The organism is Bordetella holmesii (assembly GCF_020735985.1).
Classification (GTDB): domain Bacteria; phylum Pseudomonadota; class Gammaproteobacteria; order Burkholderiales; family Burkholderiaceae_B; genus Bordetella; species Bordetella holmesii.
The window spans coordinates 511,237-566,789 of the sequence record NZ_CP085973.1; the positions used below are offsets into that span (position 1 = coordinate 511,237).

The 55,553-nt window shown below is 63.4% G+C and carries 53 protein-coding genes, 1 tRNA gene and 2 pseudogenes (2 of these 56 only partly in view); 22 read left to right on the plus strand and 34 right to left on the minus strand.

The annotated features are described in order from the left end of the window. The 3 genes in view from ampD to LK440_RS02375 are tightly spaced (at most 54 nt apart) and all read right to left on the minus strand, a layout consistent with a single transcriptional unit that may run on beyond the window. Positions 1-228: the 5' end (the start) of a 1,6-anhydro-N-acetylmuramyl-L-alanine amidase AmpD gene (gene ampD / locus LK440_RS02365; protein ID WP_025341213.1), read on the minus strand. 351 nt of this gene lie to the left of the window's left edge; 228 of the gene's 579 nt are visible here — the first part of the coding sequence; the start codon lies at positions 226-228; its stop codon lies off the left edge, out of view. 54 nt (positions 229-282) lie between these two features. Next, positions 283-531 (minus strand): PP0621 family protein, encoded by a 249-nt coding sequence (locus LK440_RS02370; protein WP_025341212.1) that lies wholly within the window; start codon positions 529-531, stop codon positions 283-285. A 5-nt stretch (positions 532-536) separates the two neighbouring features. Next, positions 537-1,379 (minus strand): cytochrome C assembly family protein, encoded by an 843-nt coding sequence (locus tag LK440_RS02375; protein WP_005015721.1) that lies wholly within the window; start codon positions 1,377-1,379, stop codon positions 537-539. Between the two features lie 117 nt (positions 1,380-1,496). Between LK440_RS02375 and ffh the strand changes: the two genes are divergently transcribed. Further along, entirely contained in the window at positions 1,497-2,909 is a 1,413-nt protein-coding gene (ffh, locus tag LK440_RS02380) for a signal recognition particle protein (protein ID WP_005015719.1), read from the plus strand. Between the two features lie 62 nt (positions 2,910-2,971). On the opposite strand, the gene LK440_RS02385 is transcribed toward ffh, so the two are convergent. From LK440_RS02385 to LK440_RS02400, 4 genes are read right to left on the minus strand one after another with little or no spacing between them, the layout of a single operon-like run. Then, entirely contained in the window at positions 2,972-3,955 is a 984-nt protein-coding gene (locus LK440_RS02385) for an ABC transporter substrate-binding protein (RefSeq protein ID WP_005015717.1), read from the minus strand. 23 nt (positions 3,956-3,978) lie between these two features. Then, on the minus strand, positions 3,979-5,055 hold the full coding sequence (locus LK440_RS02390; RefSeq protein ID WP_227944763.1) for an ABC transporter permease: 1,077 nt from the start codon (positions 5,053-5,055) through the stop codon (positions 3,979-3,981). Continuing rightward, positions 4,938-5,624: an ABC transporter permease gene (locus LK440_RS02395; RefSeq protein WP_227944764.1), complete on the minus strand. Its 687-nt coding sequence runs from the start codon at positions 5,622-5,624 to the stop codon at positions 4,938-4,940. The genes LK440_RS02390 and LK440_RS02395 overlap by 118 nt, the downstream gene beginning before the upstream one ends. A gap of 10 nt (positions 5,625-5,634) precedes the next feature. Continuing rightward, complete coding sequence (locus LK440_RS02400; RefSeq protein ID WP_005015716.1) at positions 5,635-6,717, minus strand: ABC transporter ATP-binding protein; 1,083 nt, start codon at positions 6,715-6,717, stop codon at positions 5,635-5,637. Between the two features lie 152 nt (positions 6,718-6,869). Here LK440_RS02400 and LK440_RS02405 point away from each other — a divergent pair, with 152 nt between their 5' ends. The 3 genes from LK440_RS02405 (at position 6,870) to serB (ending at position 9,860) form a co-directional block, all read left to right on the plus strand. Further along, complete coding sequence (locus LK440_RS02405) at positions 6,870-8,090, plus strand: ISL3 family transposase (RefSeq protein WP_005011985.1); 1,221 nt, start codon at positions 6,870-6,872, stop codon at positions 8,088-8,090. A 163-nt stretch (positions 8,091-8,253) separates the two neighbouring features. Then, on the plus strand, positions 8,254-9,147 hold the full coding sequence (locus LK440_RS02410) for a LysR substrate-binding domain-containing protein (protein ID WP_005015715.1): 894 nt from the start codon (positions 8,254-8,256) through the stop codon (positions 9,145-9,147). Beyond that, the gene (gene serB / locus LK440_RS02415; RefSeq protein ID WP_005015714.1) at positions 9,144-9,860 is read left to right on the plus strand and encodes a phosphoserine phosphatase SerB; all 717 of its coding nucleotides are present in this window, start codon (positions 9,144-9,146) and stop codon (positions 9,858-9,860) included. The genes LK440_RS02410 and serB overlap by 4 nt, the downstream gene beginning before the upstream one ends. 320 nt (positions 9,861-10,180) lie before the next feature. Here the strand turns inward: serB and LK440_RS02420 are convergent. The 7 genes from LK440_RS02420 to LK440_RS02450 form a co-directional block, all read right to left on the minus strand. Further along, positions 10,181-11,301, minus strand: a protein-coding gene (locus tag LK440_RS02420; RefSeq protein ID WP_101557886.1) for an IS3 family transposase whose coding sequence is annotated in 2 segments (ribosomal slippage) — positions 10,181-11,049 and positions 11,049-11,301 — 1,122 coding nt in all. Because the reading frame shifts where the segments join, the coding sequence is not laid out codon by codon here. Positions 11,302-11,635: 334 nt separating this feature from the next. Next, positions 11,636-11,836 (minus strand): sulfur carrier protein ThiS, encoded by a 201-nt coding sequence (gene thiS / locus LK440_RS02425; RefSeq protein WP_005015713.1) that lies wholly within the window; start codon positions 11,834-11,836, stop codon positions 11,636-11,638. Between the two features lies 1 nt (position 11,837). Further along, positions 11,838-12,785 carry a prolyl aminopeptidase gene (pip, locus tag LK440_RS02430; protein WP_005015711.1) on the minus strand — a complete coding sequence of 316 codons (948 nt, stop codon included), beginning with the start codon at positions 12,783-12,785 and terminating at the stop codon, positions 11,838-11,840. A 22-nt stretch (positions 12,786-12,807) separates the two neighbouring features. Beyond that, entirely contained in the window at positions 12,808-13,587 is a 780-nt protein-coding gene (gene trmB, locus LK440_RS02435) for a tRNA (guanosine(46)-N7)-methyltransferase TrmB (protein ID WP_005019978.1), read from the minus strand. A 57-nt stretch (positions 13,588-13,644) separates the two neighbouring features. After that, the gene (locus LK440_RS02440; RefSeq protein ID WP_005015710.1) at positions 13,645-14,805 is read right to left on the minus strand and encodes a CaiB/BaiF CoA transferase family protein; all 1,161 of its coding nucleotides are present in this window, start codon (positions 14,803-14,805) and stop codon (positions 13,645-13,647) included. 1 nt (position 14,806) lies between these two features. Continuing rightward, positions 14,807-15,784: a Bug family tripartite tricarboxylate transporter substrate binding protein gene (locus LK440_RS02445; RefSeq protein WP_005015709.1), complete on the minus strand. Its 978-nt coding sequence runs from the start codon at positions 15,782-15,784 to the stop codon at positions 14,807-14,809. Positions 15,785-15,836: 52 nt separating this feature from the next. Further along, on the minus strand, positions 15,837-17,513 hold the full coding sequence (locus LK440_RS02450) for an acyl-CoA dehydrogenase family protein (RefSeq protein WP_005015706.1): 1,677 nt from the start codon (positions 17,511-17,513) through the stop codon (positions 15,837-15,839). A 103-nt stretch (positions 17,514-17,616) separates the two neighbouring features. Between LK440_RS02450 and LK440_RS02455 the strand changes: the two genes are divergently transcribed. From LK440_RS02455 to LK440_RS02465, 3 genes are all read left to right on the plus strand, one after another. Continuing rightward, positions 17,617-18,504 (plus strand): LysR family transcriptional regulator, encoded by an 888-nt coding sequence (locus LK440_RS02455; RefSeq protein ID WP_005015704.1) that lies wholly within the window; start codon positions 17,617-17,619, stop codon positions 18,502-18,504. Positions 18,505-18,565: 61 nt separating this feature from the next. Next, on the plus strand, positions 18,566-18,946 hold the full coding sequence (locus tag LK440_RS02460) for a VOC family protein (RefSeq protein WP_005015702.1): 381 nt from the start codon (positions 18,566-18,568) through the stop codon (positions 18,944-18,946). A gap of 94 nt (positions 18,947-19,040) precedes the next feature. After that, positions 19,041-19,111 (plus strand) — tRNA-Gly (locus LK440_RS02465). A gap of 216 nt (positions 19,112-19,327) precedes the next feature. Here the strand turns inward: LK440_RS02465 and LK440_RS02470 are convergent. The 4 genes from LK440_RS02470 to LK440_RS02485 all read right to left on the minus strand — a co-directional run bounded on the left by LK440_RS02470 (position 19,328) and on the right by LK440_RS02485 (position 23,819). Further along, the gene (locus tag LK440_RS02470) at positions 19,328-20,044 is read right to left on the minus strand and encodes an AbiJ-related protein (RefSeq protein WP_005015693.1); all 717 of its coding nucleotides are present in this window, start codon (positions 20,042-20,044) and stop codon (positions 19,328-19,330) included. Between the two features lie 83 nt (positions 20,045-20,127). Next, positions 20,128-21,000, minus strand: coding sequence for a hypothetical protein (locus LK440_RS02475; RefSeq protein ID WP_017685527.1), 873 nt, complete (start codon positions 20,998-21,000; stop codon positions 20,128-20,130). Then, positions 20,988-22,070, minus strand: coding sequence for a type IV toxin-antitoxin system AbiEi family antitoxin (locus LK440_RS02480; RefSeq protein ID WP_005015689.1), 1,083 nt, complete (start codon positions 22,068-22,070; stop codon positions 20,988-20,990). Before LK440_RS02480 ends, LK440_RS02475 begins: the two co-directional genes overlap by 13 nt. A gap of 852 nt (positions 22,071-22,922) precedes the next feature. Beyond that, positions 22,923-23,819 carry a LysR family transcriptional regulator gene (locus LK440_RS02485; RefSeq protein ID WP_005015687.1) on the minus strand — a complete coding sequence of 299 codons (897 nt, stop codon included), beginning with the start codon at positions 23,817-23,819 and terminating at the stop codon, positions 22,923-22,925. A gap of 116 nt (positions 23,820-23,935) precedes the next feature. Here LK440_RS02485 and LK440_RS02490 point away from each other — a divergent pair, with 116 nt between their 5' ends. The 3 genes from LK440_RS02490 (at position 23,936) to LK440_RS02500 (ending at position 26,644) form a co-directional block, all read left to right on the plus strand. Further along, a complete protein-coding gene (locus LK440_RS02490) occupies positions 23,936-24,862 on the plus strand; it encodes a 3-hydroxyacyl-CoA dehydrogenase NAD-binding domain-containing protein (RefSeq protein ID WP_227944765.1) in 927 nt (308 codons plus the stop codon). Positions 24,863-24,966: 104 nt separating this feature from the next. After that, positions 24,967-25,971, plus strand: a complete 1,005-nt coding sequence (locus tag LK440_RS02495) for a Bug family tripartite tricarboxylate transporter substrate binding protein (protein WP_005015683.1) — start codon at positions 24,967-24,969, stop codon at positions 25,969-25,971. A 76-nt stretch (positions 25,972-26,047) separates the two neighbouring features. Then, positions 26,048-26,644: a DUF1269 domain-containing protein gene (locus LK440_RS02500; protein ID WP_227944766.1), complete on the plus strand. Its 597-nt coding sequence runs from the start codon at positions 26,048-26,050 to the stop codon at positions 26,642-26,644. Positions 26,645-26,743: 99 nt separating this feature from the next. Here the strand turns inward: LK440_RS02500 and LK440_RS02505 are convergent, their stop codons facing one another. Together LK440_RS02505 and LK440_RS02510 are read right to left on the minus strand one after the other, a co-directional pair. Further along, entirely contained in the window at positions 26,744-27,517 is a 774-nt protein-coding gene (locus LK440_RS02505) for an SDR family NAD(P)-dependent oxidoreductase (RefSeq protein ID WP_005015678.1), read from the minus strand. 71 nt (positions 27,518-27,588) lie between these two features. After that, a complete protein-coding gene (locus LK440_RS02510) occupies positions 27,589-28,575 on the minus strand; it encodes a Bug family tripartite tricarboxylate transporter substrate binding protein (RefSeq protein WP_005015676.1) in 987 nt (328 codons plus the stop codon). A 165-nt stretch (positions 28,576-28,740) separates the two neighbouring features. On the opposite strand from LK440_RS02510, the gene LK440_RS02515 reads away from it, so the two are divergent. Beyond that, positions 28,741-29,277, plus strand: coding sequence for a Bug family tripartite tricarboxylate transporter substrate binding protein (locus tag LK440_RS02515; protein WP_017685530.1), 537 nt, complete (start codon positions 28,741-28,743; stop codon positions 29,275-29,277). Continuing rightward, positions 29,274-29,543 carry a type 2 periplasmic-binding domain-containing protein gene (locus LK440_RS02520; protein WP_017685531.1) on the plus strand — a complete coding sequence of 90 codons (270 nt, stop codon included), beginning with the start codon at positions 29,274-29,276 and terminating at the stop codon, positions 29,541-29,543. Before LK440_RS02515 ends, LK440_RS02520 begins: the two co-directional genes overlap by 4 nt. Before the next feature lie 33 nt (positions 29,544-29,576). Here LK440_RS02520 and LK440_RS02525 read toward each other — a convergent pair whose 3' ends face one another. Genes LK440_RS02525 through LK440_RS02550 form a run of 6 tightly spaced genes read right to left on the minus strand, consistent with a single transcriptional unit; the run spans position 29,577 to position 36,860 of the window. Next, positions 29,577-30,302, minus strand: a complete 726-nt coding sequence (locus LK440_RS02525) for a carboxymuconolactone decarboxylase family protein (RefSeq protein ID WP_005015674.1) — start codon at positions 30,300-30,302, stop codon at positions 29,577-29,579. Next, the gene (locus LK440_RS02530) at positions 30,299-31,462 is read right to left on the minus strand and encodes an SDR family NAD(P)-dependent oxidoreductase (RefSeq protein ID WP_005015672.1); all 1,164 of its coding nucleotides are present in this window, start codon (positions 31,460-31,462) and stop codon (positions 30,299-30,301) included. The genes LK440_RS02525 and LK440_RS02530 overlap by 4 nt, the downstream gene beginning before the upstream one ends. Continuing rightward, the gene (locus LK440_RS02535; RefSeq protein ID WP_005015670.1) at positions 31,462-32,220 is read right to left on the minus strand and encodes an SDR family NAD(P)-dependent oxidoreductase; all 759 of its coding nucleotides are present in this window, start codon (positions 32,218-32,220) and stop codon (positions 31,462-31,464) included. The genes LK440_RS02530 and LK440_RS02535 overlap by 1 nt, the downstream gene beginning before the upstream one ends. A gap of 4 nt (positions 32,221-32,224) precedes the next feature. After that, positions 32,225-33,946 carry an acyl-CoA dehydrogenase family protein gene (locus tag LK440_RS02540; RefSeq protein ID WP_005015669.1) on the minus strand — a complete coding sequence of 574 codons (1,722 nt, stop codon included), beginning with the start codon at positions 33,944-33,946 and terminating at the stop codon, positions 32,225-32,227. Between the two features lie 8 nt (positions 33,947-33,954). After that, positions 33,955-36,087: an acetate--CoA ligase family protein gene (locus tag LK440_RS02545; protein WP_005015667.1), complete on the minus strand. Its 2,133-nt coding sequence runs from the start codon at positions 36,085-36,087 to the stop codon at positions 33,955-33,957. A gap of 2 nt (positions 36,088-36,089) precedes the next feature. After that, positions 36,090-36,860 carry an enoyl-CoA hydratase/isomerase family protein gene (locus tag LK440_RS02550; RefSeq protein WP_005015660.1) on the minus strand — a complete coding sequence of 257 codons (771 nt, stop codon included), beginning with the start codon at positions 36,858-36,860 and terminating at the stop codon, positions 36,090-36,092. Positions 36,861-37,115: 255 nt separating this feature from the next. Between LK440_RS02550 and LK440_RS02555 the strand changes: the two genes are divergently transcribed. Beyond that, positions 37,116-37,994 (plus strand): SMP-30/gluconolactonase/LRE family protein, encoded by an 879-nt coding sequence (locus LK440_RS02555; protein WP_005015656.1) that lies wholly within the window; start codon positions 37,116-37,118, stop codon positions 37,992-37,994. Between the two features lie 6 nt (positions 37,995-38,000). Here LK440_RS02555 and LK440_RS02560 read toward each other — a convergent pair whose 3' ends face one another. Beyond that, complete coding sequence (locus LK440_RS02560; RefSeq protein ID WP_005015651.1) at positions 38,001-38,945, minus strand: LysR family transcriptional regulator; 945 nt, start codon at positions 38,943-38,945, stop codon at positions 38,001-38,003. 102 nt (positions 38,946-39,047) lie between these two features. On the opposite strand from LK440_RS02560, the gene LK440_RS02565 reads away from it, so the two are divergent. Continuing rightward, positions 39,048-40,112 carry an LLM class flavin-dependent oxidoreductase gene (locus LK440_RS02565; protein WP_005015650.1) on the plus strand — a complete coding sequence of 355 codons (1,065 nt, stop codon included), beginning with the start codon at positions 39,048-39,050 and terminating at the stop codon, positions 40,110-40,112. Positions 40,113-40,122: 10 nt separating this feature from the next. Beyond that, positions 40,123-40,914, plus strand: a complete 792-nt coding sequence (locus LK440_RS02570) for a flavin reductase family protein (RefSeq protein WP_005015649.1) — start codon at positions 40,123-40,125, stop codon at positions 40,912-40,914. A 43-nt stretch (positions 40,915-40,957) separates the two neighbouring features. On the opposite strand, the gene LK440_RS02575 is transcribed toward LK440_RS02570, so the two are convergent. Continuing rightward, complete coding sequence (locus tag LK440_RS02575; RefSeq protein ID WP_227944768.1) at positions 40,958-41,914, minus strand: tripartite tricarboxylate transporter substrate binding protein; 957 nt, start codon at positions 41,912-41,914, stop codon at positions 40,958-40,960. 326 nt (positions 41,915-42,240) lie between these two features. Between LK440_RS02575 and LK440_RS02580 the strand changes: the two genes are divergently transcribed. The 7 genes and pseudogenes from LK440_RS02580 (at position 42,241) to LK440_RS02610 (ending at position 49,997) form a co-directional block, all read left to right on the plus strand. Continuing rightward, positions 42,241-43,110: a nitroreductase gene (locus LK440_RS02580; RefSeq protein WP_005015647.1), complete on the plus strand. Its 870-nt coding sequence runs from the start codon at positions 42,241-42,243 to the stop codon at positions 43,108-43,110. Positions 43,111-43,169: 59 nt separating this feature from the next. After that, positions 43,170-43,961, plus strand: coding sequence for an N-formylglutamate deformylase (gene hutG, locus LK440_RS02585; protein ID WP_005015646.1), 792 nt, complete (start codon positions 43,170-43,172; stop codon positions 43,959-43,961). A gap of 150 nt (positions 43,962-44,111) precedes the next feature. Then, a complete protein-coding gene (ptsJ, locus tag LK440_RS02590) occupies positions 44,112-45,410 on the plus strand; it encodes a MocR-like B6 salvage transcription factor PtsJ (RefSeq protein ID WP_005015642.1) in 1,299 nt (432 codons plus the stop codon). 101 nt (positions 45,411-45,511) lie between these two features. Beyond that, a pseudogene (locus LK440_RS02595) lies at positions 45,512-46,285 on the plus strand (YggS family pyridoxal phosphate-dependent enzyme). A gap of 59 nt (positions 46,286-46,344) precedes the next feature. After that, complete coding sequence (locus LK440_RS02600; RefSeq protein ID WP_026087859.1) at positions 46,345-48,000, plus strand: alpha/beta hydrolase; 1,656 nt, start codon at positions 46,345-46,347, stop codon at positions 47,998-48,000. Positions 48,001-48,065: 65 nt separating this feature from the next. After that, positions 48,066-48,767: a glutathione binding-like protein gene (locus LK440_RS02605; RefSeq protein ID WP_005015633.1), complete on the plus strand. Its 702-nt coding sequence runs from the start codon at positions 48,066-48,068 to the stop codon at positions 48,765-48,767. Between the two features lie 102 nt (positions 48,768-48,869). Then, entirely contained in the window at positions 48,870-49,997 is a 1,128-nt protein-coding gene (locus LK440_RS02610; RefSeq protein WP_227944769.1) for a metallophosphoesterase, read from the plus strand. Here LK440_RS02610 and LK440_RS02615 read toward each other — a convergent pair. From LK440_RS02615 to LK440_RS02645, 6 genes and pseudogenes are all read right to left on the minus strand, one after another. Then, positions 49,994-50,866, minus strand: a complete 873-nt coding sequence (locus LK440_RS02615; protein ID WP_005015626.1) for a LysR substrate-binding domain-containing protein — start codon at positions 50,864-50,866, stop codon at positions 49,994-49,996. The genes LK440_RS02610 and LK440_RS02615 overlap by 4 nt on opposite strands. An 83-nt stretch (positions 50,867-50,949) precedes the next feature. Then, positions 50,950-52,530, minus strand: coding sequence for a rhodanese-like domain-containing protein (locus tag LK440_RS02620; protein WP_005015622.1), 1,581 nt, complete (start codon positions 52,528-52,530; stop codon positions 50,950-50,952). Next, positions 52,527-53,114, minus strand: a pseudogene (locus LK440_RS02625) (hypothetical protein). The gene LK440_RS02620 and the pseudogene LK440_RS02625 overlap by 4 nt, the downstream one beginning before the upstream one ends. A 188-nt stretch (positions 53,115-53,302) precedes the next feature. Next, complete coding sequence (locus LK440_RS02635) at positions 53,303-54,085, minus strand: enoyl-CoA hydratase/isomerase family protein (protein ID WP_005015618.1); 783 nt, start codon at positions 54,083-54,085, stop codon at positions 53,303-53,305. Between the two features lie 16 nt (positions 54,086-54,101). Then, on the minus strand, positions 54,102-55,322 hold the full coding sequence (locus LK440_RS02640) for a CaiB/BaiF CoA transferase family protein (RefSeq protein ID WP_005015615.1): 1,221 nt from the start codon (positions 55,320-55,322) through the stop codon (positions 54,102-54,104). Positions 55,323-55,335: 13 nt separating this feature from the next. Further along, positions 55,336-55,553: the 3' portion of a Bug family tripartite tricarboxylate transporter substrate binding protein gene (locus LK440_RS02645; RefSeq protein ID WP_005015612.1), read on the minus strand. It continues 607 nt past the right edge of the window; the window shows 218 of its 825 coding nt (coding positions 608-825); its start codon lies off the right edge, out of view; it ends in the stop codon at positions 55,336-55,338.

A 55,553-nucleotide genomic window follows, 5' to 3' on the forward strand; every position in this document is an offset into this window, starting at 1 on the left:
CAAACCCGCCAGGCGCGCGAACCAGGGGTGAGCGTCAAGATCGAGCCGGTTGAGAAAAAGGTCGGCGACATACGGCCCGCCGAACTCGCCCGGCGGCAGCGTGATGTTGTGCACCACCAGCAGACTGACCTGCGCACCAGGCGGGCGGGCGTCGACGTTGGGCGAGGGCAGGCGGGTGACGGCAGGGGCGGGACGCAGCCAGCCGTGGCGATCCAATTGCAAAGACATGGCAAAGGGCGATTCAGGGTCAAGCCGCATTATGCAGGCTCGTTTGCAGCTTGCCTATCGCGGCGGGCCCAGCCGGGCGTGCTCGACGCTGCACCAGGTCTGGCCGTTTTGCAGCACGGCCTCCGAGCGCGGTATATGGATGCCGCAATGGGCGCACCGCACCATGGTTTCAGGGGGTTTGGCCACAGGCGGCGTGGCGCGGCGCCGGGGGGGCGCCGCGCGGCGGCTATTGCGCGCATTGAGCATGCGCCAGCCGGTCAGGATGACCAGGATGGCGATGAACCAGAAAAGTATCTTGCCCACCTGGGTCAACTCCGATGCAGAATCATTTCCAGCACAAAACGGCTGCCCGTATAGGCAAGGATCAGAAAGCAGAACCCCGCTACCGTCCAGCGCAGGGCCACGCGGCCACGCCAGCCGCGCACCTGGCGGCCCACCAACAGCCCGCCGAAGGTCAACCAGGACAGCAGGGTAAAAATCGTTTTGTGATCGAAGGGCAGGATGCGCCCGGTCAGGAGGATGGACGCCACCGAGCCGGTCGCCACCGCCGCACTGAGCACCAGAAAACCGATGAAGATGATGCGAAACAGGAGTTGCTCTTGCACGAGCAGCGGCGGTTGGGCGTCGAGCACCCGGCCGATGATGCTGCGCGAGGCCGGCGCATCCAGCGGGCGGTGCAGATGGCGGTCCAGCAGGGCCATGAGCATCGCATGCAGGGCCGCGATGGTGATTAACCCATAGGCGGCCAAAGCAATGATAAGGTGTATGCGCAGCCAGGGCGTGCCCACGTGCGGTACGGCCACGCCCTGCGGAAAGAGGGCCGCCAGCAGGGTTGCCAGCGTGGCGGCGGGCAACAGCAGCAACTGCACTCCATCGATACGGATGAAGAAACTCTCGAGCCAGTACATGATCAGACCCAGCCACATGGCCGCCGACAGGGCGAGGGCCCAACCGATGAAGATATGATCTGTCCCCAAAATGGCCTCGCGCAGGGCATAGCCATGCACGACCAAGGCGCCAAGCAGGCAGAACCGGGCAATCTTGCCGGTCTGTTCGACGCTGCCGGCCTTCTGCAGGCGGCGCCACATCGAGGCGCCCAGCACGGCGTAGACCAGTGCGGCCACGGCGTGAAATACAATGCCTGATGACATAAAAACCGTTGTCTGGGTGGGAGCAGGGCAAATGTCACCCGCTGACATCGCCCGCTGCCGGCCTTTATGGCCAGCGCGGTCCCGTTCAATCAATTAGTTTAAGCGGAAACGCCTCTCATGCTCGATAACCTTACTCAACGCCTGTCGCGCGTCGTCAAGACGCTGCGCGGCGAAGCCCGCCTGACCGAGGCCAACACCCAGGAGATGCTGCGCGAGGTGCGCATGGCGCTGCTGGAGGCCGACGTGGCCCTGCCCGTGGTGCGCGATTTCGTGGCGCGCGTCAAAGAAAAGGCCCTGGGCGAGGACGTCTCCTCCAGCCTGACGCCGGGCCAGGCCCTGGTCGGCGTGGTGCATAAAGAACTGACTTCCCTCATGGGGGGCGATCTGGGCCCGGGCAGCGGCGAGCTGTCGCTGGCCGTGCAGCCGCCGGCGGTCATCCTCATGGCCGGCCTGCAAGGCGCCGGCAAGACGACCACGACCGGCAAGCTGGCTCGCTGGCTGTCCGAGGGCGAACACACCCAGGGCGGCCGCAAGACGGGCAAAAAGAAGGTGCTGGTGGTCTCGGCCGACGTCTATCGTCCCGCGGCCATCGACCAGCTCAAGAGCGTGGCCGCTCAGGTCGGCGTGGATTTTCTGCCGTCGGATCCGAGCCAGAAGCCCGAGGACATCGCCCGCAATGCGGTCGAGCATGCCCGTCGCCATCATTACGACGTGCTGATCGTCGACACGGCCGGCCGTCTGGGCATCGACGAGGCCATGATGCGCGAGATTGCCGCGTTGCATGCGCTGGTCAAGCCGGTGGAAACGCTGTTCGTGGTCGACGCCATGCAGGGCCAGGATGCGGTCAATACCGCGCGGGCGTTTGCCGAGGCGCTGCCGCTGACCGGTGTGGTGCTGACCAAGTTGGACGGCGACGCGCGCGGCGGCGCGGCGCTGTCGGTGCGTCACATCACCGGCAAGCCATTGAAGTTCGTCGGCGTATCGGAAAAGCTCGATGGTCTGCAGGCCTTTCACCCGGAGCGCATGGCGCAACGGGTGCTGGGCATGGGCGACATCGTCTCGTTGGTCGAGCAGGCGCAGAAAAACATCGACATCGCCGAGGCCGAGAAGCTCGCCAAGAAGATCAAGTCGGGCGACAAGTTCGACCTCAATGACTTCCGCGAGCAACTGGGCCCGGTCAAAAAGCTGGGCGACATGAATTCGCTGCTGGAGAAGCTGCCATCGCAGTTTCAACAGGCTGCCGGCCAGTTGCAGGGCGGGCAGGCCGAGAAGCAGTTGCGCCGCACCGAAGGCATTCTGAACTCCATGACCGCAGGCGAGCGCGCCAAGCCCGAGCTCATCAAGGCCTCGCGCAAGCGCCGCATCGCCGCGGGCGCGGGCGTGCCGGTGCAGGAAGTCAACCGCCTGCTCAATCAGTTCGAGCAGATGCAGGGCATGATGAAGCAGATGAAAAAAGGCGGCATGGCCAAGATGATGCGCGCCATGCGAGGCCTGAAGGGCATGGGCCGTTTTGGCGGGTTCGGCCGGTAAAACGCACCTGCGCCATGAAAAAAGGGGCGCAAGCCCCTTCTTTCATGGCCAAGAGCCGTGTTTTACCGGGCCTTGGCCACGGCGGCGTTCCAGGCGGCGATCACTTTTTCGTAGTCCGCGGCTGCTTCCAGTTGATCCACGGGGAAGATCTTGATCGCGGCCAACTCGGGCAGCGTGGTCAGCTTGGAGACTTCGATGTCGCTGCGCGAGGGACGGCGGAAGTTCTTCACGAGCTGCGCGGTTTGCGCTTCTTTGCTGAGCAGGCCCTCGTAGAGCTGGCGCGCGGCCTCGGCGTTTTTGGCGCCTTTTATGATGAACATGCCTTCGGGCGCCAGGTAGCTGCCTTCGGACGGGTAGACCAGTTTGATTTCTTTCTGGCCCCCGGCGACGTATTCCTGAGCCGCGTATTCCAAGGTCAGGCCGACCGGGTATTCGCCCGCCGCCACGCCCTTGTATGTCGTGCCTGATGACCCGGTGATCACGGCATTGGCGGCGATCTTGTCCAGGCCTTCAGTGCCGAATTGTTTGTACAAACCGTAGACCAGCATATAGGCCGTGCCACTCTTGGAGGGGTCCGTAATGGCGAATTTACCCTTCCACTGGGGCTGCATCAGGTCTGACCAGGTCAGCGGCGCGGCGCTTCCCTTTAGCTGGCGTTCGTTGACCATCATCGCCATGACATGAACGTTGGTGCCCATCCACAAATTGTCCGGGCCGCGGAACTCGGCCGGGATCGCCGCAATGTCTTTGGGGGTGTAGGGTTCCAGCTGGGCACGATAGGCACCCAGCGTGCCGAAGCCGCCGCTCCAGAAGAGGTCGCCGCGCGGGTTTTGCGCTTCCGCCTCGATGCGTTTCATCAGCGTGCCGGTGCCACCGGTGAGCGGCCTGACGTCCAGCTTGGGCATGGTCTTTTTGACGGCATCCACCGCGGTATCGATGGTGTCGGTGTTGTTCGATGAGTAGAGGATGACCGTCTGAGCCTGGGCGGCGCCGGAGGCCAACGCAGCAGCCAGAACGCTGGATTGCAGCAGGTGAGAGAAGCGCATGGAAGAGCCTTTGTCTGAAGTTGCTACTTGCCGGAGAACAGGTTGACTTTGAACGCCTTGATCGACACGACGACCGGCACGAGGATCACGGTGACCAGGGCCGCGCCGTAGGCAGAGGCCATGCCCAGGCGCCCGCCGTCAACCTGACGAAAAATGGCGATGGGCATGGTTTCCAACCCGCCGCTATAGGCCACGATCGAAGCCGATAGCTCCGATATCGTGGTCAACCACATGAGAATGGCCGAAGAGATGATGGAAGCTTTCATGGCCGGCAACATCACTTTAAAAAACGTCTTCAGGGGCGATACGCCCAGGCTGATCGACGCCTCCTCGATGGAGTCGGGAATGTTGAACAGGGTGGACGAGGCGTTGCGCACGGCAAACGGCAGCCGGCGCACGGTGTAGCACAGCACCATGATGGCCGAGGTACCCGCCAGGACAAGCCATCCCGTATTGAAAGTCTGCACCAGCGCAATGCCCAGGACGGTGCCGGATATCGTCAGCGGCAGCACCAGGATGTAATCCAGAAACTGTGTGGCGCGACTGCGTTTTTTGACGGTGAGATAGCTCGCCAGCAGAGCAAAGGCCACCCCGATAAGCGTTGCCAGCGACGAAAACGTTATGGAGTTGAGAATCGGCTCCGGAGCGCCTTGCAGCGCGCGTTGCATGCTTGTCAGTGACCATGAACCCCAGTGCATGACCGGGCCGCTGGTGTGCGTGAACGCTGCGATGAACACTACCACCAGCGGCAGCATCGACAGCAGCACCACGAGGGTGACGCCACCGGCATAACCCGCAGCGGCCCAGGAGCGCACGCGCCGGGGGGCGGGCGCTCGGCCCTGTGTCATGGTGTAGACCTTGCGTTCGACCATGCGCTTTTGCACGAAGAGCACGGCGGCCACAATGCCGATGGACACGACCGACATGGCGCTTTGCAAGGTGGGGCTGCCGCCCATTTCGTTGACGAAGGTGTTGTAGGTCATCACGGACAGCAACGGCACTCGGCTGCCCAGCATGATGGACAAGGCGAAATTACCAACGACCAGCGTGAATACCACCAGTGCATTGACCAGAACGGCCGGAGCGATGACTGGGACCATGACGCGGATGCGGGTAAGCCACGGGGGGGGGCCAGGCTCAATCCGGCCTCTTCGAGTTGGCCGTCGAAGCCGCGCAATGCGGCCAGCACGCCGAGATAGATGTAGGTGTAGTAGACCAGTGTCATCGAGAAAATCATGCCGCTCCAGCCATAGAAGGAGGGCAAGTCGATGCCGATCTCACGTAGCGCATTGGTGAGCAATCCGTTGTTGCCCAGCACCAATAGCCATGATTGCCCCACGATGATCTCGGGGATGACAATGGTCAGGATAGGCAGGATGGCCACGAGGTTCTTGAGCGGAAAGTCGTAGCGCGCCACCATGTAGGCGAAGGGCACTCCCACCAGCACGGTGCAGCCGGTCACCACCGCCCCCAGCACCAGGGTGTTGCGCAGGGCCTGGAGATACTCTCCGTCCTGGGCCAAGGCGGTAAACCCTTCGAGCGAGAATCCGCCGGACGCCCCCGTGACGCTATTGCCGAAGAGAACGGCCAGCGGGTAGATCACGAAGAACAGCAGCAGCACCAGACACGCCACTGTCAGCAGGCCCCAGGGCCACCATTTGATACGCATCTGCGGCCTCTTACTCGCTGACCACGCGACTGTGCGCCGGAACCAGAACCTGCACGGTGCCTCCAGGCTGAAAGTCACCTACCATGTTGCCCGAGTGCAATTCCACGCGGATTTCGCCGCCGTCTTCCAGGGCGATGCGATACGCCGTCTTGAATCCGAGATACTGCCGGCGCAGCACGCGGCCGGGCAGCGCGTTGGGAATGCGGGGCGCCGGGGCGATGAGGCTCAGCTCCTCGGGGCGCGCAATCAGGATGCCGCGCTCGCCAAGCGTTGCGCTGCCTTGAACGCCATCGAAAGGATGTGGGCCGATGCGATAGCGCACATGGGGCAGGCCGCCGTTATCGCTGCCGCCGATGACTTCGGCCGGCACGGCGATGACGTTGGCCGAGCCGATGAAGTCGGCCACGTAGGCATTGACCGGGTTGCCGTACAGGGCCTCCGGAGAGCCGAGTTGAGCAATGCTGCCACGATCCATGATGGCGATCTGGTCGGACATCGCCAGCGCTTCTTCCTGGTCGTGCGTGACAAAAACCGTCGTGATGCGAGCTTCGCGCACGAGATCGAGAATGACGTCGCGCATCTGCACCCGCATTTTGGCGTCCAGATTGGACAGCGGTTCGTCCATCAGCAGCACGCGAGGACGGATGACCAGGGCACGGGCCAGGGCGACGCGCTGGCGCTGCCCGCCACTCATCTGCGCCGGGTAGCGCTGAGCCAATGCGGCCAGCCCGACTTTCTCCAGCGCTTCGATGGCGCGCACCTTGATGTCCGCGCGGCCGACGCCGCGGGCCTTCAATCCGTAGGCAACGTTGTCAAATGCCGTTTTGTCGGGGAAAAGCGCGTAGTCCTGAAACACCATGCCGATGTCGCGGCGGTGCGCCGAAACATGGGTCATGTCATCCTGGTCGAACAGCAAACGGCCCCCATCGGGCTCATAAAAGCCCGCGATGCATCGCAGCAACGTGGTTTTGCCGCAGCCGCTGGGACCCAGCAGGGTATAGAAGGCCCCGTCCGGGATGTGCAAGGACAGTTCTCGCAGGACGCTTTGTCCGTCGAAAACCTTGACGATTCGGTCGATAGTGATGGATGCCATGAGTGAGTCCGCTGCTTGCTGCCAGCCATCATAGAAATGCCCGCGACAGTCCACCAGCAGGCTTTTTTAAGGTTCATCGCGGAATAGCGTGGAGCCGTGCTTGATTGCCGTTACGCTTGATCCTTGATTTTTCAAGGATCAAGGCCGGGATCATGCTGGACCGCAAGACGATCGAGAGGTTGGGTGGGTGGGAGGGTTATCGGGTGGAGCGGGTCGTGTGGCCTGAAGGTGAGAGCCGGACGGTCACGATTTACCTGAAGCCTTCAGCGCGAACGATGCACTGCGAGCACTGCGGCAACCGATGTCGGCAGGTGCATGAGACGACCACGCGCCGGGTGCGGGATCTGCCGCTAATGGCGCTGCGAGTGACGCTGGTAGTGCCGCGTCGGCGGGTCTGGTGCGAGCAGTGCGGTGGACCGCATCTGGAGAGGCTGAGCTGGCTGGGCCGTTACCAGCGAGTGACCGACCGGCTGGCCGAGGCGGTCAGCCAGTTGCTTGAGTCCAGCAACATTCTGGCCGTGGCGCGCTTCTTCCAACTGGGTTGGCACACGGTCAAGGCGCTGGACAAGGCCCTGCTGCGACGGGCGATCCAAGAGCCGGACTGGAGCCAGATCCACTACCTAGCGATGGACGAGTTCGCTCTACACAAGGGCCATCGTTATGCCACGGTCGTTGTCGATCCGATCCGCCGTCAGGTGCTATGGATCGGTGATGGCCGCTCGCGCGAGACGGCCAGAGCCTTCTTCGAACAACTGCCAACTGGGGTTGCCCAGCAGATCCGGGCCGTAGCGATCGACATGACGACGGCCTATGAGCTGGAGATCCAGGCCAACTGCCCCAACGCCGAGATCGTCTACGACCTGTTCCACGTCGTGGCCAAGTACGGCCGTGAAGTGATAGACCGGGTGCGTGTAGACCAAGCGAACCAGTTGCGGCACGACAAGCCGGCCCGCCGGGTGATCAAGTCCAGTCGCTGGCTACTGCTGCGCAATCGCAAAAACCTCGATCCGTGCCAATCGGTAAAGTTGGACGAGTTGCTCCAGGCCAACCAGCCCTTGCTCACCGCTTATCTGATGCGCGATGAGCTCAAACAGCTGTGGTTCTACCAACACCCCGGCTACGCCCGCCAGGCATGGGATCACTGGCTGCAACAGGCTCAGGGCAGCGGCATCGCCGCCTTGGCTCACTTCGCGCTCAAGCTAAAAGCCTATCTGCACGGGATTCTGTCTCGCTGTCGCCACCGGCTCAACACCAGCATCGTCGAGGGCATCAACAACACCATCAAAGTCATCAAGCGCCGCGCCTACGGCTACCGCGATCAGGAGTACTTCTTCCTCAAGATCCGGTCTGCATTCCCCGGTATTCCTCGATGAACCTTTTTAAAGCCAGCTGTAAGTTTTTCTTGGGGCTGAATTTTCAGACATCACCTAGAATGGCCGCATCTGGGACAGCACCGCCGGCAAAGTATCGACGGCCGCAGAGAATCAACGGACAAGTGGGAAAGAATCGCAAACGCAGGCGGGCGGGGCGCTGACCATGGCCCGGAGTCTGCCTCCTCTGAAAGCCCTGAGGGTGTTCGAAGCCGCTGCGCGGCTGAGCAGCTTTACCGCTGCCGCCCAGGAGCTGAACATCACGCACAGCGCGGTCAGTCAGCAGATCCGTGCACTGGAAGACTTCATCGGGCAGCCTTTGTTTGCGCGCGCCGCGCGTGGTGTGACGCTGCTGCCCGACGCCCAGGCGTATTTTGCCGACGTCCAGGCCAGCCTTGAGCGTATCGCTCAGGCAACGGCCACCATGAAGCAGCCGCGCGAGTTGCGGCAGTTACGTCTGTACGCCACGCCCTCGTTGGCCATGAAACTCTTGATCCCGGGGCTGGCCGATTTCCAACGCCTGTATCCCGAAATCGATGTAGAGGTCACGACGCTGGGCAGGCAGTTCATCGACCGCGCCGACGGATCCCAGGATCTGATCATTCGCCATGGCGCCATGCATAAACCCGACTTCGTGTGTCAGCCGTGCCTGGAAGACAGCTACGTGCCGGTCGCATCCCCCCGCTTTATTGCGAGCCATCGTCTGCGCCGCCCGGCGGATTTTGTGGGTCATCCGTTGTTGAAAGTGCGCGGATGTCTGGATATCTGGACGCAGTGGTTCGGACTGGCCGGGGTCGATGTACCGTCCATGTTGCCCGGGCCGGTTTTCGACCATGATTTTCTGTCCATGCAGGCGGCCAGCAATGATCTTGGTCTGGCCCTGGCCCCGTGGTGTTTGCTGGCTGAAGATATTCAGGTCGGCCGATTGCAGCCCATCTTCGAAGCGCTTCGTCTTCCCAACGCCGGCGTGCACGCGTTGTTTCGCCCGGATTCGCCAGCCGCGCCGTTGGCGCGGCTGTTTCTGGACTGGTTCGCCCGGCCCAACAAGGAGTACGCATGACAGTATTGACGCTGGGCCCCGGTTTGAGCCTGCGTGATCCGTATCCTCGGCCCAGGTTGCGTGACTTCAAGCTCATTGCCTTCGATATGGATTCGACGTTGCTGGCAGTGGAGACTCTGGATGAGCTGGCGGATCTTGCGGGTTGCAAGGCGCAGGTCGCCGGGCTGACCGAGGCGGCGATGCGGGGAGAGAATCCCGATTACAAGGCCAGTTTGCGCCAACGCGTTGCGTTGCTGGCCGGTTTGCCGGAAAGTGCGCTTGACGTGGTGTGGCGAGAACGCGTGCGTCTGAACCCAGGCGTGCAGGCGTTGATTGCCGCATGTAAGTCCGCCGGCCTGCGCTGCATTCTCGTGACCGGGGGCTTTACCTGCTTTACCGACCGCCTGGTCCGCCAGTTGGAGTTGGATGATGTGCGGGCCAACGAGCTCGAAATCGTTCAAGGCCGCATCACCGGGCGCTTATTGCCTCAGTCGTGGGGCGATATCTGCGATGGCGAGGAAAAGCGCCGCAAGGTGTTGCAGACGTGCGAGGCCATGGGCATCGCCGCCGGACAGGCGATCGCGGTGGGCGATGGTGCCAATGATCTGGCCATGATGAGTGTTGTCGGATTAAGCGTGGCTTATCACGCGAAGCCCACGGTACGGCAACAGGCGCGGGTGGTCATTGATCAGGGCGGGCTGGACAGGCTGCTGGAGGTGTTCGAGGCGGTGTAGCAGGCGCAACGCGCAACTGCGCGCAATACACAAACCACCGACTGCTTCAAACCTGCTTCAAACAGGGAAAGCTTGGCAAGCCTCGAGCAAGTTCACGCAGTTACCCAACGATGGCGGGTCGAAATACCGCCGCGCCGGCGGTGCATCGCCACGATCTCGAATGCGAATTGCAGGCGGATTGCGAGCGGGATGACGTAGTCTCCAGTCTCTCCTGTGCCATTGTGCGTGCCTGAGCGAGCGTCAGTTGCCGTATTGCCCCAGGGCGGACTTGCGGCGCTGGCCAGCGTTCGTGCGGTACTGGAGCTGACCTGCCCCCAGATTTAGTACGGCACCGACATAGAGCCCAGGGGTAAAAGACCTTCTTTCTGATGAGCCTGCACGAATTGCGCCGGCGTTAAATATCCGAGCGCGCTGTGAGGCCGATCGGTGTTGTACTCGACTCGCCAGTTTTCGATCAAGCTTTTAGCCTGTCGCAGGGACAAGAACCAGTGCTCGTTAAGGCATTCGTCGCGGAACTTGCCGTTGAAACTTTCGATATAAGCGTTCTCCACCGGCTTACCCGGCCGAATAAACGACAGCTTTACGCCTGCTTGGTAGGCCCAGGCGTCCAAGGCTCTTCCGGCGAACTCTGGCCCGTTGTCCACGGTAATAGATCGCGGCAGGCCACGCATCTCCGCCAGCCGTTGCAGCACCATGGCAACACGCAGTCCCGGCAACGACGTATCGACCTCGATGGCCAGGCATTCGCGAGTGTAGTCATCGACGATAGTCAAACAGCGGAATCGGCGGCCATAGGCTAGGCCGTCGGCCACAAAGTCCATTGACCAACTCTGATTCGGCGCGATTGCCGCTGGGCGAACCACGCGCTCGGTCGCCGCGATTCGCTTACGCTTTCGTTTTCGCACGCTTAACCCTGCCAGACTGTACAGCCGCCAGATTCGCTTGTGATTTGCTTGCCAGCCTTCGCGACGTAAGAGCACATGGATCCTCCGATAGCCGTAGCGTCGTTTCGCCACTGCCATCTCTTTCATGCGCTCGGTCAGCGCAGCATCGCCTGAGCGTGTGCTCTCGTAGGCAAACAGCGACCGCGAAATTCCTACCAGCCCACAGGCCCGGGTAACACCCATGCTGCGCTCGGTCATTAATGTCCTGACCGCCTCGCGTTTGGCCTGCGGGCTGACTACTTTCGGCTTAGCAGATCCTGAAGCGCCGCCTTGTCCAGCATCGACTCGGCCAACAGCTTCTTGAGCTTGTTGTTCTCCTGCTCCAGCTCCTTGAGCCTCTGAGCGTCCGACACCGTCATGCCACCGAACTTCGCCTTCCAGTTGTAGTACGTTGCCTCGGAGATTCCGTGCTTGCGGCACAACTCTGCGGGCTTGGCACCTGCATCGGCTTCCTTGAGCACGCCGATGATTTGCTCTTCCGTAAATCGTTTCTTCATTGCCATTCCTTTGGGAACGGACTCTACATCGATTTCGTACTAATCACGGGGAGCAGGTCAGAGCCATCCTGAAGCAAAAAAACGGCCAAACATGGCGTTTGGCCGAATCAGCCGGCACGGACGGGGATAGCCCGTGTCGGCACACGCTGGTCAACGTGCGGGGTTGGCCAGCCTGATCTTCATGCGGTCGACGGCAGGGGCGCGATGCGCGGCACCCTCCGGGCGTTGATGACTACGAGGGCCAGGACCCGGGGATCCAGACACCAACCCCGATTATCGGCAAACGGGCGTGCCGGCGACATGGCGGGGTTGTAACTGCTTGCGAGCGGGCGGCTCAGCCGCCGCCGACGGCCACGACGATTTCGAGCTGATCGCCCGGGGTCAGCGGCGTGTCGGCGTGCTTGCTTTTGGGCACGATTTCGCCGTTGCGTTCGACGGCGACGCGTTTGCCGGTATAGCCCAGGGTGTCGAGCAGGCCAAGGACCGTGGTGGCGGCGGGCAGCTCGCGAGTCTGGCCATTGAGCGTGATCTGCATATCAATCCTTAGTGCTGGCATATCGGTTGGTGGCCTCGATGAGGCGGGCCAGGATGCCGGGCTCGTCGAAGGCGTGACCCGCATCGGGCACGAGGTGGAAGTCCGCCTGCGGCCAGGCGCGATGCAGATCCCAGGCGGTGCGTGCGGGGGTGCAGACGTCGTAGCGGCCCTGCACGATGGTGCCGGGGATGTCATGCAGCCGGTGCGCATCGCGCAGCAGTTGGCCTTCTTCCATGAAGCCGGCATGCACGAAATAGTGGTTCTCGATGCGGGCAAAGGCCAGCGCGGCACGATCGGCAGCATGGCTTTGCTGGTGGCGCGGGCTGGGCATGAGCGTGATGGTGTGGTCTTCCCATTGGCTCCAGGCCTTGGCGGCGCGCAACTGCTCGACGGCGTCGTCGCCGGTGAGTCGCTTGCGATAGGCCGCGATCATGTCGCCGCGCTCGGCTTGCGGGATGGGCTCGAGGTAGCCTTCCCAGCGATCGGGGAACAGCCAGGAGGCGCCTTCTTGATAGAACCAGAGCAGCTCGGCCCGGCGCAACGTGAAGATGCCGCGCACGATCAGTTCGCTGACGTGCTCAGGATGCGTTTCGGCATAAGCCAGCGCCAGTGTCGAGCCCCAGGAGCCGCCGAACACCAGCCAGCGCTCGGCACCCATGACTTCCCGGCGCAGGCGCTCCATATCGGCCACCAGGTCCCAGGTGGTGTTGTTCTGCAGGCTGGCGTGAGGCGTGGAGCGCCCGCAGCCGCGCTGATCGAACAGCAGCACGTTGTAGCGTTGCGGGTCGAACAGTTGCCGGTGCACGGGCGAGCAGCCGCTGCCAGGGCCACCATGCAGAAACACGGCGGGTTTGCCCTGCGGATTGCCGCAAAGCTCCCAATACACCTGATGACCATCGCCGGTGTCCAGCATGCCATGGCGGTAGGGCTCGATCGCGGGATAGAGCATTGGAGGACTCTCCTTGGTGGGCTCAGGCCTTGCGCTTGAAGATCAGGTCCCAGACGCCATGGCCAAGCCGCAGGCCGCGCGTCTCGAATTTGGTCTGCGGGCGGTAGCTGGGACGCTCGGCGTAATCGTGCGCGGTGTTCTCCAGCAGGGTTTCACCGCCGAGGACTTCCAGCATCTGCACGGCGTAGTCCTGCCAGTCGGTGGCGCAATGCAGGTAGCCGCCGGGGCGGATGCGGCTGGCCAACAGGTGCACGAAGGCCGGTTGCAGCAGGCGGCGCTTGTGGTGACGTTTTTTGGACCAGGGATCAGGAAAGTAGACGTGTACCCCGGCCAGCGAGTCGGGCGCGATCATGTCGCGCACCACTTCGACCGCATCGTGCTGGATGATGCGTACGTTCGGGATCTGGGAGGTCTCGATCCGGTGGAGCATCGAGCCCACGCCAGCGTTGAAGACCTCTACACCGAGAAAGTTGTCGTCGGGGCGGGCCAGCGCGATCTTCTCGGTGGTCTCGCCCATGCCAAAGCCAATTTCCAGGATGGTCGGCGCCTCGCGCCCGAAGGCGGCGGCCGGGTCCAGGGGGCGCGCCGCGTAGGCGATGGCCCACTTGTCCATCAGTTGTTCGAGGGCATCGCGCTGACGCTGCGTGATGTGCCCGCGTCGATGCACGAAGCTGCGGATATGCGTGGCGCCAGGGCTGGGCGGCGCGTGGTTGGCCGGTTCCAGGGCGGCCTGGGTCGCCGGCGTCAGGGGCTCGGCATCCGCCGGGGCAGGGGGGGTAGTCGTCGGGGTATTCGCGTTCATAACCCGGATTGTAGTGGGAGCCGCCGCCCCGGAAAATCGGGGGGCGGATCCGGGGCGTCAGGATGCCTCGGGAGGCACGCCCAGTTCGGCATTGGCCTCGCCCTTGGCGGGCGGCGCGCGGCGCAGGCTGGCCGGCGTGCGCGACAGCTTGATCGGGCTGGCCAGGCCTCGGTAGGCCTCGTTTTCGAGCACCATGCCACGGTGATGCGTATGCGGATGATCGAGAACCTCGGCCACGTCCTGCACGGCCGCGGCAGGCACGCCATGCTTGAGCAGGCGCTCGGCCAGCTCGGTAGCACGGTGATCGATGAGCCGGGCGCTCAAGGCCTCGCGCAATGCCGGCCGGTTGGTCAGCCGCGCGGCGTTGTCCGCAAAGCGGGCATCGGCGGCCAGATCCGGGGCGTCCAGAATCTCGCACAAGCCCGCGAACTGGCGATTGTTGCCGACGGCCAGAAAGATTTCGCCGGCGGCGGTGGTGAAGGTCTCGTAGGGCGCGATGTTGGGGTGGGCGTTGCCACTGCGCTGTGGAACCTTGCCGCCGTAGAAGTAATTGGCCGCATGCGGATGCAGCAGCGATATCGCGCAGTCGTACAGCGTGATGTCCAGGAACTGTCCCAGGCCGCTGCGCTCGCGCTCATAAAGCGCCAGCAGAATGGCCGAGGTCGCATTCAGGCCGGTCACCATGTCGACCACGGGCAGGCCGACCCGGGTAGGCGGGCCGTCGCGCTCGCCGTTGACGCTCATCAGGCCGCACATGGCCTGGGCGCAGGCGTCGTAGCCCGGCAGCCCCCCCAAGGGGCCATCGCCGCCAAAACCGCTGACCCGGCAATGGATCAGGCGCGGGAAGTCCGTTTTCAGGCGCTCATAGCCCAAGCCCCATTTCTCCATGGTGCCGGGTTTGAAGTTTTCCACCACGACGTCGGCATCGGCCAGCAGCGTCAGCAGGAACTCTCGCCCTTCAGGCCGCGCCAGGTTCAGCGTGATGCCGCGTTTGTTGCGGTTGACACCCGCAAAATACGAGGCCGAGCCGCCCGCCACACCTTCGGCAAAGGGCGGGCCCCACCCTCGGGTCTCATCGCCGTCGGGCGGTTCTATCTTGAGGACGTCGGCGCCATGGTCGGCCAGCATCTGGGTGCAATAAGGGCCACCCAGGACGCGTGACAGATCAATGACTCGGCAGCCGGCCAGGGCGCCTTGGGGCAAAGCGGATGCGTTCATGTCAGTCGATGGAAATATTGGCTTGATGAATGACCTTGCCCCATTTGTCCACCTCGTCATTGATGAACGTCTGCAAAGCCTGGGGGCTGCGATCTTTGGCGGGCACGATGCCTTGGCGTGTCAGCGTCTCGTTGACGGCGGGGGACTCCAGCGTATTGACGAAAGCATTGTTGAGCTTGTCCACGATCTCGGGCGGTGTGCCTTTGGGCGCGACGATGCCGAAGAAGACGCTGACGTCGTAGCCGGGCAGGCCCTGTTCGGCCAGAGTGGGCAGATCGGGCAGCGAGGCGGAGCGATCCGCGCTGGCCAGTCCGATGGGACGCAGCTTGCCCGATTGCACGAAAGGCAAGGCCGTCAGGATGTCGGTAAACGACATCGACACCTGGCCACCGACCAGATCGTTGAGCGCCGGGCCGGTGCCTTTGTAGGGCACGTGCAGAATGCGGGTCTGCGCCATGTTGTTGAACAGGACGCCCGCCAGGTGCGAGGACGCGCCGTTGCCGGACGACGCATAGCTCAGCTTGTCCGGATGGCTGCGGGCATAAGCGATGAGCTCCTGCTCGTTCTTGGCGGGCACCGAGGGGTGGACGACCAGGATATTGGGCAGGTGGCCGATGCGGGCGATGGGGGTGAAGCTGGTGCGCGGATCGTAGTTCTGGTTTTTGTAGAGGCTGACGTTGATGGCCAGCGGGCCCGAGGTGCCGAACAGCAGCGTGTAGCCGTCCGGTTTGGCGCGGGCGACATACTCGGAGCCGATATTGCCGCCGGCGCCGCCGCGGTTTTCCACCACGACGGTTTGACCGAGCTGATCCTTGAGGCCTTCGGCCAGACGGCGCGCCAGCGCGTCGGTCGGTCCGCCCGGCGGAAAGGGCACGACGAGCGTGATGGGATGGTCGGGATAGGCTGCCTGGGCGCCGCCCACCAGGCAGGCTCCCAGAGCGAGCGCCGCGCCCAGGCGGCGAAAAATCGTAGTAGGCATGGGGTGTCTCCTGTCGTTATGGACATGGGGCGGATCGAGCCGCCCCGCGGGATCAGGCTTGTGCCTGCAATACGCGCTGATTCAGCGCATCTTCGTTTTCTTGCGCCTGGCAGGGATTGCGCGGCAGTAGGCGATGGCGCAGGACCTGGTCGGCCAGCAAGCCGCGTCCCGCCAGCGCCGGCAGCCGGGCTTCCCAACGCAGCGCCGCCACCGACAGCGCGTGATACAAGGCCGAGGCCGCCTGACGGGCCAGGTCATCACGCTGTTCTTGCGCGGCGTGCGCGGCCAGCGCAAACGCGCCATCGACGGCCTGGCTCTGGCTGTCGGCCAGGGCTGGGTCGCAGGGTCGGCCGGCCTGCAACAGGGCGTCCACGTGGGCGCGCAGAGCGGGCAAGGCCTCTTCGCGGCGGATGGCGCGCAGCACGTCCAGCGCCACGATATTGCTCGTGCCTTCCCAGATCGAACCCAGATGGGCATCACGCATCAGGCGCGGTTCGACCCACTCTTCGATGTAGCCGCAGCCCCCGCGCACTTCCATGGCGTCGCCCGTGACCTTGCGTGCGTCACGGCATGCCCGAAACTTGATGAGCGGCGTCATGATACGCGCCAGCGCCGGACTGGCCTGGCCGGCTTCGGCCTGCGCCAGCGCCTGCGCGGTCTGGTACATGACGCTGCGGGCCTGTTCGGTCCAGAGCATCATCTTGGCCAGCTGGCGCCGCATCAGGGGCATGTCGACCAGCGAGCGGCCAAAGGCCTGGCGCTCGCGCGCGACGAACATGGCTTCACTCACTGCCCGGCGCATCAGGCCGGCAGCGCGCATGCCATTGGACAGCCGCGAGTTGTTGATCATGTCGGCCATCTGCTTGAAGCCGCGGCCGCGCTCGCCCACCAGCCAGGCGCGCGCGCCTTCCAGGCGGATCTCGCCGCTGGCCATCGAGCGGGTGCCAAGCTTGTCTTTCAGGCGCAGAATGCGATAGCTGTTGTGGCGGCCATCGGGCAGGTCGCGTGGCAGCAGAAACAGCGATACGCCTTTGAGGCCGGGATCGGCTTCGCTGCGCGCCAGCACCATGGCAAAGCCGGCGTCGGGGTTGGAGCAGAACCACTTGTCGCCGCTCAGGCGCCAGGTACCGTCGTCATCCAACAGGGCCTGCGTGGTCGTGGCGCTGACGTCGGAGCCCGCGCCCTGTTCGGTCATGAACATCGCGCCCTGGCGCAGGGTGTCGAAGTCCAGGCTGGTGACTTGCGGCACGACCTGCTCGACGAGCGCCGGATCTCCGTAGCGGCGCAGCGTGCGCGCCAGCGAATCGGTCATGCTCACGGGGCAGCACAGGCCGAACTCGGCCTGCACGAAAAGGTGGCTCAGCGCATACTTGGCCGCCGCCGGCATGGGCTTGGGCCAACCCAGCACGCCAGAGCGGTGCGACAAGGCCGCCAGGCCGAATTCGCTATAGGCCAGACGCTCCAGCTCGACGTACGCGGGGTGTTTTTCGACGCGGGACTCATCGGCGCCGCTGCGATGCCGCACCGACAAAGTTGGCGCTTGATGGTCGGCCGTCATGGCCAGCTCGTCCATTTGCCCGCCAGCCAGTTCCCCAAGCCGGCGCAGGTGCGGCAGCAGATGGGTATAGAGATCCTCGGGCAGGTAGCAGGCTGCCATGGGCGCTGCGTAAGGATCCACGTCGAAGAGGTTCTGTCCCCGGGAGTCCGGGACGGCGGTCTGTTCGGGCATGACGATTCCAATGGTCGGTTGGCTCGATGCTGCGCCGGCTTATCTATCCATACAAATACTGTTTTAATGTTGAGCAATACAAAAAAACTATCAATGGAGACGTATGGAGCTGCGCCTGCTGCGTTATTTCATCGCCGTGGCCGAGGAGCGCCACTTCGGCCGCGCCGCGCGGCGTCTGCATATTTCGCAGCCGCCCCTTTCCTACGCCATCCGGCAGCTCGAAGCGCAACTGGGTGTGACACTGCTCGAGCGAAACAGCCGCCACGTCGATCTGACGCCGGCGGGCCAGGTGCTTTATGGGCAGGCGCTGGCTCTGCTGCGCCAATCCGAAGAGATCAGTCTTCTGGTGCAGCGCGTCGACGCCGGTTTGCAGGGGCGGTGCCGCATCGGATTCGTCGGCTCCATGCTGTACCGCGGCCTGCCAGACGTCCTTGCGCAGTTGCGCCTGCAACTGCCCGGCGTGGAGCAGGTCTTGCAAGAGCGCAACTCGCATGACCAGATCGAAGCCATCCAGCGCGGTGAGCTCGACCTGGGGTTCGTCCACGCCAATCCGCTGCCACCCGAAGTGCGCAGCCTGGACCTCATGGCCGAACCCTTCGTGGTCTGCCTGTCGCAGGGCCACCCGCTGGCCGCGCGACGCAAACTGGAGCTGCGCGAACTGGTCAACGATGACTTCATTTTCTTCGCGCGCGAAGCCTCGCCCAGTTATCACGAAACCGTGCTGTCGCTGTGCGTCGCCGCGGGGTTTCATCCGGCCGTGCGTCACGAGGTCAGGCATTGGCTTAGCGTGTGTTCGCTGGTCTCCCAGGGCCTGGGCGTGTCCATCGTCCCGGCCTGCATGGCGCGCAGCCGGCTGGCGGGCACGCGGTTTCTCAATTTCGACCATGAGGCGCGTTCGCGCAGCCAGTTGATCTGGCCGGCGCGCCACAGCTCTCCCCTGGCCGAGCGCACGCTGGCCATCGTGCGTGAGCATTTCGGGGGAATGGCTTAGGCAGTGGCCGCAGAACCGCTGGGGCGGTACCATCGTGACGAACCACTCTGGGGCCCTATGCATGATCGACCATCTCGACCACCTCGTTCTGACCACCACCAATGAAGCCGCGTGCGTGGATTTCTATGTCGGCCTGCTGGGCATGCGCCTGGAGAGTTTTGGTCAGGGCCGCAAGGCGTTTCGATTTGGCAACCAGAAGATCAATCTGCACATCAAAGGCCGCGAGTTCGAACCCAAGGCCCATTTGCCGGTGCCGGGGGCGCTGGACTTGTGCTTTATCGCTTCCATTCCGCTCGATGAGGTCATCGCCCAGATCAATGCCAAGGGCGCTCACATCATCGAAGGCCCGGTGCGCCGTACCGGGGCCGAGCATCCGCTGCGCTCGATTTATCTGCGCGACCCCGACCTGAACCTGATCGAGATTTCCGAACGCGCCGAATAAAGGTGGGCAGGGCACACGACTGCCGCAAGGCAGGCTATAATCCTCGCCTGCGTTGAAACGGCCTTTGAGCCGGTTGCAGCGCCAGCCTCCCGATGCGGGTGTAGTTCAATGGTAGAACGGCAGCTTCCCAAGCTGCATACGAGGGTTCGATTCCCTTCACCCGCTCATTTTGCGAATCACACCTGCCGTGAAACTCTGAGAAGTTTCCTAAGTTGTTGAAATGGCATAAAAGTTTTCGGCTGAACCTCGCTGGCGATCAGTGAAGTCTGCCCACAGCTTACCCAGTCAAGTAGATTTTTCGGACCAACAATGCGGTATCCGGCTCGCCGCATTGACGCGACCTGAAGGTCGGCTCTGAAGCCGACGCGGCTCCTATCCCATCTAGTCGTTGTCCAGCGCGTCGCGGAAGCGCAGGTCGGGCTTGTCGGGTGAGGCGAAGATGAGATTCTTCGGCCGGCTCCTAGTCGCCGCGTGCAGTGAAAGCAATGAGAAGACCGGGTAACCGCCTTCCAAGTCGGTCTCGCGTAGTTCGACGTTGCAACCGCGCAGTGGCTCGTTGACGCAAGCGACGAAGTGGCGTTGCGCTGCCTCGTCGGGACGCACGTCGGCGGAAGCCATCCCCTCCGGGAACAGCGCGAAGCGCCGGTCGGAAGCGTCATAAGCGCCTAACTGGTCGAACAGCGTTTCGGCCGGCCAATCCTCTGGGTGCCGATCAACGTGCTGCTGGATTTCAGCGCGCAGGCCTGTGGGGTTGCCGCCTTTGAGGTGCATCCAGTCATCGGCGTTCAAGATCCACAGGCATTCCAGCAACTCGTCGAACCTCCGAGCATCCCCATACAAGTCTTCGCTATTAAGCCTGCGCGCGATCTCGCGCCGATACCGCCGCGGAATGGGCGGGCATGCACTGTCGCTCCAGAGGATGTCTTGAATCTGGTTGCGCGTAGTGGCATTGGGCGGTTGGCGGATCAGCAGTTTGCGGGCCACCGCAGGCAACTCGGTGTCCGCAAGCGCATTGAAGCTGGCTGTCATTCGTTCCCGCTTGGAGCCATCATCGGGAGGCACGGGCAGGCCCAACTCTTCGCAGAGTGTTGGCAGCATAGTGTGCGTGCCAGCATCCTTCCGACCGGTTACCAGGGGCTCCAACAAGTTGCGAAGTTGAGCGTAGTCCATGGGGCCGTAACTCAACCTCGCAGCGCCATCGCACGTAGGAGAGCATCGATCTGCCCAAACGCATCTCGTTGCCACTGTTCGGGTGTGCGATCACCCAGCGCATGCGTGTCTTCGACGAAACGCCTCACGCAGGTGGGACCATGTCCTTCGAAGGCGTCAAACTTGTCGGCGATGTGCTGGAACCCTCGTTCGCCACTTGCGTGTCCCAGGAGGGGAAGGCATTGCTGCGCCAGAGCCTCAATGCCATCAGGATAGTTCCGCACACAGTAGTAGATGTCGTAGGCATCCTTCTGCTTGTAGCGGCCCGCCAACGCATGGCCTTTCATTGCCAGTAGTGCAGGGATAGAGCACACCGCAATCTCCACGCGGTTGCTCCCTCCGTTCGGCATTGGGCCCGCCACCGCCACCAGTTGATAGAACCGCATCGCCAAGTCAGTGCCGTCAGCACGCTGTACGGCAAAGTCGCTGATCAGGGGAGGATTGTTCTTGACGATCTCTGCATCGCGCGGCATCAAGAAATCGACCACGATGTCGATCCCCTCTCCACCGTCCTTCACGGGAACCTGACGAACAAGTTGGAACCGTCGAAGCCCGTCGCGCTGGGCATATCCATGACCCTGAAGCGCACCGATCAAGGTTGCGTATTCACCTTCGCCGAGAGCTTCTGCATCCAGGCCAATGTCTACATCGAGTGTGCCGACGTGGGGCATCTCCTCGTTGGCCAGTAACAGCCAGGGGACTGCACCACCTACGATGGCGAACTTGCCTTTGAAGCTACCAAGTATCTGGCCGATCTCGATCAGCACGGATTTCACGGCCGCAGTCGTGCGGTCGTCATATTCGGCGGCCGATTGTGGTTCCTGGGGGGGGGTCATTTGGGCCATGTAAGCTTTTCCTTGCGCAGGTGGTCGGCGGCCTCGGCGCCGCGTTCGCCGGCAATGGAGAGGTCAAGGTAGGTTTGAACCAAGCTTGTGCAGACTGCGCCCGGCGCAGGTTCAATGGTGTCGGCAAACAATCCCGTGTCTTTCGGCACGGTGATGACCACGTTCTCGCCCTTCGCGGCAGGCGTGAGTTTCAACGTTGCCTGAAGCTCACGCAGACCATCTTCGTCGGCGAAGAAATAGTGCGTGCCGGTACGACCGTATGGTGAAAGCCACTGCGCTGCCGAGAACGATGCGAAGGCAGCATGTCCGAGACCGTCTTTGGCGCGCAATGCGCTACGGGCAGCTTCTTCGAACGCGCTGCCATGCAAAGGCGTGTAGAACCGCAGCCGCTCACCTGGCGGTGCTGTGTAGCTGTCCCGCCATGCGTCCACCAGTGCGTCGGGATCTGAGAGAACGAGGCCGTCATCTGAGGCGCGTGCCCATTCTCGATCGATCAACCCGGTGCGCACATTACTGACGTGCCCTAGGCTGACTCCGGAGATTTTTGATAGCTCGGTGACACGCCAGGCACGGCCTGGCTCGCGCAGCATGGTGCGCAAAACCTGGGCCGACTTCGGCCTGAACAACGACTTGAGTTCGCGTTGCTCAGCCGCAGGCTTGTCCGTCACCATGCGTTCGATGAACACGCCGCGGAAGGCGATCCGGGCGTTTCCTTCCAGGTCGAGATAGCTGACACCCTTCTCTTCGCACAGTTGCCTTACCGCAGGTGAGATATAGGGGGCGATGAAGACGGGCGTAGCCTCGGGAGTTCGCTGCGCAACGTAGTTCCGCAGTTCCAGCAGCGCGGACCGGGCGTACCGCGGTTGCCCGTTCGACTTGTACTCGCAGATGAGCAGATGCTGCAGCCCGTCCACGAGCAGCCGGGCGATAAGGTCCGGCTCCCAATCGTCGGACATAGCCTCGGCTTCGATCCCTTCGACCTGAAGGATCGGGATCTTTTCAAGCAAACGGCGCAGTGCCTTACCAGCTCGAGCTTCAGGATCTTTCATTAAATTGGCCTCTTTCAGCATTCGTTGAAAGTACCATTTTTTCTGAAGCACATCACCAAAATTTCATTTATAAGGATAATTTCAACATCTGCTGAAGCTATTAAATAGAGTGAAATTGCCTGTAGACGAAAGGAACAAAGACTGGGCTCCATGGAGCGGAAACCGCACGTAGCTTGTTGGAGCAGCAGCTTGCCAGTGTGCGCGCAACTGGTACAGATTGCGGTACATTCTAGCGCTCCGAATGGAAATAACAATTTATAAATCAATAAGTTAGATGATTTAAATTGTTCCGTTCACCGGCTCCACATTTGACTTTCCAGGGCGCACCAGGAAGGCCATCCAGTGTCGCAAGGCGCTATCGTCCGTGGGAAGCGGGCATACGCCAAGGTCTGTTGATCGTATCGTTCAGTTGCTTGTAACCAGGATGCGTAGGCGGTCATTTTCCAGGCCCCTCCACACGGTGTGGGGCCCTCCTCGCCGCTATGAGGTTGAGCCCTTCCTGGCGGCGTGCAAGCCCTGCTCACTTACCCCTCTGGTGTTGCCTCATGACGAGATCGTCGTACGTGAGTCGACCGGTCCGGCGCCGCGGCCGTCGATGCACAGGAAGTAGTCACGGATTCAAACCACGAGGATTCGACGCGACGGCAAGCGGGTTGGGGTCACGCATGCTGCAGGTCAGGTGGCGTGAAGCCGAGAAAATCCCGGGCCGTGCACGCGCCTTCTCTACGGTTGAATCAGGCACGACATGGAGCTGTTGCGCCCCATTTTCGAAATGAGATCCCAGCCGGGGATTCGCTTATCAAGGTGCCTGAGGCCGGCTGTCGGCAATGCCGGCGGCTCGCGCGATGTCGCTGCGCCAGAACGTCGGCCGCCTTAAGTCGACGCTATGAATGCCCGATGCAGGGCATCCCGCAAGGCTCGTGTGGTCGGCGACAGATAGGCGGCCCGCCGGGTGAGCAGCACCAATGGCTGCATGCTGGACTCGGCGTCGAAAGGCAGTTCGACGAGGCCCTTGCCGGCCGGCGACATGAACATGGGTGTCATCAGCGCCGTGACGAGATTACTGGCGCGGATGAGGCCGGCGAATTGGGCGGTGGAGGTGTCGGTCTGTACGGCGGTGACCGGGATGGGCAGGCCCAGGTCGATAAACGCGCGCTCTACCCACAGCCGCATGCCGACCGAAGGGGCCGGCAAGAGCCATTCCGCCTGCGCCAACGCCTGCATGGTCGATCGACCCGGCAAGCTCAGCGGGTGGCCGGCGCGTACGACGACGTGATAGCGCTGAGGTCCCAATGCCAGCGTTTGCAGATCCGAGCGTGGCGTCGGCGCAAAGCCGATCGCCAGATCAAGGTCTCCCTGGCAAACCATTTCTGTCAGTTCATCCGAGACCTTGACGCTGATCTGCAGGAATTGGCCGGGGTGTTGCTTGCGCCAGATGGCCAGTACCGGCAGGAGTTTGGCATCCAGCAGCGCGGGGATGATGCCTACGCGCACGACGCTTTGTTGGGCCGATTGAGCCGCGGCCATTTCATGGCGCAGGCTGTCATAGGAGCCAATGAGCGCCAGGGCCTTTTCCTGCAGCAACTGTCCGGCGCGGGTGGGTACGACGCCTGAGGCGCGGCGTTCCATCAACGGCAAGCCGAACTCGGCTTCAAGCCGCTGCAGAACTTTGGTCACGGCCGACTGAGTCAGGCCTACGCGCTCCGCGGTGCGCCGCACGTTCTGATGTTCGGCCAGCTTGAGAAAGACTTCTGCATCCTCGATGCGCATAACGGGAAGATATTCCGAATGGGAATTGATTGAGGAAACATATTATCTTTGTTCCGATGAAGAATGCGGCTGCAGGAGACCAGATTTTTACGCTTACAGAACTACAACAACGCCCGGTGGCTGTCATCGGCCTGGGCCAGATCGGCATGAGTTGGGCGGTTTATTTCGCGGCACAAGGCTTTGCCGTGCGCGCCACGGACCCGGCTGCCGACGCGGTCGAGCGTACGCGCGCCTATGTGCACAAGGTATGGCCTGTATTGGCCGACGTGGGCCTGGTCGTGGCAGACGCCAGCCCGGGGCGGATCAGTTTTCACGCGACGGTGGCCGAGACGGTCACTGGCTGCGGGTGGATACAGGAGAACGCGCCAGAGATCGAGTCGTTGAAGATCGACCTCCTGGCGCAGATCGATGCCGCCGCGGATGCACAGGCCATCATTGCTTCGAGTACCTCGGCTCTGGCGATGTCGGTGATGCAGTCCAAGTGTGTACATCCGCAGCGCTGCCTGATGGCGCACCCATTCAACCCGCCGCACCTGGTGCCGTTGGTCGAGTTGGTGGGAGGCAAGGCCACGGCGGCTCGCACCTTGGATATTGCCTTTGATTTTTACCGTGCCATCGGCCGCGAGCCCATCCGTCTGCGCCGCGAAATCTATGGGCATGTGGCCAATCGCCTGCAGTACGTGCTGTTCAATGAGGCGGCACGCCTGGTTCTCGACGGTGTGGCGACGGTGGAAGACGTCGATCGCGCCATCACCTGCGGGCCCGGCATGCGCTGGCCTTTCGTGGGCCCGTTCATGACCTTTCACATGGCGGGCGGCGAGGCGGGCATGGCGGGCGCGTTCGCCAAGTTTGCCGCGCGCGATGCCTTGAGCACGGATCGCAGCAAACGTATCAGCCTGGGTGCGGATGAGCGGCAGCAGTTGCATGAGGGAGCGTGCGAAGCGCAACAGGGCGTGTCCATGCAGGCGCTCGAAACGCGCCGGGATCGTCTGCTGGTGGAGTTATTGAAGGTCAAGGCGGAGATCGCCGCGCGGGCTGGCTGAGGCCTCCCGCGGGCATCGAGGCAAAACAGCGGCGCGTTTGTCCGCGCATTTACACCAAGAAAGACAGCCGGTGCGAAGCCGGCGCCCTGGTCATGGAGACAGCAGTGCACACTTATTCCGCCACCCGACGTTCGATGTGTTTGGCCGCAGCATTGGCCGCCCTGGCTTTGGGCCCTTTGGCCGCGCAGGCCAAGGCTCCCTATCCGGATCACCCCATCCGGCTGGTCGTGCCCTTTCCTCCGGGCGGGACCACGGATACGCTGGGTCGCTTGCTGGCGCCTCGCCTGGCCGAGCGACTGGGGCAGTCCGTCATCGTGGAGAATCGCGCAGGCGCGGCCACACAGATCGGGGCCATGGAGGTAGCGCGTTCACCGGCCGATGGCTACACCTTGCTGTTGACCGGGCCGTCCACGTTCACCGCCAACCCGGCTGTCAACACGCAAAGCCCCTACGATCCCTTGAAAAGCTTTGACTATCTTGGACTGACGGGGACCATGCCCGTCATTCTTCTGGCCCACCCGAAGGCGCCGTTCAAGGACGTTAAGTCCATGGTCGAGCAGGCCAAGCGTGAGCCGGGGCGTATGTTCTATGGATCGTTCGGGCCCAGGTCGATCATGCACTTCGCCGGAGAGACGCTCAATGCTTCGGCCGACGTCAAGCTTACCTCGGTAGCCTATAAAGGCAGTTCGCCGGCGATGACCGACCTGCTGGGCGGTCAGATACCCATGACCTTTGACACGGTGGTGGTCTCAGCGCCCTATGTGAAATCCGATAAGGTGAGTCCGTTGGCGGTGACGACGGCCAAGCGTTCGACGCTATTGCCTGACGTGCCCACGATGACGGAGGTGGGTTACCCCATGGACATCAGCAGTTGGTTGGGGATTGCCGCGCCGGGGAGAAGTTCATTCTTGGCAGGCATGAGTTTTGGCTCGTTCAAGCATACCCCAGGGCCGGGGCGTGCCACGCACGCCCGAGCGGTGCCAACCGTTGGCACGCCGCCGAGCAGGTTCGGTAGGGCGTGGGTACTGCCGCAGGGCGTGCATCCGGTTTGCGGGAAGATCCCTGGCGATTGCGCCTGGATGATCACCAGGTGGCGATTGGCACTATGATCAGTGCAGGGTTTCGTCGAGAGGCTTTTGTTTCTGTCTGGGTGTTCTCAATAGGGGGCTTTGCATGACAAGAAATGTGATTGCGGTTACGTGGGAAGATGAATCGCGTGCGTACAAGGCTTTTACCGAGTTATCTTCATCCCCGCCCGTTACGATCAACCAGATGGCGGTCGTGCAACGCGACTTGTCCGGCCATATCGCGGTTCGCGAAGGCGCCAACAGCATCTTTGGCGCGGCGGCGGCGGGCTCTGTCCTCGGCGCGGCCGTCGGTATCCTTGCGGGGCCGGTCGGCTTGCTGCTGGGGTTTTCCGGCGGCGCACTGTTCGGGTCGCTGGTCGACGCCGATGCGGCTGCCAGCAATGACCTGCTCCTGGCGTCGCTGAGTTCGAATATCAAGCCCGGCACGACCGCGCTGATCGCCGATGTCGAGGAGATCGATGCGACGTTGCTCGATGCATATGCCAAGACCGCTGGTGGCCAGATCCTGCGCGTGCGCTACGACGAACTGTTCGACGAGGTGGCCAGCGCGGTGACCGCCGCAGAAGCCGCTGCCGATGCGGCAGGCGCTGCGATTCGCGCCGGAAAGAAGGCCGAGCGCAAGGCCGAGCGCGAGAAGACCTGGGACGCGGTCAAAGCCAAGCTGGAGAAATTTTTCTCCAGCAGCCGTGCCTAGGGTACGGCACGCCGCCTGCTCACCGCTGTGAAAGACCGGCCGCTCACTGTTGAGCTGGCCGGTTTTTTTTGCAGGGTTGCGCCGGGGCGCGCGGGATTTTCAATCGCGATACAGATTGCTTAGCGAGGCCTTGAGAAAGCCACCATCGACCACGATGTCTTCGCCGTTGACATAAAGCGATGCATCGCTGGCCAGGAAGGCCACCGCGCCGGCGATGTCGGCGGGCACACCCACCCGGCGTGCCGGAATGCTGGCATTGCGTTTTTGCAGAACGCCTTCGTCGCGATAATGCACCTCCGACAATGGTGTGCGGATCATGCCCGGGCTGATCGCATTGGCACGTATACCCAGCGGCCCCCATTCGACCGCCATCTGGCGGGTGAGCGCCTGCAATGCGGCTTTGGCCGTGCCGTAGGCGCCGACCCGGGTGGGCGACTGGGCCGAAATCGAGGCCACATTGATGATGCTGCCGGTGGGTTGCTGGCGCATGAGCGCAAAGATGGATTGCGCGTACAGCAGCGCACCGCGCAGGTTCACGCGCAGGATGTGGTCCCAACGTTCGATGGGGAAATCCTCCAGGGCGGTAGGCGGGGCGCTGACGGCGGCGTTGTTGACCAGGATATCGCAGCGCCCCAATTGTTCGCGGACTTGCCGAGCCATTTCGGCTACCGAAGCCGGATCGGCAATGTCGCAGCGAAGGTGGATACCGCCTGCCGGGGCGGCAGCGCTCGGGTCGGCATGGATATCCACCTGGGCGACGGCCGCGCCCATGGCGTGCAATTGCTGGCAGATGGCTTGGCCGATGCCGCCCGTCGCGCCGGTCACGACGGCGACACGGCCCTGCAATGAGGTAGAAGAGAAAGCAGTATGCATACGAGGAGGCCCTTCTGGCAGGGCATGCGCCGGCGGCGCATCGCCCGATCTGGCAGCGCAAGGGTGCGCGTTTACTTGTTCTTCAGGTCAGACAGCTTGGCCAGGTCCTGCCAGATCGTGGCGTCGCGCTTGATCGACGCCGAGAACTCCTGGGCGGTCGCATCGGCCGGCACGATCATGTTCTGTCCTTCGATCTTCTCCTGGACTTCCGGATTGTGCTGCGCGCGATAGATCTCGGCGTTCAGTCGCTCGATGATCTCGGGCGGTGTGCCCGCCGGTGCGAAGACACCATACCAGCCATCGGCCTCGAAGGTATAGCCTTGTTCGGCCAAGGTGGGGACATCCATCGAGGCGGGCCAGCGGCGCGACCCTGTCTGGCCCAGCGCGACGAGTTTGCCGGCGCGCATGTGGGGGATGGGCGAGGCGATATCCATGAAGCCGACGCTGATGTTGTTGGCAATGAGGTCGGTGCTTTCGGTGACGAGCTGCTTGTACGGCACATGGGGCATGTCCAGGCCATACCGGGCTTTGATGCCTTCCATGGCCAGATGACCCGAGGAGCCGGTACCCCACGACCCGTAGGCGAGTTTGCCGGGATTGGCCTTGGCGTAGGCCACCATGTCAGCCAGGTTCTTGAAACCGGTGCTGGGATTGGCCACCAGCAGGATGCCGGCAGCACCCACTTGCGCCACGGGGATGAGATCTTTTTCGGTGTCGTAAGGCAGCGAAGGAAGGACGACCGGGTTGAGCAAAATGGTGGAGGAGGGGGCAAACAGCAGCGTGTAGCCATCGTTGGCCGACCGGACCACGTTGTCGGCGGCGATCATGCCGTTGGCGCCGGGCTTGGTTTCGACTACGACGGGCTGCTTGAGCGCCTGGGCCAGGGGTGTGGAAATGAGGCGGGCGAAGATGTCGCCGCCAGCGCCGGGAGAGCCGGCCACGACCATGCGTATGGGCCGCTGGGGCCAGGTTTGCTCGGCGGCAAAGGCCTGGCTGCCCAGGCTCGTCAACAGGGTGGCCAGCAGCAAGGCGCGCCGCGTCAGAAGGGTATGGGGCATTGCGTTGTCTCCCGAATCTTTGAGTTATGTGAAACCCCTAAATTCTAGGTAGCCCGGCTGAATTTCCTATAGCTCAAACCGCAGTTCACAACTGCGCGCAGGAGGGGGAATCGCAGGTGCAGCGATCGATACACTTCAGAAGGGGACAACCGAAAAGAGCGATCCATGACTCTGGCTATTCGTCGCCGTCTGCTGCTGGGCAGCGCGGCCTTCTGCACCTTTTTTGCCGTCGCCGCCGGCGCGGCGCCCACCGATTATCCGGACAAGCCTTTGCGGCTGGTTGTGCCGTATCCGCCTGGAGCGGCCACGGACGGGATTTCGCGCGCCTTTGCGCAGGAACTGGGCAAAATCCTGGGCCAGTCGGTGGTGGTGGAAAACCGGCCCGGAGCCGGTTCGGCCATCGGCATACAGGCCGTCAAGAGCCGTCCGGCGGACGGCTATACCTTACTGGTCCACGCCGAGGGTTTCTACAGCGCCAAGATCATGACTCCAGGCGCGGGCTACGAGTTTTCGGATTTTGAGATTCTCGCTCCGCTGGGCCAGAATAGCTATGCCTTCATCGTCCCGGCCGATCGCGGATGGACACAGCTCAGCGACCTCAAAGGCTTAACGCGCGAACTCGACATCGGTACCGCTGATCTGGGGGTGGGAACCTACTCCACGCTGGCCGCCCGGGCGGCGTCAGCCACCTCCCCGGCGTGAAGACATTTGCCGAGCTGGGCATTCCCGACATGGTGTCTCACAGCAGCTATAGCGTGGCCGTGCGCACGGGTGTCGACGCCGCCATACGGGAGAAGCTGGCCGCGGCGGTTCGGCAGGCGGTGGCCTCGGAAGCGATGAATAAAGCGCGGCAGGATCTGTTTCTGGAATCCTATGAAGGCAGTCTGGACGACTACAAGCGCGAGCTGCTGGAGCTGGCGCGCGAGTTCGAGGCGTCGGCGCGCAAGCAGGATAGAACGCCGCCCTGAGCGCTTGCGGCAAGGTCCCGCCGGCCGGTGAACCTACGTTTCGGTCGATTCCCGGGCGTGCACGGTGGCGCCCAGTGCCGCGCCATGGACGGCGAGATGCGCGCCCAACTGCATGGTTTGCAGCATGGCCGCCCGGCCCACACCCGTGGTCACGCCTCGTTGAATGAGCTTGCGCGTGGCGTCCGTATCCGCATGCGTGAAACAGGCGCGCAAGGCCAGATCAACCAACAAACACTCTCCGGCGTCCAGTCCGTCTTGCGGGCGGCCCAGTTCGAGAAAATCCAGCAGCACCGTCACGTAGTCGGGGTCCGCCGCGGCAAGGCGCACCAGGCTGTCTGCATGCTCGGGCCACGCCGCGTCGATACGCGCGCGCAGGGCGTGGCCAGGGGCCAGGGGCGGCAGGGGCAGGGCCTCGTGCAGGAGGTCGGCGGCGTGAAACACCGCGCTCAGACCTTGCAGCGTGACTCGGTGCAAGACGTCGAACAGGTCGGCTTCGGAGGCCCCCGCCTGGCGGGCCAGACGCAGGTGCGTGGTCAGGCCGGGTTCATACAGATGAGTGGCAGAGGCATCCAGGGCGATATAGATCAACTCCACCATGCGTGCCGAGAGCGGGCCGGTGCGTGCGGGATGGCCCGCATAGGCCGCATAGCGTTCGATGAAGGCAGGATTGCCGCGCAATAGGGCTTCGTTCCAGGGGCGCCAGTAGCCGCGTGCCGCAATGAAATTCGCTTTGATGGTGTCGACGTCAGATGGCTTCATGGGCTGCCCAGTGTCTGGCCGGTGAGGTACTGCGCTTGCGCTCCGGCCATGAAGCGCACGAGCGGTAAATAGGCCTGCACATCGCTGTCAGGCGCAATCTCGAGCGCGTTGACGCGTGTGGCGTGAGGGCCCCACTCGCAGGCGAGAGTGGAGACCAGCATGCGAGCGGCACCACGCTCGCCGGCTGTCTGCCAGCAGGTATGCGGATCGCGCGGCAGCAGCAGCGTCAGGCTTGCCGCACCTTGAAGGCCGGCCTGGCTTGCGGCTTGAACAATGGCGGCCAGCCGTTGACCGGGAGCCGCGCTCAGCACCCGGGTATCCAGCACCGCGGGGTAGCCCTGTGTGCCGTACTCCCTGGGGCCTTGCCAAGGGCCGTGCACGCGCAGGGCAAGCGGCGTATCACAGGCCACGGGCAGATGCGGAGTGGGGAGGTAGGCCTGGCTGCCACCAAAGATGGACGATCCGCCGTCGACGCAAAGCATGTCGGCGGGCAGCACGGCGGCCTCGGCGCTGGCCAGAAAACTCAGGGCGCACGCCAGGTCCTGGGGGTCGCCCAGGCGGCCCAGAGGAATCTTGGCTACCGCTCTGGCGGGGTCGAGTCGGCCTGCATCGATCAGGTTGGCCACTAGCTCCGTGCGCACGAAGCCTGGGCAAAGCACGGTGAAACGGTAGGCGGGCAGGGCGGCAGCCATGGCGCGCGTCTGCGCGATCAGACCTGCCTTGCTGGGGCTGTAGGCGCCGCGCCAGGGGATGGCGCGCAGCCCGGCGCCCGAGGCCACGTTGATGATGCGCGCGCCGGCGAGCAGGCGGCCGTCCAGCGCTTGCACGAGCCGTGCGGGTGCGTGCAGGTTCAGGTCGAGCAGACGCTGCCAGCCGGTAGGGTTCTGCTCGATGACGGGCAGGTTGCTGTCATCGGTCATGCCGGCATTGTTGATGAGCGCATCCAGCGCCGGCATGTCGTGTGCCAGTGCCGCGATCTGCTGCGCATCGGTCAGATCGGCCACACGGTGCAAATGCGGGCCACCGAGCTCATCGGCCAGGGTTTGCAAGGCCTGTGCATTGCGGTCGACCAGCACACAGCGTTGGCCGCTGCGGGCCAGTTGCCGTGCCGTGGCCCGTCCGATGCCGCTGGCCGCTCCAGTCAGTAGAACCGTCTCCATCACAGCGTGGTGAAGGTAATGCCGCCGTCGACGACCAGGCCTTGCGCGGTGATGAAGCGCGCCTCGTCGCTGGCCAGAAACGCGATGCCGCTGGCGATGTCCTCCACGGTTCCCAGACGGCCCATGGGCGTGCTGGCCACGCGTCGGGCGTCGCGCTCGGCATTGCGATTGCGCTGGGTGCCTTCGGTCGGTACGGCTGACGGGCAGACCGCGTTGACGCGAATGTTCTGTGCGCCCAACTCAGCGGCCGCGGCCCGGGTGATGCCCAGGATGCCGGCCTTGATGCCGGAATAGACGATGGAGTTGGGCGCGGATTTCAGCGCTGCCGTGGAGGCGACGTTGACGATCGCGCCACCGCGCGCGCCGTCCATCGCGGCGGCCGCGGCCTGGATGCCCCAGACCACGGCCTTGAAGCCGATATCCAGCATGCGGTCCATGGTCTCGGGCTGAATCTCCGGCACGCTTTGGTAGCGTACCCAGGCCGCGTTGTTGATCAGAATGTCGAACCGGCCGCCATGGCCGGCGGCGCTCTGCACGGCCTGGGTGATGCCCTCGCGCGTGGACACGTTCTGCGTGACGGCAAAGGCGCGGCCGCCCGCGGCGGTGATGCTCGCGACGGTGGCCTCGACCAGGTCCTGCTTGAGGTCATTGACGCCGACGATGGCGCCTCGCGCGGCCAGCAGATGCGCGGTTGCACGGCCTATGCCGGCACCGGTAACCAGGGCGACGCGTTCAGTGAGGTCTTGTTGCTGTGTCATGGTGTTATACCGATTGAATATAGGCGCGACCGGTGTCGCGCGACAGGCCGCCGAAGGCCGCATCCAGCTTGCGCACGGCGCGCAGCGCGCGGTGCAGCGGCAGCTCCCAGGTAAACCCCATGCCGCCGTGCAGATGGATGGCTTTCTCGATGACATAGGCGGCATTGCCCAGCGCGCCGACCAGAGCGGGACGGTCATCGCGCTGCGCGCCATACTCGTCGCACAGCGTGGCACGGCGGATGGCCGCGCTGGAGACATCCTGGAGCAAGCGCATGCGCGCCAGAAGATGGCGTACCGCCTGCTTGGTCGACAGCGGGCGGCCAAATTGCACGCGGGTGGCCATGTAGGTCGCTGCCGCCTGCAAGGCGCCTTCGGCCGCGCCATTGGCGAATTCGGCGAGCAGGATACGTGCGCGATGTTGAAGCGCCACCCAGGCCGCGGCATCCAGACGCGCCAGCACGGGCGTGCCTTGCAGCTCGAACCACGTCTGCGGCTGCTTAGGATCCAGGCATGCCTGGTCCTGCCCGACGGCGGCCGACAGGTCGAGCAGGCTCGCTCCGTCGCCGTCGGCAACCAGAAGCCAATCGACGGGCCCTTGGTCCACGCGAGCATGTCCGGACTGCACACTGCCTTGCCAGGCGATGCCGGCGAGCCGTTCGGCGCGGACCAACGTCGTGGCGTGCGGCGTGCCGGACAGCGCCAGATCCGCAAAGGCCTGATGGCATTCCGACCAGTAAAGCTTGGTCAACGAGCCACGGGCGCCGATGGTCTCGCCGCGCATCATGCGCTCGACGGTCAGTTCCACCAGTCCTTTCAGGCCATCGATCTGGCCGACGAGATCGCCGACCCGGCGCTGAAAATAGCCGTCGTCCAGCGTGACAGCCAGTTGGCGGTCCGATTTGCAGGCGGCGATGAGCTGGCGCAATTCGCATTCGAAACGCCATGGGCGGTACATGCGGTTTGTGGCGCGTTCGATGGACAGCACGCGAATGGCGGCGTTCCAGCCCTCATCGGGCGCGCCAAGGCGCGCGCTGTCGGGTACGACCACGTCATCGAAGAACACCTCGGCAAACGAGGATTTCCCGTCGATGGATTTGATGGGCGCCACGCGTATGCCCGGCGTGTCCATGGGCACGGCAAACATCACCAGGCCTCGGTGCTTGTCGGCGACGGTTCCGGTACGAGCGAGCAGCAGGCAGTCGTGCGCCTTGGCCGCGCCGCTGGTCCAGATTTTCTGACCGTTGATGCGCCAATGGTCGCCCTCTTGGACCGCCTTGGTGCGCAGCCTTGCCAAATCCGACCCGGCGTCGGGTTCGGAGAAGCCCTGGCACCAGTACTGTTTCATAGCCAGGATGTTGGGCAGAAAGGCCTGCTTCTGGGCTTCGGTACCGACGGCCATGATGATGGGGCCGGCAAGCTCCTTGCCAATGGAGCTGACGCTTTCCGGCATGGGCAGGGCCCCGATTTCCTTGTTGACGGCAAGGTGCTCGCGCAGGGTCAGGCCATGGCCGCCATAGGTCTTGGGCCAGGTCATGCCGGCCAGGCCGGCTTGATACATGGCGGCCTCCCAGGCGCTGCTTTCGGCCAGCGTGGGCGTGCGCCACTCCGGGCTGTCGCTACGCATGAACTCGGGCAGGTTGGCGCGCAGCCAGGTGCGCGCGTGCTGACGGTAAACCGCGGGGCCGGTTGCCGGGTCCGGAACCGCGACGTGGTGATCGAAGTGCATGCGTATCCTCAAGGTACGGGGTGGGTGCGCGGGACCATCAGGGCGTCGAGTACGACCACGCCCTGGCCTTGCGGCCGGACCAGAATGGGGTTCATGTCGATCTCGGCGATGTCATCCCGGTGCCGGTAGGCAAATGCCGACAGCCGGGCGACCGTGCGTGCGGCCGTCTCGATATCGGCCTTGGCTTGACCCCGCGCGCCATCGAGAATCGCAAACATTTTGAGCGAACGGATCATCTCCAGGGCCTCGTGCTCGCTAACGGGGACGGCCTGCACGGCGACGTCCTTGAGCACTTCGGCGTAGATGCCGCCCATGCCCACCATGACGATGGGGCCAAAGACCGGGTCCTGCGAAATGCCGGCGATCAGTTCCGTGCCACCACGCAGCATCGGTGCGACCAGCACGCCATCGATACGTGCCTGGGGCGCGTGGCGGGCCGCGTTGCTCAGAACCTGGGCGTAGGCTTGGCGCAGAGAGACCGCGTCCGTCAGGTTGAGCGCCACGCCACCGGCTTCGGTCTTGTGCGCGATGTCCTCGGAGACGACCTTCACGACGACGGGGTAGCCGATCGCGTCGGCGGCGCGAGCCGCATCGTCGGCGTTGTGAGCGATGATTTCCTGCGGCACATCGATGCCCGCCCGCGCCAATGCCCGTTTGGCTTCGAACTCATTGCGAAAGACCGTCGTGTCGACGGGTTCGGCGGGCGCCATCGAGGCAGGCGCAGGCGCGCCCGCCTGCAAGCGGCCCAGCTGCAAGAGGCCGGCCAGCCCGGTGGCCGCAGAATCGATGCTGGCGAACACGGGAATGCCCAGCGCCGTAATCTGTTCGACCGCATCGGCCGGGCCCTGGCTGATGATCATGAGCAGGCGGTCGGGATGGCTGGCCCTGACCTCGGCCAGCGCCTGCAGGTAGATGCCGCGCAAGCGCGTGTTGTAGAGCGACAGCGACATGAACAGCACCAGCGCACCCTCGGCGGGATCGTCCAGCAACGCGGTCAGCATCTTGAGCAGGATGTCGGGCCGGCTGGACATTTGTGCCGACGCATCGACAGGGTTGCCTGTGCTGGCGGTGGGAACTGCCTCGCGAATACGCTGCTGGGTGTGCTCGGCCAGCGCGGGCAGAACCATGCCCGCCTCGCTCATGGCGTCGGCCATCATGATGCCAAACCCTCCCGATGCGGCCACAAGGGTTACCGCGTCGGTACGTGGCAGGCGGTTCGGCATCAGCAGTGAGGCGGCATGGCCGATGTCGATCAGCGCCTCGACCGAACGCACGCGCAGCACGCCATGGCGGCGAAAAATAGCGTCGATCACGGCATCCGAGCCTGTCAGGGCACCCGTGTGCGACGCTGCGGCAGCCTGCCCCTTTTCCGTGGAGCCTATCTTGAGCACGATGACGGGTTTTCCGAGATCCCGCGCCATGCGCAAGGCGTCGATGAGTTTGCCGGCGTGGCGGCACGTTTCCATGCAGCACAGAATGATGCGAGTGGAGGGGTCCTGCGCCAGAGCGGCGATACCATCGGCTACGTCAACATCGGCTTCATTTCCGGTGGCGATGAAGCGGCTCACGCCCATGCCACGCCGCGCGACGCTTTGCATGGTGTGGCTACCCACATTGCCCGATTGCGAAACGATGCCAACGTGGCCGGCGGCAGGCATGTTCTCTTCGAGTGCGATCGAGAACGATCCGATCAGGCGGTCGGCCACGTTGACAGCGCCCAGGCAGTTCGGCCCCAGTATCCGCATGTCATGGTCGCGGCCTATCTGCACGAGTTCGGCCTGCAATGCCGCACCCTGCGGGCCGGCTTCGACGAAACCGGAAGACAGCACAATGGCGGCTTTGACGCCACGCGTGGCGCAGTCTCGCAATGCGGCTGCAGTGGCCGATGCCGGCACAGCCAGGATGGCCAGTTGCGGCACCGTCGGGGTGTCGCGCACGTTCGCGTAAGCGGGCAAACCCTGTACGGTACCGCCCTTGGGGTTGATGGGGTAGACCGGGCCGGCATAGCCATACTTGATCAGCATGTGCACCGGCCGGCCGCCAATTTTGGTGATGTCATCCGAGGCACCGATCACGGCGATGCCTTGTGCGTCGAAAAAATACTCAAGCCCGGCGCCGGGGCGTTGCGTCACTGCGGTCATGCTCAGCGCCCCTTGAAGTTGGGTTGGCGCTTTTCCAGAAAGGCCATGCGGGCTTCGCGCGCGTCGTCGGTCTTGGCAAGCGCCATGGTGAAGTCCTGCTCGAAGCGGTAGGCGTCCCGCTGCGGCATGAGATCCACCAGATTGGCGGCGCGCTTGGCGTAGACCACGGCCAGGGGAGCTTTCGAAGCGATTTCCTGCGCCAGCGCCAACGCGGCTGGCAAGAGTTCCTCGGCGGGCAGGACATCTTCGAGCACGTTGCGGCGCAGCAGATCCTGAGCCGTCAAACGCTGGCCGGTGAAAAACATACGGCGCAGCGTCGAGCGGCCAAACAGCGTGCGCAGCATGGAGGCGCCGCCAGCCAGCCCGACGTTGATCTCGGGCATGCCGAAGGTGGCGTTCTCCGAGGCATACATGATGTCGCAGGCCGCCATTAGACCCAGGCCCGCACCCAGTGCGGCGCCATTGACGGCAGCGATGACGGGTTTGCTGCATTCGCGGATGGCGTTGCCGGTTTCGCGAGTAATGCGGTTGTGTTCGAGGAAGTCGCCGGCGACGTCCGCGGCGGGGCGGTCTTTGAGGTCGGTGCCAGCGCAAAACACAGTGCCGCTGCCGGTCAGGACCGCGCAGCGAATGTCTTCTCGCTCGGAGATCTCATCGAATATGGCCACCAGACGGCGGCGGGTTTCGCGATTCAGCGCATTGATCGGAGGACGGTTGAGGGTGACCAATGCCACGCCTGCATCGACTTCGAACTTGACGGCGTCGTCGCTCATGCCTGCACCTCGGGCAACAACAAAGAAACGGGGGCGCCGGTTGCGCCATGGGCGTGCTGCATGGTGAGTCTCCTCGAGTCGTATTGACCGGCCAGGCCAAGCCTTGAGATTCCGGCCGCCGGTTTTTTTTGGATTATATGGACGCGTTATGCGCAGGATTTACCCCATAAATGTTGGTTGTGTTCTGCAGGAAATCGGCCTATTCCGCCCGCCGGCGAGCCGCTACCATGCGAGTGGTCAGGAGACTATCGACAGATGCAGATCGACAGAATCGGCACGACGCGCGCCGCATTGGGAGAGTGTCCGGTATGGGATGAGGCAGGGCAGCGGATCTGGATGGCAGACTGCCGCGCCGGTCGTGTTCTGTGCATCGATCCGGCCAGCGGGGCGTCACGTCAATGGCAACTGCCCGCACCCATCGGTTCGTTTGCCCTCAACGGCGACGATCAGCTCGTGGTGGCCCTCAAGGACGCGTTTGCGTTGTTCGACCTGCGCGACGAACACCTGCAGATCGTGGCCCGCCTGGGCGTGAGCCATCCCAATCTGCGGCTCAACGATGGCGTTGCCATGCCCGACGGCAGCTTTGTCGCCGGCACCATGCATATCTATCGCAAGGAAGACGAGCCTCCATTGGGAGGCCTCTATCGTCTGGATACTCGAGGGCGGCTGACGCTGCTGGCCGGCGAACTTGGGGTGGTCAACGGACCCGGGCCGGATCCGCTGGGTCGACACTTCTACGTCTGCGACAGTGCGCAACGCACGGTGTTTCGCTTTCGCATGGCGGCCGACGGCACACTGGCCGCGCGCGAGGTCTTCGTCGACACCGATGCGCTGGGCTCCGCGCCGGATGGCTGTTGCTTCGATGCCGAAGGTGGTCTCTGGACGGCGTTGGTGCACGCGGGCGCCATCGCACGATTCGACCAGCAGGGCCGGCTCGATGTCCGTATCGATCTGCCGGTACGTCACCCGGCATCCCTGTGTTTTGGTGGCGCCGATCTGACCGACATTTACGTGACGTCGATCAGCGACAGCGGGCGTCTGGCCGCGGATGGGCCGATGGATGGCGCCTTGCTGCGGGTTCGTGGCAGTGGCGCGCGCGGCGCGCCACGGTCGCGCAGCCGTATCTGCCTTTGATCCGGCTCAGTCGCTGCCGGCGGCGCTGGCTTTGTAGGCGCTAAAGCGCAGCGCCGGCCCGGAGACGTGGTCGGCCACGAAATCCAGAAAGAGACGTATCTTGGCCGGGATCATCGCCGTGTCCAGGATGGTTGCGTACATCCCCTCCTCGAACGTCGTGTTCGTCACGCGATAATCCGGGAAGACGCGCGCCAGCGTGCCGCGCGCGATGTCGCTCTGCACGGTGTAGTCATTCAGCAGGGCGATCCCTTCGCCTAACCGCGCCAGCTCCAGCAGGGCCACGCCGTTGTTGCTGACATGCCGCGGCTGGATCGGTATGTCGTCGATGAGGTCATCGCGCTTGAAGCGCCAACGGTACTGTTCGCCCGGCAGCAGATAGGCCAGGCAGGCGTGTGTGGCGATGTCGGCGGGCTGGGCAGGCATGCTGCGGCGGGCCAGATAGGCGGGCGAGGCCACCAGATAGCGCTCGCTTTTAAACAGAATGCGTCGCTTGAGGCCGGCTTCGACGGGCGGAGAAATACGGAAATCAATATCGAAGTTGTTGCGCCGCAGGTCGGTCTTGGCCTCGGAGAGCACCAGTTCGATATGGATGTCCGGATACTGTTGCCGAAACTCCGCCACCAGCGGCGGCAATACACCCAGGCCAAACATCATGCGCGAATGCACGCGCAGGATGCCTTTGGGCGCCGAGCGTATCTCCGTGATATTGCGATGCGCCTCGTTGATACTCCAGAGTATGCCGTCGAGCTGACTGGCGTATTCCTGGCCGGCTTCGGTCAGCACGACCTGGCGTGTGGAACGCAGCAAAAGCTTGACGTTCAGCTCGCTCTCGAATTCGGTGATCATGCGAGATACCGAAGTGGCCGATACTCCGAACTGCCGCGCGGTTTCGGAGAAGCTTTCCGTTTTAGATATCGACAGAAAAAGCTCCATCGCGCGCAGCTTGTCCATCATTCCTCCACTTTTCGCAGCACAGAACGCCGTTTTTCTTGTATTCCGGCCAGGGGTACCAGCCTCTAGAATTTCCTCAAAATCCGCTATTGAGGGGACATTATGGAATTCGGCGTATTCATTCTGGCGCAGCAACGAGGTTACCACCAGTCCTCCAAGCAAGTCATTAACAACTCCATCGAGCAGACCGTTGTGGCCGAGCAGGCAGGCTTTGACACGGCCTGGTATGCCGAGCACCATTTCAACAACTACTCGTTGTCGCCCTCGCCGCTGATGACGGTCGCGCACGCCGCGGCCAAGACGCAGCGCATTCGCCTGGGTACGGCCGTCTGCATCCTCCCGCTCTATCATCCGGCGCGTTTTCTGGCCGAAGTCGGATTTGTCGATACCGTCTCCAACGGCCGTCTGGAGCTGGGTGTAGGGTCGGGCTACCAGGAGTTCGAGTTCGAGCGTTTCGGGGTGCAGATCGCCGAGTCCGGTGCGATCTTCAATGAGTTCCTGGACGTGATTCCAAAGGGCCTGACGCAGAAGATCTTCGAGCATCAGGGGCAGTACCTGAACATCCCTCCGAGTTCGATCGCCGTGCGCTGTCTGCAGGATCCCATGCCGCCGATCTGGATCACCTCGGGCAATCCGGTAACGCTGGGCCGCGGCGTGCGCGAGAGCCACAACCTGTTCGTCACTGCACTGCTCAATGGCAACGAGGCCATCGCGGGTCTGCGTGGGCGCTTGGAGAAAGTGGCCAGCGACAACGGCAAGGATCTCGATCGGGACGTCAAGTTTGGTTTTCTGCGTTGCGGCTATGCGTCGGACAACAATGCCGAGATCGATGCCTATCTCGATTGTGCCCGTTTCCAACGCCGTATCTCCGAGAGCCTGAAGTATCGCCGCGCGCAAAGCGACGATGGTTACATGGTCAAGGAAGTGCCCTCCGAGACCGACCCCACATTCGAACAGTTGCGCAAGAATCTGCCCGTCGGATCGGTCAACGAGGTCATCGACAAGATGCTGGAAGAGATCAGCATCCTGCGTCCCAAACACATCGCGCTGCAAACCCAGCTCGGCGACTTCGATCAGAAGACCATGCTGCGGCAGATCGAACTCTGGGGCGACAAAATCATTCCGGCCATCCGCAAGGAAATCGGCAGCACGGCAGCGCTCGCCTGAGGAGGGAGCCATGCAGATCTATCTGAGCAACGCGGGGTCCATCACCCTGCGCAACCCGAAAGACTTCCGGCGCCTGGACGTGCTGGCCGATCCTCAGCCTCGTGAGCGGCTGGAGCAAGCCATCGCCCGGGTGGGGCGGCGCGAGGACGAACGCCATCTTCGACTGGCGCCGTCGGTGCTGCGTTTTCTGTCGCAGCATGCCGGCGATCCGCAATGGGAGGCCGACTTCTCGGCCATGGTCGACTACGCGGCCCAGCATGGCTGGGTGAACGAGCGCGGCGACATTCGCGCGCACATGATCGTCAACGAACGCGACGAAGTGGTGTCCATCGACGATTTCAAAGCCGCCATGCGGGCTTTGCCGGCGGGCATCAGTGCGATCAGCACCGGGGACGGTCAGCAGGTCGCGGGGATGATCGTCTCGAGTTTGACGTCGATCTCCGCCGAGCCGCCCATGGTCGGGTTCTTCGTGCAGCAGACCTCGTCGGCGCGCGATGCGCTTGTGCGCAATGGCCGCTTCGTAGCGAATGTGCTGGGCGAGGACCATGATGATGTCATCCAGGCCTTTTTGCGCCAGCCGCAGGGCGAGGCGCGCTTTGCCAGCGGCGGCTGGGCGATGACCGAGCAAGGCCTGCCCGTGCTGGGTGATGCCTTGGCCAGCATCGAGTGCGACATCGTCTGCACGGAAGTGCTGGGCACGCACGATCTCATCGTCGGCAAGATTCGCAAGACGACGTGTCGCCCGGCGCAGCCGGTCATCAACTTCAATTCGGCCACGCACCGGCTCTCGCGCTTGCAATAATCGGAATGCCGAGCGGACGTGCCCGGGGCTTGCCGGTCACGGCTCAGTCGAGGACGATATGGTTGTCCTTGATGACCTTGCCCCAATACTGGCGATCGGCCTGCAGTTGGGCCTGCAACGCTGACGGCCCGCCGGCCTTTTCTGTTTGGCCGTTGGTCAGCAGCATTTGCCGGAAGGACGCGGTCTGCACGGTGTTGACGGCGGCTTCGGCGTAGGCGTGAATTAACGCCGCAGGGGTGCCTCTGGGGGCATGCAGCGCTGTCCAGTAGCTGGCTTTGAGCTGGGGATACCCCAACTCGGTGACGCACGGCACGTCTGGCAGCGCCGGATCACGGCGGTCCGTGGTGAGGGTGAGAATCTTCACCGCTCCGGCCTTTTGATGATCGGCCAAGGCAATCGGCGTCATGAACGACAGGTCGTTGCGGCCCATGATCAAGTCGATCAGGCTGGTGGGAGTGCTTTTGTACGGAACGGCTGTCAGCGGGATGTCCAGCGCCTTTGACAGGATCAGCCCATAGAGGTCCGTGACGCTGCCCGGCCCGAGCGATCCATACGTCAGCGCCCGCCCTTGCCGCCTGGCATAGGCCACGAGATCAGGCAGCGAACTGACTCCCAATTGCGGCGGCACGCTGATCGTCAGCGGGCCATCAAACAGCATGGCGACGGAGTCGAAACTCTCGAATCCATACTGCAGGCCAGGACGCAACAGGATGTTCAGCGAGATAGGTCCGGAGCCGCCCATCAGCAGGGTGGATCCATCAGGAGCGGCGCGCGCGACCTGGCTGGCGCCGATGATGCCGTTGGCGCCAGGTTTGTTCTCGACAATGAATGGGCGTCCGGTGCGGGCTCCCATGCCCTCGGCCAGCAGCCGTGCAAAATTGTCGTTGGGGCCGCCTGCGGCATAGGGAACGATCAGCGTGACGGGCTTGGCGGCCGCGCGCAAGGGCCGGGTGAGCGCCATGAGGGTGCCTGCCGCGATGAAACCGCGGCGCGTGGGCATATACATCGTTCTGTCTCCTGACCCCGGCGCCTCGTCTGCCCGCCTCCGCTTGCGGGCCGGCCTTGTAAGTCAGGCTGGCGTCTCTGGGTGAATCGGCGCCATCCGGCCGTCCGTGTTTGTTGTCTACACAATGGTAAGTTCTATCGGAAGGGGAGATTACCCCTTTCTGATGCAGAACAGTTATGCGCAAATCGCCGGAGTTCGTCCGTAGCATGGACGGTCGGATCCGGCGCCGGGTCGGGGTCGACGCCTGCCGAGTGATGTGCGAGAGTGCGTCGTTGTTCCGATGGGCGGCAAGCCGCCTGCGACCCTACGCAGAGAAGACGATGACCGTTGACACCGCACTTATGCGCGCTGCCTTGCAGGCGCCAGCCGTAAGCACTGTCGTGGCCGATCCGGCCAGTGTGCAAGCCGCGATAGCAAGCCGTTTCTGTTGCCGTGAATTTCTCGGCACGCCCGTGGCGCGCGCGACCATCGAGCGCATTCTGCGCCTGGCCAGTTGGGCTCCATCGGGGTCAAATATCCAGCCGTGGAAGGTCTATGTCGTGCAGGGGGCCAGCCGCGATGCGCTGTCGCGCAAGGTGTGCGAGGCCAACGATGCGCTGGCGGCCGATCCGGCGCTGGCCAGCCAGTACCGCGAGGAGTATCAGTATTACCCCGATCCCTGGGTGTCGCCATACCTGGAGCGTCGGCGCGCCTGCGGACTCGGGTTGTATGGTGTGCTGAATATCGCCAAAGGCGACAGGCTGCGCATGCATGCGCAGATGCAGTGCAACTACGAATTCTTCGGCGCGCCCGTGGGCATATTCTTTACCAACGAGAGTCTGATGGCGGAAGGGGCGCTGGTCGATACCGCGATGTTCGTGCAGAACGTCATGATCGCCGCGCGCGCCGAAGGCTTGCACACCTGCATTCAGGCAGCATGGAACCCTTTCGCCTCTATTGTCCTGCCGCATCTGGGCGCGCAGAAGGAGCGGCTGGTGTGCGCGCTGGCCTTGGGCTATGCCGACGAGCAGGCGCCGGTCAACACCTTCCGACCCGACCGCGTGGATCCGGCGGCCTATACGTCGTGGCTGGATTTAGCCCCGTCCGCTAGGGCTTGCCGGACCTTGGTTTCCGACACGTATGACGGTCATGCCGAAACCTCGTTGTCTTTCTCACTTATTGAGAGACAACGTCGCCGCGACTCGTTTTAGTATCATGGACGCACTATTTTTTGCGTAAGCCCTGCCTGCAGGCCGCTTCAAGAGTATCCATGAGCGACATCTTTCATTTCGAGGCCGGCACCGCGCCGCTGCTGATCTCTATTCCTCATCTGGGTAGCCTGATTCCCGAGACGCAAAAGCCGCTCATGACGCCGCTGGGGTTGCGTTCAGGGGACACGGATTGGCATCTGGATTGCCTCTATGCCTTCGGTAAGAAGCTGGGTGCCTCGTTTCTGTGGGCGCGTTATTCGCGCTATGTGGTCGATTTGAACCGGCCGCCCAATGACGAGAGCCTTTATCCCGGCCAAGCCAAGACGGGCCTGTGCCCGACGCAGACCTTTGACGGTCAGCCGCTTTATCTGGATGGCCGTGACAGCATTGCAGACGACGAGCGCGAGGCGCGCCGCATCCAGTACTGGCAGCCGTATCACGACCAATTGCGCACCGAGATCGATCGGCTGCGCGCACAGCACGGCAAGGTCTTGCTGTGGGAGGGGCATTCCATCGCCAGCGTGATCCCACGCCTGTTTGACGGCAAGCTGCCCGATCTGAATATCGGCACGGCGGCGGGCGCCAGCGCCGCGCCCGGAATTCAGGAGATTATCGAGCGTCAACTGGCCACGCAGACGGACTACAGTTGGGCAGTCAACGGCCGCTTCAAGGGGGGCTACATCACTCGCCACTACGGAAATCCCGCTGGCAACGTGCATGCGGTGCAGCTGGAAATGTGCCAATCCACCTACATGGAGGAGCACTATCCCTATGCCTGGGCCGAGGATGCGGCAGCCCGCGTGGGCGCGCTGGTAGAGCGGCTGGTGAGCCAGGCGTTCGAGCAACTCTGAGCCAGGCCCAACGCGGGTGCGTGACCGCCTCTTGAGGCCGTGGCGTGAGTCGACATCGGGCTCACGCCTTTTTTATGTCGTGCGTGTACGGGTTTCGGTGGCACGGTTTGACCTATGACAACTACAATTCCCCGACTCAACGGGGAACTCATGTCGATAGAAAGAAGCTCGGCCGCCGAGATTTTTGACAGCGTACGCGCGCAGGTAGAGGCCGGTGCGTACGCGCCGGGCAGTGTTTTGCCGCCCGTGCGCGAGTTGGCTGCCGCGTTGGGGGTCAATCGCAATACCGTGGCGGTTGCCTACAAGCGCCTGGTGGCAGCCGGCATTGCTCATGCCCAGGGGCGCTTGGGTACGATGATCCGCCCGCCGGACGGGCCCGGTCAACAGGAGGGCGCCCCGGTTGGCGGCACGCTCGTGGATGTTGCCAGCGGCAATCCCAACCCCGCCTGGCTGCCCGCGCCGCGTTTGTCCGTGCAGCCTGCCCGCTTGTATGGTGAGCAGACGGTCAATGTGGCGCTGCAGGCCTACTTGCGAGCCTGGTTCGGGCCGGATTGCCCCGGCGATTTTGAGGTGGATGTTACCCACGGAGCGGTTGATGCCATGGAACGTCTGCTGGGTGCCTGCCTGGTGGCAGGCGACGGCGTGGCGGTCGAGGATCCCTGCTTTCTGAGCAGCATCAACCTTTTGCGCCTGGGCGGTTTTCGGGCAGTTGGGGTGCCCGTCGATCAGGAGGGTATGCAGGTTGCCGGCCTGGAGGCGGCGCTGGCCGGCGGTGCGCGGGCAGTCATCATGACGCCGCGAGCGCATAACCCCACCGGGTGCAATCTGAGCCGCAGACGAGCCACGGCGTTGTCGCGGGTGTTGGCGCGGTATCCGCAGGTCATGGTGATTGTCGATGACCATTTTGCTTTGCTGGCCGAAGCGCCGTTTTATTCGGTGTTGGGGCGCCAGCGGGCACGCTGGGCGCTGGTGCGTTCGGTGTCCCAAGCATTGGGGCCGGACCTCAGGGTGGCGGGCGTGGCCAGCGATTCTGCGACGGCGCAACGGCTGCGGCTGCGACTGGCGCCAGGGACGAACTGGGTGAGTCATCTTCTGCAGGACATGGTGCAAGCGGCATTGCTTGACGACCGCGCACGGCAGTTGATTGCCCGTGCGAGCAAGGAGTATGCGCGCCGCCGACGGAATCTGATGCAGGCGTTGCTGGAGTTCGGCCTGGTCGGCGCCTGCGGCGCTGACGGACTCAATGTGTGGCTACCTGTCGCCGACGATAGCGCGCAGGCTGCAGCCATGGCGCGCCGAGGGTGGGCCGTTCGGGCCGGGGAGGGTTTTGGCGTGGAACGCGCCATCCATGGCCTGCGGTTGACCATCTCCACGCTCGATGCCGCGCAATGCCACCGTCTGGCGCGCGACCTGCGGGACTGTCTTGCCGGCACGGTTGCCGCAGAGTGATTGGCCGAAAGTCGTGGCCGCGTGGCGGCATTGCCGCGTGCTATATTGTCCTATGACAAAGTTAGCCGGGCCAGAAAAGCCGATCCTTTGGGTAGAGTGATATGTGCGCCACGCCGACACAACATGAATTGCATGGCCGTTGGCCGCAGGCCAGGACCGTGGACGACTTTCGGGTCAATCTGGCGGCCGTACAGGCGCGTATCGATGCGGCATGTGACCGCGCCGGCCGCGCTGCTGGCAGTGTGAGGCTGTTGCCCGTGAGTAAAACGGTCGATGAGGCACGCATCCGGCTGGCCTATGCCGCCGGATGCCGGTTCCTTGGCGAGAACAAGCTGCAAGAAGTCTCGCGCAAGTGGGAGGCGTTGGCCGACTTGCCGGATTTGCGCTGGTCGGTGATCGGTCATTTGCAGACCAACAAGGCCAGGCTCGTGGCGCGTTACGCGCAGGAGTTCCAGGCGTTGGATAGTTTGAGGGTCGCGCAGGCGCTGGAGCGGCGCTTGCAGGACGAAGGCCGCGCATTGGATGTGTTCGTGCAGGTCAATACTTCGGGTGAAGACAGCAAGTACGGATTTGCTCCAGACCAGGTCGAGTAGTTCTTGCGCGATCTCGCGCCGTTTTCTGCGTTGCGGGTGCGTGGGCTCATGACGCTTGCCCTGCTGTCGACCGAGGCAGAGCGCGTGCGGCAATGTTTTACCGGGCTGCGTGTGTTGCGCGATCGATTGCGCCAGGGCATGCCTTACGTCGAGGAACTCTCGATGGGGATGTCCGGCGACTATGAGATCGCCATCGAAGAAGGGGCTACGGTCGTGCGTGTCGGCCAGGCCATTTTTGGCGCCCGCGACACGCCTGACGCGTTCTACTGGCCCGAGCGCTAAGGCGGCCGCTTTTCCGAGGCGCGCAATGGCGGTACGCTAGTGTGCCAGGTGCAGCGCTCATGACTTCCGACTCGACAAACCACGGTTCTTCTCTTTGCGGTATCGGCATGGTGCTGGGCACGTTGCTGTTCGCTGCCTCATTGACGCCTTCGCTGGTGCCGCGTTCACCCATGGTCCAGGGGCTGCTTGGCGGGTTTTGCCTGGCGGCAGGGTATGGGCTGGGTGTGTTGATGCGACGAGCCTGGCAGATGATGGCCCTGCCCCGGCTGAGTCCATGTTGGCACAGGCGAGCGTTGGCCGTGACCTGGGCCGGATGCCTGTTGCTGGCGGTCTTGACCTTACGCTGGGCGTTGGAGTGGCAAAACCGTCTGCGCGCGCTCATGGATATGCCCGCCCTGGATAGCGGCGGACCTTGGACCGTGGCCGGGCTGGCGCTGCTGACGTTTGGCGTCTTGTTGCTGATCGCACGTCTGCTCGGTTGGGTGCGCCGCCGGCTGACCGCCAAGCTGTCGCGCTACGTCTCCGGGCCCTTGGCCGGTTTGGCGGCCCTGGTGCTGACGGCGGTGTTTTTCTGGATGTTGGGCAATGGCGTGCTGGTGCATGGCCTCATGCGGTCGGCAGATCGGCTCTATGCCGGGCTGGATGCGTTGGTCGAGCCCGACATTGCCCAGCCGCAGTCGGCAGGCAAGACGGGGGGGGCGGGCTCTTTGCTCGATTGGGAGCGACTGGGGCGGCAGGGCAGACGGATGATCGCCGCCGGGCCCGACGCCGCCGCCATTGCGCAGGCGACCGGGAAGGCTGCGCTGGAACCCTTGCGTGTCTACGTGGGCCTGAATTCTGCGGATACGCCGCAGGCCTGCGCCCATCTCGCCTTGGCGGAACTCAAGCGCATCGGGGCGTTCGAACGCGCCAATCTGGTCATCGCCACGCCCACAGGCACCGGCTGGGTCGATCCCGAAAGCCAGGAAGCGCTTGAGTATGTATTGCATGGCGATGTGGCAACCGTGTCGGTGCAGTACTCCTATCTGCTGAGCTGGCTGGCGTTGCTGGCGGATCCTGAGTATGGCGTGGAGACGGCACGGGCCGTGTTCGCAACCGTCTATGGTTACTGGCGCACGCTACCGCAAGACAAGCGGCCACGGCTCTACCTGCAGGGCTTGAGCCTGGGCGCACTCAACGCAGACTTGAGCCACGACCTGTTTCAGGTCATCGACGCGCCTTATGATGGTGCGCTGTGGTCGGGGCCGCCGTTTGACACGCCGACCTGGCGCGCGGTCACGCAGGGCCGCAACGCCGGCTCGCCGGCCTGGCTGCCTGTTTTTGGCGATGGGTCCGTCGTGCGCTTTACCAGCCAGCGCAACCACCTGGACGATGCCGCGGTACCGTGGGGCAAGTATCGGATCGTGTTTCTGCAGTATGCCAGCGATGCGGTGACGTTCTTTGACCCGCATGCGCTGTGGCGCCGGCCCGGCTGGATGGAGGCGCCTCTGGGACCGGATGTCTCGCCCGATATGCGGTGGATTCCCGTGGTGAGTTTTCTGCAATTGGCGTTTGACCTCGTACTCGCCGTCGAACCCCCCAAGGGGCATGGCCATGTCTACGCCTTTGACCATTATCTGGATGCCTGGGCCAGCCTGACCGGGCCGAGCGACTGGACCGCGTCATCCCTGGCCGCCCTGAAGCGATATCGGGCCGCGCGCAGCACCCCGCCTTGAGGCCGTGTCGGCCGCGCGGGTCGCATGCGCTAGCATGTCGACCATTCCTTGTCTGGAGATGACGCATGAGCGCCTTGGACGTTTTTCCCGTTACCCGCAAATGGCCGGCCCTGCACCCGGACCGTATTCAGCTCTATTCGCTGCCGACGCCCAACGGCGTGAAGGTCTCCATCATGCTCGAGGAAACCGGCTTGCCTTATGAGGCGCACCGGGTGAGCTTTTATGCGCAGGATCAGTTCTCGCCAGAGTTCTTGTCGCTGAGCCCTAATAACAAGATCCCGGCCATTCTGGATCCGCACGGCCCGGACGGCAAGCCGCTGGCCTTGTTCGAGTTCGGCGCGATCCTGGTGTATCTGGCCAGCAAGACCGGCCGCTTCTTGCCTGCCGAGGCGGTAGGCCGCTTCGAGACCTTGCAGTGGCTGATGTTTCAGATGGGGGGCATCGGGCCGATGTTCGGCCAGTTGGGCTTTTTCCATAAGTTTGCCGGCAAAGCGTACGAAGACAAACGACCGCTCGACCGTTATGTCGCCGAATCCAGCCGCCTGCTGAGCGTGTTGGACGGGCGGCTGCAGGACCGTCAATGGGTCATGGGTGAGCAGTACACCATCGCCGATATTGCCATTTTCCCGTGGGTGCGCAATCTGGTCGGCTTTTATGGCGCTGGCGAGTTGGTGCAGTTCGAGCGTTTCGCCAACGTCAAACGCGTGCTGGAGGCCTTTGTCGATCGTGCGGCCGTCCAGCGCGGCTTGCTCATCCCGGCGGCGTAACCCACCAAGCGGCCACTCTGGCGGCAGCGTCGCAAGAGTGGTCGGCAAACACGCACCCGTGGTTCTGGCTGGCGTGGGCCGAATTTGCTGGAGAAGTCGAAGGTGTTTCCGCTCGTCCCAGGCCTGGTTGGCCTTTATCTCGTCTGGCGCTATGTCAGCCGACTTCCCTTGGGTCTGCCTATCCGCTGCCTGTTGTCCTTGTTGCTCATGGGTCTGATCGAGCACCATTGGTTGGTGAGCCGATTCTTCGGCACGATTGCATCGCCGGAGATTCCCCGCCTGGCCATCATGGGCCTGGGCACGGTGTTCGGCGCGCTGATGCTGTTGGCCGCCGCGCTGCTCATCAAGGATGTCATCGGCCTGGGGCAGTGGCTGTTGACCCGTCAGGCGGGCATATGGCGCCGCCCTCCCGGGGCATGGACCCACGCCCTGGCACTGGTTTGCCTGGTGCTCGCCGGCATAGGTGTCTGGCAGGGAACGCGGCAGCCAGCGTTACGACAGATGGACGTCGCCATTGCGGGACTGGCTCCGGAGTTTGAGGGCTATCGTATCGCCCACCTGACGGATCTGCACACCAGCAGTCTGCTGCGAGGCCCGTGGTTGGCGGAAGTGGTCGCGCGTACCAATGCGGCGCAGCCGGATCTCATCGTCATTTCGGGCGATCTGGTCGATGGCACGCCCCAGGCGCGAGCGCAGGATTACCCGGCTTTTGGGCACTTGCGCGCGGCTGACGGCGTATTTGGGGTGACGGGTAACCACGACTACTACCAGGGCTATCCGCAATGGCTGGACGTCTTTGGCCAGCAGGGTATCCACATGCTGATGAATACCCACGTCGTTCTGCGGCGCGGGCAGGGCGAACTGGTGCTCGCTGGGGTGACTGATCAGATCGCACCCACGCGCGACGCCGCAGGGCCGGACGTTGCTCAGGCGCTGGCCGGACGGCCTCGGGGCGCTGCCGTGGTGCTGCTCGACCACAGACCGGGTGCCGCCCGGGCCAATCGTGCTGCGGGAGCGGACCTGCAGCTCTCCGGCCATACTCATGGTGGCCATATCCTCGGCATGGATAGGATCGTGGCGCGATTCAATGGCGGTTTTGTTTCGGGACGCTATGACGTGGACGGCGGTCAGCTCTATGTGAGCAACGGCGCCGGCCTGTGGCCGGGCTTTCCGTTGCGTCTGGGGCGGCCCTCCGAGATCACCGTCATGACGTTGCGGGCTGCGCCTTAATCCGTTGTCTCCTCGGCCGACAGGCGCAGCTGAGTTTTGAGCATGTCGTAGACATGACGGGTAAGCGGGTTGATGAGGTCCCGGCGTATCCAAAGAAAATAGTTCACGTCGGGAAGCGGCGGCAGGCCTTCTTTCTCGCCCAGCACGCGCATGTCCGGGCCCAGCAGTTCAACGCTGCGTGCCGTCACGCCCAGGCCTGCGCGCAGTGCGGCCTTTATCCCTACCAGATTGGGGGCGACATAGTTGGTCTGCCATCGCACTTGGGATTGCTCCAGCGCATTGAGCGCGAGGCGGCGGAAAATGCTGGGTTCGTCGGCCAACACGAGGGGAACGGGGGCGTGGTGGTCGTGGACGTAGTCGGCCGAGCACAACCACACGGTCGGCGACGTACGCAACACGACGCCTTCGAGCGCAGGGTCGAAGCGGGTCGAGACCGTCAGGTCCAGTTCGCCGTGGCGCAGTGCCGTCATCAGGTTCGGGCTGCGATCGACGCGGATTTCGAGTTTGACGCGCGGGAAGGTTCGCGCCACATGGGTCAGCAGGCTGGGCAGAATGCTGTCGGCCACATCGTGCGGCGAGCCCAGCCGCAATGCACCTTCCAGCAGGCTGTCCTGCAAGGCGCGTAGGGCTTCATCATTGAGGGCCAGCATATGCCTGGCATAGATGACGAGTTTCTCGCCGTGGGCCGAGAGCCGTTTGTGGCGGCCGCGTTTTTCGAACAAGGGCAGTTCGATAAGCTGTTCCAGCCGTTGCATCTGCTGCGTGATGGCCGATTGCGTCTTGTGCAGGTTGTCGGCGGCCGCAGAAAACGAGTCGTGTTCAACGATGGCGACCAGCGTGCGCAGCAGGTCGAGGTCCAGGGTGCGCATGGCGGGTTCTCGGTGTGGATGACTAGCTGCGTCGACAGTAGCGTAATTTCGCCGTTTGCGCCGCATACCAGGCCCTGCGCGTGTCAGGTCATGAACCGGAACGCAGCGCGCTCGCGCTCGTCGATCTGCGCGGTCAGGCTTGTTTCCCATTGCAAATACTGAATGGCGGCCTGGCGGTTCCCCTGGTGGCGGTCATGCACGAAGAAAAGAAAGTCGATGCAGGCTTCGTCGGCGGGCAGGTCGGGCGTGCGCGCCAGCGGCAGACCCGCTGCCTCCCATTGACCAGGCGTGTCCATGAGCAGTTCCGCGTCCGCGTGGCCGGCGTAGTCGCGGGCATACAGCTCGGCCACGCGGGCGTCGGCGGCGATGATGACCGCGCCCGCGGGCAACGCCTCGCCGCGGCTGCGAGTTCGCCACTGTGCCGTGGCGATATGGCTCTGACGATAGGCCATGCTGGGGCGCAGGTCGACGAAGCAGCGGCCCTGGTCGAACCGCTTGCGGGCCTGAGCGCTATCGATGAGCCGCAGCCCGTTGTCGGGCTCGGTAGGCGGATGTGGGGTCCAGGCAAGTGATCCGGCCTGCAGAACATAGACTTCCCAGCCTAACTGGCCTAGCCAGCTGGCCACGACCGGTGCGCGGATTTCCTCGCCGTCGACCAGCACCAGGCGCGCGCCGCGCGTACCCACGAACTGATCGGTGGCCTGCAGCAATTGTCCGCCTGCCGCGTGTGCGGCGCCGGGCTGCGTCGCCGCGGCGTACTCCTGCTGCGTGCGGATATCGAAAACATAGGTTGTGCGCGCCGTGTCGGCCTGCAGGGCAGCCAACGCCTCGGGGGTAATGACCGACACGCCGTGGCGCTCGGCCAGTGCCCCGGCGCGCTGCCGGGCCCGGCCTAGCTGTCCAGCAGAACACTCCATACCGTGACGCCGTGTCTGGCCGTGCTCCAGTGTGTAGTCGTGCAGAAACCACCCCTGGGTGCCGTTCTCCAGTGCATAGACAGGGTTGCGGACACCGAGGTTGATGAGTGTCTGCGCGCCAATGATGCTGCGGGTGCGACCGGCGCAGTTGATCACGATGGTGGTATCGGCGTCGGGCACGAGCGCGTCGATACGCAGCGCCAGTTCGCCATTGGGACAGCAGATGGCGCCAGGGATGCTCATTTTCCCGTACTCGCCATAAGGCCGGCCATCCAGCACGACGAGGTTATCGCCCCGAGTCTGCCGCCGATGCAGTTCGTCGGCGCTCATGGTCGGGGTGTGCAGGGTCTGCTCGACCAGCTCACCAAATGTTTTGCTCGGAAGGTTGACGCCAGCGAAGACGGCATATCCCTGGCTCTGCCAGGCGGGCAGCCCGCCATCCAGAATGGCGACCTGCGGGTAGCCCAGTGCCTGCAATACCGCCGCAGCCCGTTCGGCCAGCCCGTCGTCATTGTCATAGAGCACGAGGCGGGTGGATCGCCGCGGCACCAGCCTGCGGACGTCGAACTCCAGCAAGCTGTACGGAGCATTGACGGCGTAGAACAGATGCGCCTGACCATACTGGCCGTGCTCGCGGATATCGAGCAACGCGATCTCCGCGCCATCGTGCAAACAGGCCTTGAGCGCGCAGGCATGGATACGTAACGGGGAGGCCGGCGTTGAGGAGGCGCTCAGAGGCGGGATCATCGACGGGTGCTGACGCCGATGGCCATCTGCTGGCAGGTCCCGTTTTCCAGATCGAAAGCCAGCCGTTGATCCAGCGTCTCGAGGGCGCGGCCATACATGTGCAGATGCCTGATCACATCCTGTCCTTCGATATGGACGGCATGGATATCGTCGGGCATCAGTGCGATGCCGCCGCCGGGGCCGACCACCACGGTGCCGCTGCGGGCCAAGCGGGCCCGTCCCGGCTGGCTGCCATCGTCCAGGCGATCGTAGGTGTAGTTGAGCTCGACGCCATCGACAGCCGCGATGCAGGCCCAGGTGGTGTGGTTGTGGGGCACGATTTTCTTGCCCGGGCGCATGACGTTCAGATAAAGCGCATAGCTCTGGTCGTCGTCGGCATGGATCAGGTAGCGCGCCTGCAACTCGCCTTCCTCCGGCGCCGGGTAACGGGCCGCGTCCCATCACGTTTTGTGCGCGGCCAGATCGATGAGCTTGGCCAGCGTGGACGCCAGCGTGGCGCGGTTCTCGCCCTGGGCTTGGAGGTCGGTCCTTATCTGGGCGATGGTGGCGCGGATTTCTTCGGCCGCCGGATGGCGGTGCTGCATGAGCCGCTCCTGCAAAGTCAACGGAAACAGGCGTTCACCTTAAAGACCTTGGGCGGCAGATTCAAATTAGGATTACAGGCGCAATCATAAGCATGGCTAATGGATGCGCCTGTCTCCCTCACGGCGGGTCATCTGCGGGTGAAGATCTGCCCACGCCTGCAGTGAGATCATCTCCTGTCGGTCGGCTATCAGCGGTCGGTGAACACCGGGGGGCGCTTTTCAAGGAAGGCCCGCCGGGCTTCCTGGGCGTCCTCGGTTTTGGCGACCTGGGCTGTCATGTCCTGCTCGTAGCGGTAGCCGTCCCGAAGGCTCATGTCTTCGATTGCATTGGCGGTCTGGATCATCAGTTGCACCGACGTTGGGCTCTTGCTGGCGATCTGCTGCGCCATGTCACCGGCTGCAGCCAACAGTTCGGCGCCCGGCACGCAGGCCTCGACGATACCCAGCCGGTAAAGTTCTTGGGCGGATACGCGCAGTCCCGTGAGCATCATGCGGCGTAGGCGCGAGTGGCCGAACAGGCGCTGCGCATGCTTGACGCCGCCCAGCAAGCCGACGTCGACCTCCGGCAGCGCCAAGCAGGCCGTGTCGGCGGCGATCAGGATGTCGCAGCTGGCCGCGATACCCAGCCCAGCTCCCAGCGCCGGTCCATTGAGCGCGGCGATCACCGGCTTGGGACATTCACGAATGGCATGAAAAAGCTCACGTGTGCGGCGTGAATGCTGAGGCAGGCCGCCAGGTTCGGCGAGCATTTTCGAGCGGCCTTTCAGATCTGCGCCGGCGCAGAAAATCCTGCCCTCGCCAGTCAGGATGACACAGCGCACCTCGGGATCTTCTCCAAACATGTCCAGCGCCAGCGTGAGCTCCTGGATGAGGGTGGTGTTGACGGCATTGACGGGCGGGTGCGCCAGCCAGACGGTTGCGACGGAGCCTTTTTGCTCGACGCGCAATGTGGAAAATTCATAAACAGGCATGAAGTCCTTCCCGGATTCAGATGGCTTTTTCGGACCGTAACTGCACGATCTCCGCGTTCGATAAGCCCATTTCTGCCAGCACCTCGTCCGTGTGCTGGCCCAGCGTCGGTGGGCCTTGATCCAGACGCAGGCTGCTATTGCGAAAGCGGATGGGGCTTCGCACTTGGGGCATGGGCATGCCGTCAGGGTGAGATACGTCAAAGCGCATTTCGCGGTGTCGCACTTGCGGGTCCTGCAAAACGTCCGCGATAGTGTTGATGGGTGCCGACGGCAGGCCCTCGGCTTCGAGGGCGGCCAGAAGCGGCGCCTTGTCGTGCTGGAGCAGCTGTTCATCCAGCCAGGGATCGAGTTCGGCCAAATGGGTAACGCGGCCGGCGTTATTGCGGAACCGCTCATCCTGAGCCATGTCGGGGTGCCCAAGCACCCGACACAATTTGGCGAACTGGGTGTCGGACCCGATGGCCAGAATGATGCGACCGTCGCGGCATTGGTAGACCCGTTGCGGCTGGATATTGGGATGGCGGTTGCCGCGCCGTTGCGGAACCTGATCCGAGAGCATGTAGTTCATGGCCTGGTTTGTCAGCAACGTGACGCCGACATCGAGCATGGCCATGTCGACATGCTCGCCTTCGCCGGTGACGTCGCGCCGCGCCAGCGCGGCCAGAATGCCGGTGGCCGCGTACAGTCCGGTGATGAGGTCCACCATGGGCACGCCTATCTTCATTGGGCCGCCGCCTGCGCGATCGTCCGACTCGCCGGTAATGCTCATCAAGCCGCTCATGGCCTGAATCATGAAATCGTAGGCAGGCTGTTGCGCGCGCGGTCCCGTCTGTCCGAAGCCTGTTACCGAGCAGTAGATCAGGCGCGGGTTTTCTCGCCTGAGGTCTTCATAACCCAGACCCAGCCGATCCAGGGTGCCGACCTTGAAGTTCTCCAGTACAACGTCGGCATCGCGCGCCATGCGGCGGATGAGCGCCTGGCCCTGCGACGACTTGAGATTGACTGTCACCGAGCGCTTGCCGCGATTGCAAATGAGGTAGTAACCCGATTCGCCGGTGCGAGAGCCATCTTCGCGCTTCAGGAAGGGAGGTCCCCAGGCGCGGGTGTCATCGCCCACCTCGGGTTGTTCAATTTTGGTGACGGTGGCACCCAGGTCGGCCAGGGTCTGGCTCGCCCAAGGGCCGGCCAATACGCGGCTCAGGTCGAGGACACGGATGTGAGACAGCGGATGAGGCATAGAGACTCCTGGGCTACTTTTCGGCGATGCTGGCTTGGATGGCTCTGGCCAGTTTCCGAACGATGGGCTCAGGTGTGGCTTTTGGCACCGAGATGTAATTGACCGGAGAGGCGTCATAACCGGGCAGTGATCGCGACATAGGCGGAACACCTGGCAGCAGCGGAATCTCGGTGGTCGTGGTCACGCCCAAGGGAATGAGCCCCTTGTCCTTGATGAAGGAGGTATAGATAC

What these genes read in the sequence shown, in the direction of transcription:
- LK440_RS02375 (WP_005015721.1), bottom strand. Translation starts at nt 1,379, where the DNA reads ATGTCATCAGGCATTGTATTTCACGCCGTGGCCGCACTGGTCTACGCC.
- ffh (WP_005015719.1), top strand. Translation starts at nt 1,497, where the DNA reads ATGCTCGATAACCTTACTCAACGCCTGTCGCGCGTCGTCAAGACGCTG.
- LK440_RS02385 (WP_005015717.1), bottom strand. Translation starts at nt 3,955, where the DNA reads ATGCGCTTCTCTCACCTGCTGCAATCCAGCGTTCTGGCTGCTGCGTTG.
- LK440_RS02390 (WP_227944763.1), bottom strand. Translation starts at nt 5,055, where the DNA reads ATGGTCCCAGTCATCGCTCCGGCCGTTCTGGTCAATGCACTGGTGGTA.
- LK440_RS02395 (WP_227944764.1), bottom strand. Translation starts at nt 5,624, where the DNA reads ATGCGTATCAAATGGTGGCCCTGGGGCCTGCTGACAGTGGCGTGTCTG.
- LK440_RS02400 (WP_005015716.1), bottom strand. Translation starts at nt 6,717, where the DNA reads ATGGCATCCATCACTATCGACCGAATCGTCAAGGTTTTCGACGGACAA.
- LK440_RS02405 (WP_005011985.1), top strand. Translation starts at nt 6,870, where the DNA reads ATGCTGGACCGCAAGACGATCGAGAGGTTGGGTGGGTGGGAGGGTTAT.
- LK440_RS02410 (WP_005015715.1), top strand. Translation starts at nt 8,254, where the DNA reads ATGGCCCGGAGTCTGCCTCCTCTGAAAGCCCTGAGGGTGTTCGAAGCC.
- serB (WP_005015714.1), top strand. Translation starts at nt 9,144, where the DNA reads ATGACAGTATTGACGCTGGGCCCCGGTTTGAGCCTGCGTGATCCGTAT.
- thiS (WP_005015713.1), bottom strand. Translation starts at nt 11,836, where the DNA reads ATGCAGATCACGCTCAATGGCCAGACTCGCGAGCTGCCCGCCGCCACC.
- pip (WP_005015711.1), bottom strand. Translation starts at nt 12,785, where the DNA reads ATGCTCTATCCCGCGATCGAGCCCTACCGCCATGGCATGCTGGACACC.
- trmB (WP_005019978.1), bottom strand. Translation starts at nt 13,587, where the DNA reads ATGAACGCGAATACCCCGACGACTACCCCCCCTGCCCCGGCGGATGCC.
- LK440_RS02440 (WP_005015710.1), bottom strand. Translation starts at nt 14,805, where the DNA reads ATGAACGCATCCGCTTTGCCCCAAGGCGCCCTGGCCGGCTGCCGAGTC.
- LK440_RS02445 (WP_005015709.1), bottom strand. Translation starts at nt 15,784, where the DNA reads ATGCCTACTACGATTTTTCGCCGCCTGGGCGCGGCGCTCGCTCTGGGA.
- LK440_RS02450 (WP_005015706.1), bottom strand. Translation starts at nt 17,513, where the DNA reads ATGCCCGAACAGACCGCCGTCCCGGACTCCCGGGGACAGAACCTCTTC.
- LK440_RS02455 (WP_005015704.1), top strand. Translation starts at nt 17,617, where the DNA reads ATGGAGCTGCGCCTGCTGCGTTATTTCATCGCCGTGGCCGAGGAGCGC.
- LK440_RS02460 (WP_005015702.1), top strand. Translation starts at nt 18,566, where the DNA reads ATGATCGACCATCTCGACCACCTCGTTCTGACCACCACCAATGAAGCC.
- LK440_RS02470 (WP_005015693.1), bottom strand. Translation starts at nt 20,044, where the DNA reads ATGCTGCCAACACTCTGCGAAGAGTTGGGCCTGCCCGTGCCTCCCGAT.
- LK440_RS02475 (WP_017685527.1), bottom strand. Translation starts at nt 21,000, where the DNA reads ATGGCCCAAATGACCCCCCCCCAGGAACCACAATCGGCCGCCGAATAT.
- LK440_RS02480 (WP_005015689.1), bottom strand. Translation starts at nt 22,070, where the DNA reads ATGCTGAAAGAGGCCAATTTAATGAAAGATCCTGAAGCTCGAGCTGGT.
- LK440_RS02485 (WP_005015687.1), bottom strand. Translation starts at nt 23,819, where the DNA reads ATGCGCATCGAGGATGCAGAAGTCTTTCTCAAGCTGGCCGAACATCAG.
- LK440_RS02505 (WP_005015678.1), bottom strand. Translation starts at nt 27,517, where the DNA reads ATGCATACTGCTTTCTCTTCTACCTCATTGCAGGGCCGTGTCGCCGTC.
- LK440_RS02510 (WP_005015676.1), bottom strand. Translation starts at nt 28,575, where the DNA reads ATGCCCCATACCCTTCTGACGCGGCGCGCCTTGCTGCTGGCCACCCTG.
- LK440_RS02515 (WP_017685530.1), top strand. Translation starts at nt 28,741, where the DNA reads ATGACTCTGGCTATTCGTCGCCGTCTGCTGCTGGGCAGCGCGGCCTTC.
- LK440_RS02525 (WP_005015674.1), bottom strand. Translation starts at nt 30,302, where the DNA reads ATGAAGCCATCTGACGTCGACACCATCAAAGCGAATTTCATTGCGGCA.
- LK440_RS02530 (WP_005015672.1), bottom strand. Translation starts at nt 31,462, where the DNA reads ATGGAGACGGTTCTACTGACTGGAGCGGCCAGCGGCATCGGACGGGCC.
- LK440_RS02535 (WP_005015670.1), bottom strand. Translation starts at nt 32,220, where the DNA reads ATGACACAGCAACAAGACCTCACTGAACGCGTCGCCCTGGTTACCGGT.
- LK440_RS02540 (WP_005015669.1), bottom strand. Translation starts at nt 33,946, where the DNA reads ATGCACTTCGATCACCACGTCGCGGTTCCGGACCCGGCAACCGGCCCC.
- LK440_RS02545 (WP_005015667.1), bottom strand. Translation starts at nt 36,087, where the DNA reads ATGACCGCAGTGACGCAACGCCCCGGCGCCGGGCTTGAGTATTTTTTC.
- LK440_RS02550 (WP_005015660.1), bottom strand. Translation starts at nt 36,860, where the DNA reads ATGAGCGACGACGCCGTCAAGTTCGAAGTCGATGCAGGCGTGGCATTG.
- LK440_RS02555 (WP_005015656.1), top strand. Translation starts at nt 37,116, where the DNA reads ATGCAGATCGACAGAATCGGCACGACGCGCGCCGCATTGGGAGAGTGT.
- LK440_RS02560 (WP_005015651.1), bottom strand. Translation starts at nt 38,945, where the DNA reads ATGGACAAGCTGCGCGCGATGGAGCTTTTTCTGTCGATATCTAAAACG.
- LK440_RS02565 (WP_005015650.1), top strand. Translation starts at nt 39,048, where the DNA reads ATGGAATTCGGCGTATTCATTCTGGCGCAGCAACGAGGTTACCACCAG.
- LK440_RS02570 (WP_005015649.1), top strand. Translation starts at nt 40,123, where the DNA reads ATGCAGATCTATCTGAGCAACGCGGGGTCCATCACCCTGCGCAACCCG.
- LK440_RS02575 (WP_227944768.1), bottom strand. Translation starts at nt 41,914, where the DNA reads ATGCCCACGCGCCGCGGTTTCATCGCGGCAGGCACCCTCATGGCGCTC.
- LK440_RS02580 (WP_005015647.1), top strand. Translation starts at nt 42,241, where the DNA reads ATGACCGTTGACACCGCACTTATGCGCGCTGCCTTGCAGGCGCCAGCC.
- hutG (WP_005015646.1), top strand. Translation starts at nt 43,170, where the DNA reads ATGAGCGACATCTTTCATTTCGAGGCCGGCACCGCGCCGCTGCTGATC.
- ptsJ (WP_005015642.1), top strand. Translation starts at nt 44,112, where the DNA reads ATGTCGATAGAAAGAAGCTCGGCCGCCGAGATTTTTGACAGCGTACGC.
- LK440_RS02600 (WP_026087859.1), top strand. Translation starts at nt 46,345, where the DNA reads ATGACTTCCGACTCGACAAACCACGGTTCTTCTCTTTGCGGTATCGGC.
- LK440_RS02605 (WP_005015633.1), top strand. Translation starts at nt 48,066, where the DNA reads ATGAGCGCCTTGGACGTTTTTCCCGTTACCCGCAAATGGCCGGCCCTG.
- LK440_RS02615 (WP_005015626.1), bottom strand. Translation starts at nt 50,866, where the DNA reads ATGCGCACCCTGGACCTCGACCTGCTGCGCACGCTGGTCGCCATCGTT.
- LK440_RS02620 (WP_005015622.1), bottom strand. Translation starts at nt 52,530, where the DNA reads ATGATCCCGCCTCTGAGCGCCTCCTCAACGCCGGCCTCCCCGTTACGT.
- LK440_RS02635 (WP_005015618.1), bottom strand. Translation starts at nt 54,085, where the DNA reads ATGCCTGTTTATGAATTTTCCACATTGCGCGTCGAGCAAAAAGGCTCC.
- LK440_RS02640 (WP_005015615.1), bottom strand. Translation starts at nt 55,322, where the DNA reads ATGCCTCATCCGCTGTCTCACATCCGTGTCCTCGACCTGAGCCGCGTA.